At 55.7% G+C, this 57,671-nt stretch carries 49 protein-coding genes, 1 tRNA gene and 2 pseudogenes (1 of these 52 running past the window's edge); 21 read left to right on the top strand and 31 right to left on the bottom strand.

Going from position 1 to position 57,671, the window contains the following annotated elements:
- On the top strand, nucleotides 1–939 hold the 3' portion of the coding sequence (locus tag AC2FLO_RS20985) for an ABC transporter permease (protein ID WP_480588610.1). 330 nt of this gene lie to the left of the window's left edge; the window shows 939 of its 1,269 coding nt (coding positions 331–1,269); its start codon lies beyond the left edge, outside the window; its stop codon occupies nucleotides 937–939.
- 43 nt (nucleotides 940–982) lie between these two features.
- Here the strand turns inward: AC2FLO_RS20985 and AC2FLO_RS20980 are convergent, their stop codons facing one another.
- From AC2FLO_RS20980 to AC2FLO_RS20935, 10 genes are all read right to left on the bottom strand, one after another.
- A complete protein-coding gene (locus AC2FLO_RS20980) occupies nucleotides 983–2,899 on the bottom strand; it encodes a beta-galactosidase (protein WP_496754209.1) in 1,917 nt (638 codons plus the stop codon).
- Nucleotides 2,896–3,756, bottom strand: a complete 861-nt coding sequence (locus AC2FLO_RS20975; RefSeq protein ID WP_496754207.1) for an SMP-30/gluconolactonase/LRE family protein — start codon at nucleotides 3,754–3,756, stop codon at nucleotides 2,896–2,898. Before AC2FLO_RS20975 ends, AC2FLO_RS20980 begins: the two co-directional genes overlap by 4 nt.
- Nucleotides 3,753–4,358: a 2-dehydro-3-deoxy-6-phosphogalactonate aldolase gene (locus tag AC2FLO_RS20970; protein WP_496754205.1), complete on the bottom strand. Its 606-nt coding sequence runs from the start codon at nucleotides 4,356–4,358 to the stop codon at nucleotides 3,753–3,755. Before AC2FLO_RS20970 ends, AC2FLO_RS20975 begins: the two co-directional genes overlap by 4 nt.
- A complete protein-coding gene (locus AC2FLO_RS20965; RefSeq protein ID WP_480588606.1) occupies nucleotides 4,355–5,248 on the bottom strand; it encodes a 2-dehydro-3-deoxygalactonokinase in 894 nt (297 codons plus the stop codon). Before AC2FLO_RS20965 ends, AC2FLO_RS20970 begins: the two co-directional genes overlap by 4 nt.
- A 4-nt stretch (nucleotides 5,249–5,252) precedes the next feature.
- Entirely contained in the window at nucleotides 5,253–6,017 is a 765-nt protein-coding gene (locus tag AC2FLO_RS20960; RefSeq protein WP_496754203.1) for an SDR family NAD(P)-dependent oxidoreductase, read from the bottom strand.
- Entirely contained in the window at nucleotides 6,017–7,723 is a 1,707-nt protein-coding gene (locus AC2FLO_RS20955; RefSeq protein ID WP_496754202.1) for an IlvD/Edd family dehydratase, read from the bottom strand. Before AC2FLO_RS20955 ends, AC2FLO_RS20960 begins: the two co-directional genes overlap by 1 nt.
- A gap of 58 nt (nucleotides 7,724–7,781) precedes the next feature.
- Nucleotides 7,782–9,122: an alpha-glucosidase/alpha-galactosidase gene (locus AC2FLO_RS20950; protein ID WP_496754200.1), complete on the bottom strand. Its 1,341-nt coding sequence runs from the start codon at nucleotides 9,120–9,122 to the stop codon at nucleotides 7,782–7,784.
- The gene (locus AC2FLO_RS20945; RefSeq protein ID WP_480483663.1) at nucleotides 9,119–9,967 is read right to left on the bottom strand and encodes a carbohydrate ABC transporter permease; all 849 of its coding nucleotides are present in this window, start codon (nucleotides 9,965–9,967) and stop codon (nucleotides 9,119–9,121) included. The genes AC2FLO_RS20950 and AC2FLO_RS20945 overlap by 4 nt, the downstream gene beginning before the upstream one ends.
- Before the next feature lies 1 nt (nucleotide 9,968).
- On the bottom strand, nucleotides 9,969–10,895 hold the full coding sequence (locus AC2FLO_RS20940) for a carbohydrate ABC transporter permease (protein ID WP_480588602.1): 927 nt from the start codon (nucleotides 10,893–10,895) through the stop codon (nucleotides 9,969–9,971).
- 93 nt (nucleotides 10,896–10,988) lie between these two features.
- A complete protein-coding gene (locus tag AC2FLO_RS20935; RefSeq protein WP_496754198.1) occupies nucleotides 10,989–12,248 on the bottom strand; it encodes an ABC transporter substrate-binding protein in 1,260 nt (419 codons plus the stop codon).
- Nucleotides 12,249–12,388: 140 nt separating this feature from the next.
- Here AC2FLO_RS20935 and AC2FLO_RS20930 point away from each other — a divergent pair, with 140 nt between their 5' ends.
- The 3 genes from AC2FLO_RS20930 to AC2FLO_RS20920 all read left to right on the top strand — a co-directional run bounded on the left by AC2FLO_RS20930 (nucleotide 12,389) and on the right by AC2FLO_RS20920 (nucleotide 16,707).
- Nucleotides 12,389–13,195, top strand: coding sequence for an IclR family transcriptional regulator (locus AC2FLO_RS20930; protein ID WP_480588645.1), 807 nt, complete (start codon nucleotides 12,389–12,391; stop codon nucleotides 13,193–13,195).
- Nucleotides 13,192–14,250 carry an ABC transporter ATP-binding protein gene (locus AC2FLO_RS20925; protein WP_496754196.1) on the top strand — a complete coding sequence of 353 codons (1,059 nt, stop codon included), beginning with the start codon at nucleotides 13,192–13,194 and terminating at the stop codon, nucleotides 14,248–14,250. Before AC2FLO_RS20930 ends, AC2FLO_RS20925 begins: the two co-directional genes overlap by 4 nt.
- A 243-nt stretch (nucleotides 14,251–14,493) precedes the next feature.
- The gene (locus tag AC2FLO_RS20920) at nucleotides 14,494–16,707 is read left to right on the top strand and encodes an NADP-dependent isocitrate dehydrogenase (protein ID WP_496754194.1); all 2,214 of its coding nucleotides are present in this window, start codon (nucleotides 14,494–14,496) and stop codon (nucleotides 16,705–16,707) included.
- 396 nt (nucleotides 16,708–17,103) lie between these two features.
- Here the strand turns inward: AC2FLO_RS20920 and AC2FLO_RS20915 are convergent, their stop codons facing one another.
- From AC2FLO_RS20915 to AC2FLO_RS20855, 13 genes are all read right to left on the bottom strand, one after another.
- Nucleotides 17,104–18,138, bottom strand: coding sequence for a glycosyltransferase family 2 protein (locus AC2FLO_RS20915; RefSeq protein WP_496754193.1), 1,035 nt, complete (start codon nucleotides 18,136–18,138; stop codon nucleotides 17,104–17,106).
- Nucleotides 18,139–18,329: 191 nt separating this feature from the next.
- Nucleotides 18,330–19,436, bottom strand: a complete 1,107-nt coding sequence (locus AC2FLO_RS20910; RefSeq protein ID WP_496754192.1) for a peptidoglycan-binding protein LysM — start codon at nucleotides 19,434–19,436, stop codon at nucleotides 18,330–18,332.
- Between the two features lie 43 nt (nucleotides 19,437–19,479).
- Complete coding sequence (locus AC2FLO_RS20905) at nucleotides 19,480–20,742, bottom strand: type 2 periplasmic-binding domain-containing protein (RefSeq protein ID WP_496754190.1); 1,263 nt, start codon at nucleotides 20,740–20,742, stop codon at nucleotides 19,480–19,482.
- 21 nt (nucleotides 20,743–20,763) lie between these two features.
- Nucleotides 20,764–21,546: a PP2C family protein-serine/threonine phosphatase gene (locus AC2FLO_RS20900; RefSeq protein ID WP_480588597.1), complete on the bottom strand. Its 783-nt coding sequence runs from the start codon at nucleotides 21,544–21,546 to the stop codon at nucleotides 20,764–20,766.
- Nucleotides 21,547–21,549: 3 nt separating this feature from the next.
- Nucleotides 21,550–22,569 (bottom strand): FHA domain-containing protein, encoded by a 1,020-nt coding sequence (locus AC2FLO_RS20895; RefSeq protein ID WP_480483671.1) that lies wholly within the window; start codon nucleotides 22,567–22,569, stop codon nucleotides 21,550–21,552.
- A 201-nt stretch (nucleotides 22,570–22,770) separates the two neighbouring features.
- A complete protein-coding gene (locus AC2FLO_RS20890; RefSeq protein WP_496754188.1) occupies nucleotides 22,771–24,942 on the bottom strand; it encodes a serine/threonine protein kinase in 2,172 nt (723 codons plus the stop codon).
- 340 nt (nucleotides 24,943–25,282) lie between these two features.
- Complete coding sequence (locus AC2FLO_RS20885; protein WP_496811747.1) at nucleotides 25,283–26,569, bottom strand: dynamin family protein; 1,287 nt, start codon at nucleotides 26,567–26,569, stop codon at nucleotides 25,283–25,285.
- Entirely contained in the window at nucleotides 26,566–28,608 is a 2,043-nt protein-coding gene (locus AC2FLO_RS20880) for a dynamin family protein (protein WP_496754185.1), read from the bottom strand. Before AC2FLO_RS20880 ends, AC2FLO_RS20885 begins: the two co-directional genes overlap by 4 nt.
- A gap of 70 nt (nucleotides 28,609–28,678) precedes the next feature.
- Nucleotides 28,679–29,545, bottom strand: coding sequence for a hypothetical protein (locus AC2FLO_RS20875; protein WP_496754184.1), 867 nt, complete (start codon nucleotides 29,543–29,545; stop codon nucleotides 28,679–28,681).
- 23 nt (nucleotides 29,546–29,568) lie between these two features.
- Complete coding sequence (locus tag AC2FLO_RS20870) at nucleotides 29,569–29,898, bottom strand: hypothetical protein (RefSeq protein WP_496754183.1); 330 nt, start codon at nucleotides 29,896–29,898, stop codon at nucleotides 29,569–29,571.
- Between the two features lie 118 nt (nucleotides 29,899–30,016).
- Nucleotides 30,017–31,759 carry a dynamin family protein gene (locus tag AC2FLO_RS20865; protein ID WP_496754181.1) on the bottom strand — a complete coding sequence of 581 codons (1,743 nt, stop codon included), beginning with the start codon at nucleotides 31,757–31,759 and terminating at the stop codon, nucleotides 30,017–30,019.
- Between the two features lie 8 nt (nucleotides 31,760–31,767).
- Nucleotides 31,768–33,780: a dynamin family protein gene (locus tag AC2FLO_RS20860; RefSeq protein WP_496754180.1), complete on the bottom strand. Its 2,013-nt coding sequence runs from the start codon at nucleotides 33,778–33,780 to the stop codon at nucleotides 31,768–31,770.
- Between the two features lie 2 nt (nucleotides 33,781–33,782).
- Nucleotides 33,783–34,205, bottom strand: a complete 423-nt coding sequence (locus AC2FLO_RS20855) for a hypothetical protein (RefSeq protein ID WP_496754179.1) — start codon at nucleotides 34,203–34,205, stop codon at nucleotides 33,783–33,785.
- An 836-nt stretch (nucleotides 34,206–35,041) separates the two neighbouring features.
- On the opposite strand from AC2FLO_RS20855, the gene AC2FLO_RS20850 reads away from it, so the two are divergent.
- Nucleotides 35,042–35,126 (top strand) — tRNA-Leu (locus AC2FLO_RS20850).
- A gap of 113 nt (nucleotides 35,127–35,239) precedes the next feature.
- Here AC2FLO_RS20850 and AC2FLO_RS20845 read toward each other — a convergent pair.
- Genes AC2FLO_RS20845 through AC2FLO_RS20835 form a run of 3 tightly spaced genes read right to left on the bottom strand, consistent with a single transcriptional unit; the run spans nucleotide 35,240 to nucleotide 37,635 of the window.
- Nucleotides 35,240–35,701, bottom strand: coding sequence for a tyrosine-type recombinase/integrase (locus AC2FLO_RS20845; RefSeq protein WP_496811746.1), 462 nt, complete (start codon nucleotides 35,699–35,701; stop codon nucleotides 35,240–35,242).
- Nucleotides 35,702–35,746: 45 nt separating this feature from the next.
- Nucleotides 35,747–36,637: an amidohydrolase family protein gene (locus AC2FLO_RS20840; RefSeq protein WP_496754177.1), complete on the bottom strand. Its 891-nt coding sequence runs from the start codon at nucleotides 36,635–36,637 to the stop codon at nucleotides 35,747–35,749.
- Nucleotides 36,634–37,635 carry an ester cyclase gene (locus AC2FLO_RS20835; protein ID WP_496754176.1) on the bottom strand — a complete coding sequence of 334 codons (1,002 nt, stop codon included), beginning with the start codon at nucleotides 37,633–37,635 and terminating at the stop codon, nucleotides 36,634–36,636. Before AC2FLO_RS20835 ends, AC2FLO_RS20840 begins: the two co-directional genes overlap by 4 nt.
- Nucleotides 37,636–37,795: 160 nt before the next feature.
- On the opposite strand from AC2FLO_RS20835, the gene AC2FLO_RS20830 reads away from it, so the two are divergent.
- The 16 genes and pseudogenes from AC2FLO_RS20830 (at nucleotide 37,796) to AC2FLO_RS20755 (ending at nucleotide 53,757) form a co-directional block, all read left to right on the top strand.
- The gene (locus tag AC2FLO_RS20830; protein ID WP_496754174.1) at nucleotides 37,796–38,845 is read left to right on the top strand and encodes an ABC transporter ATP-binding protein; all 1,050 of its coding nucleotides are present in this window, start codon (nucleotides 37,796–37,798) and stop codon (nucleotides 38,843–38,845) included.
- Between the two features lie 83 nt (nucleotides 38,846–38,928).
- Nucleotides 38,929–40,155, top strand: coding sequence for an ABC transporter substrate-binding protein (locus AC2FLO_RS20825; RefSeq protein WP_496754172.1), 1,227 nt, complete (start codon nucleotides 38,929–38,931; stop codon nucleotides 40,153–40,155).
- Nucleotides 40,156–40,220: 65 nt separating this feature from the next.
- A complete protein-coding gene (locus AC2FLO_RS20820) occupies nucleotides 40,221–41,249 on the top strand; it encodes a carbohydrate ABC transporter permease (RefSeq protein ID WP_496754171.1) in 1,029 nt (342 codons plus the stop codon).
- Between the two features lies 1 nt (nucleotide 41,250).
- Nucleotides 41,251–42,132, top strand: coding sequence for a carbohydrate ABC transporter permease (locus AC2FLO_RS20815; protein WP_209507350.1), 882 nt, complete (start codon nucleotides 41,251–41,253; stop codon nucleotides 42,130–42,132).
- Between the two features lie 179 nt (nucleotides 42,133–42,311).
- Nucleotides 42,312–43,340, top strand: a complete 1,029-nt coding sequence (locus AC2FLO_RS20810) for an ester cyclase (RefSeq protein ID WP_496754168.1) — start codon at nucleotides 42,312–42,314, stop codon at nucleotides 43,338–43,340.
- Nucleotides 43,341–43,472: 132 nt separating this feature from the next.
- A complete protein-coding gene (locus tag AC2FLO_RS20805) occupies nucleotides 43,473–44,003 on the top strand; it encodes an ester cyclase (protein WP_496754167.1) in 531 nt (176 codons plus the stop codon).
- A gap of 11 nt (nucleotides 44,004–44,014) precedes the next feature.
- The gene (gene hisD / locus AC2FLO_RS20800; RefSeq protein WP_480588576.1) at nucleotides 44,015–45,355 is read left to right on the top strand and encodes a histidinol dehydrogenase; all 1,341 of its coding nucleotides are present in this window, start codon (nucleotides 44,015–44,017) and stop codon (nucleotides 45,353–45,355) included.
- A gap of 83 nt (nucleotides 45,356–45,438) precedes the next feature.
- Entirely contained in the window at nucleotides 45,439–46,488 is a 1,050-nt protein-coding gene (locus AC2FLO_RS20795; RefSeq protein ID WP_496754166.1) for an ester cyclase, read from the top strand.
- Nucleotide 46,489: 1 nt separating this feature from the next.
- Nucleotides 46,490–47,257 (top strand): SDR family NAD(P)-dependent oxidoreductase, encoded by a 768-nt coding sequence (locus AC2FLO_RS20790; protein WP_480588572.1) that lies wholly within the window; start codon nucleotides 46,490–46,492, stop codon nucleotides 47,255–47,257.
- Nucleotides 47,257–48,276, top strand: coding sequence for a LacI family DNA-binding transcriptional regulator (locus tag AC2FLO_RS20785; RefSeq protein WP_496754165.1), 1,020 nt, complete (start codon nucleotides 47,257–47,259; stop codon nucleotides 48,274–48,276). The genes AC2FLO_RS20790 and AC2FLO_RS20785 overlap by 1 nt, the downstream gene beginning before the upstream one ends.
- Nucleotides 48,273–49,247 carry a nuclear transport factor 2 family protein gene (locus AC2FLO_RS20780; RefSeq protein ID WP_496754164.1) on the top strand — a complete coding sequence of 325 codons (975 nt, stop codon included), beginning with the start codon at nucleotides 48,273–48,275 and terminating at the stop codon, nucleotides 49,245–49,247. The genes AC2FLO_RS20785 and AC2FLO_RS20780 overlap by 4 nt, the downstream gene beginning before the upstream one ends.
- Before the next feature lie 151 nt (nucleotides 49,248–49,398).
- On the top strand, nucleotides 49,399–50,361 hold the full coding sequence (locus tag AC2FLO_RS20775; protein ID WP_496754162.1) for a cupin domain-containing protein: 963 nt from the start codon (nucleotides 49,399–49,401) through the stop codon (nucleotides 50,359–50,361).
- A 102-nt stretch (nucleotides 50,362–50,463) separates the two neighbouring features.
- On the top strand, nucleotides 50,464–51,588 hold the full coding sequence (locus tag AC2FLO_RS20770) for a cobalamin-independent methionine synthase II family protein (protein ID WP_496754160.1): 1,125 nt from the start codon (nucleotides 50,464–50,466) through the stop codon (nucleotides 51,586–51,588).
- Nucleotides 51,585–52,280: an alpha/beta fold hydrolase gene (locus AC2FLO_RS20765; RefSeq protein WP_496754158.1), complete on the top strand. Its 696-nt coding sequence runs from the start codon at nucleotides 51,585–51,587 to the stop codon at nucleotides 52,278–52,280. Before AC2FLO_RS20770 ends, AC2FLO_RS20765 begins: the two co-directional genes overlap by 4 nt.
- Nucleotides 52,277–52,972, top strand: a complete 696-nt coding sequence (locus AC2FLO_RS20760) for an RraA family protein (protein ID WP_496754156.1) — start codon at nucleotides 52,277–52,279, stop codon at nucleotides 52,970–52,972. Before AC2FLO_RS20765 ends, AC2FLO_RS20760 begins: the two co-directional genes overlap by 4 nt.
- An 84-nt stretch (nucleotides 52,973–53,056) precedes the next feature.
- Nucleotides 53,057–53,757: pseudogene (locus tag AC2FLO_RS20755) on the top strand (IS6 family transposase).
- 143 nt (nucleotides 53,758–53,900) lie between these two features.
- Here AC2FLO_RS20755 and AC2FLO_RS20750 read toward each other — a convergent pair.
- The 5 genes and pseudogenes from AC2FLO_RS20750 to AC2FLO_RS20730 form a co-directional block, all read right to left on the bottom strand.
- Nucleotides 53,901–54,302: a hypothetical protein gene (locus AC2FLO_RS20750; RefSeq protein ID WP_496754154.1), complete on the bottom strand. Its 402-nt coding sequence runs from the start codon at nucleotides 54,300–54,302 to the stop codon at nucleotides 53,901–53,903.
- On the bottom strand, nucleotides 54,299–55,012 hold the full coding sequence (locus tag AC2FLO_RS20745) for an ABC transporter ATP-binding protein (RefSeq protein WP_496754152.1): 714 nt from the start codon (nucleotides 55,010–55,012) through the stop codon (nucleotides 54,299–54,301). Before AC2FLO_RS20745 ends, AC2FLO_RS20750 begins: the two co-directional genes overlap by 4 nt.
- Before the next feature lie 4 nt (nucleotides 55,013–55,016).
- Nucleotides 55,017–56,153 (bottom strand): ABC transporter permease, encoded by a 1,137-nt coding sequence (locus AC2FLO_RS20740; protein WP_496754150.1) that lies wholly within the window; start codon nucleotides 56,151–56,153, stop codon nucleotides 55,017–55,019.
- The gene (locus tag AC2FLO_RS20735) at nucleotides 56,150–57,304 is read right to left on the bottom strand and encodes an efflux RND transporter periplasmic adaptor subunit (RefSeq protein ID WP_496754148.1); all 1,155 of its coding nucleotides are present in this window, start codon (nucleotides 57,302–57,304) and stop codon (nucleotides 56,150–56,152) included. The genes AC2FLO_RS20740 and AC2FLO_RS20735 overlap by 4 nt, the downstream gene beginning before the upstream one ends.
- Nucleotides 57,301–57,671: pseudogene (locus AC2FLO_RS20730) on the bottom strand (hypothetical protein); the annotation flags it as partial. The pseudogene AC2FLO_RS20730 and the gene AC2FLO_RS20735, both read right to left, overlap by 4 nt.

The following is a 57,671-nucleotide window of genomic DNA, read 5'->3' as shown; positions in this document are numbered from 1 at the left end:
ATCCCCGGTGTGGTACTTGGTATCTCGACGCTGGTCTTCTGGGACCGGATCAACCGGATGCTGGGGCTGGGTGCAGACAGCTTTCTGTCAAACGGCATCTTCCTGACGGTGATCGGCCAATCCACCTTCATCGCCAGTTACTGCATGCTGGTGCTAGTGGCGCGGTTGCAACGGTACGATGTTGCCTTGACCGAGGCGGCACTGGACCTTGGGGCCAGCCATGCACAGGCTTTCCGCAAGATCCTGCTGCCCTTCATGCGCCCTGCAATCGCCTCGGCGGCGGTGCTGGCATTCTTGGCCTCGTTCGAGAACTACAACACCACCACTTTCACCTTTGGTGAATACCCGACGCTGACGATTGAGCTGGCTCAGAAGGTCCGCTACGGCATCACACCCGCGATCTCGGCGCTGGCATTCATTATCGTTGCGCTGACGGTTTTCTTCGCTCTGTTGAACGAAGCCAAGCTTAAACGTCAGGAACTGGTGGCAGCGGCGCGTAAGAACGCAACGGTCGAGGAACTGGCTGGCAAGATCAAGCTGCCAAGTTTCTTTGCCGGCAACATGGCCGCCGTGTTGTTGGTCGCATTTGCGGTTGTAACGATCACCGTTATTGGCACAGCGGCGACCTACAGTCCGGCGCAATGCATTGCCGATGTTCGCGAGCAAAAGCAGCTGGAAGCGGAACAACGCATTCAGGAGCTGCGCAAGCAGCGTGAGGAACGCCGCAAACAGCAGGAGGCGGAAAAAGCCGGGCAGGGTGATGCCCAAACCGCGCCAAAGCCGTCGAATAACAGCGGTTTTGGTAATGTCTTCGCTCCGAACTCGCTGGATGGCAGCGAGAATGAAAGCAATGAAGGTGCTTCCGAATCCGAGAGTGAGCCATCCAACAACAGTGGTTTTGGAGGGGTGTTTGATCCCAACAGCCTGAAAAGCGACTGATCGCTGTGCCAAGCGGCAACCAACGTATCTGCCCGGACAGGATTCAATTCTGTCCGGGTAGATTGCGCTTCAGGATTTTCACATCACAACCGCCGATGGTCGACCCGTTCCAGACCACCGGTTCAGCGTTATAGTTGATCAGGAACATGTGGTCGGCTGTCTCACGCAGTCGCAGTCCTGGCGGCATTGGCTTCAGGCTCAATCCCGTTTCTTTCGCAGCCAAGCCGACGACTCGATCCCATAATATTTCGTTTGGGAAGCCTGCAAGATACCAAAGCCCGTCCCCTGCCATAAGCGCAGGCGCTCCGTCATCAAACCTCAGAGTTTCTTCGGCTGAACCTGAAAGGCGATCAATCCAATGCTGTGCCGCGCCGCCGCCTCGGACCGTCCGGTTGACAGCGGGGGGCAGTGTTTCGACCAAATCCACGTTGCAGTCCAACCCTTTCAGGCCAGGTCTACCAGCGGCGGGGATCTGGAAATCACGGGTAATTGCGCCGCTGCGCGGGCCGAGGATTGCCAGATCCGAGTTGTCCGTTAACCTACGCTCCAAATCCGGGTCAATCGTTGCCAGTCCGGGGGCAAGGATCAGTGCATAATGCGCGGACAGGTCATTGGGCGAAACGAAATCAATCGACAACCCCGCACGGCGCAATGCACGATAGGCTGAGAGGACCAACCGGAAATAATCAAAGCCTGCTCCTTGCGGTAGCGATGTCCAGGCCCAGTCCGAGGGGTAATCAAACAGTATGGCAACTTTGGATTGCGCCTGATGCACCTCGCCCAATGTGGATAGCTCATCCGCTGTCTGACGGGCCTCGTGCAAGGCAGGGGCAGGGCGATTGTCCGGTGTCAGCAAACCCGCGTGCATCTGTTCCTGTGCAAAGGGGGCTTGGCGCCATCGAAAGTAACTCACAACCTCAGCACCGTGGGCGACAGCCTCAAGCGACCACAACCGTACCATTCCGGGCATGGGTGCCGGGTTATAGGGCGCCCAATTCACCGGACCGGGTTGTTGTTCCATCACCCACCATCGGCCACGGCCTACTGCCCGGTAAAGATCATGGTGAAACGCCTGCATGTCCGGATCGCCTTGCTGAAGAAAGGCGGTCTTGTGGGCTTCGTCATCTTCCAATCGGTCCGATAGAAATCCGATCGGATAACTGTCCCAAGTCGCAATATCCAAATCCGCGCCAACCTCGAAGTGGTCGAAATCCAGAATACGGCCCATGTAGTTGTGCAACAGCGGCGCATCGGTCAAAGGTCGCAACACATCGACCTGAGCTTTGTTGAATGCCACAACCTGATCTGAACTGAACCGACGGAATGCCAGTACATGAGCGGGGTTAGGCTCGGTTACAGTTTGATTGGGTAAATCAACCTCTTCGAAGCTACCGTACTCCATCGACCAGAACACGTTTCCCCAGGCCTTGTTCAGCTGTTCTATGGAACTGTATTGAACAGCCAGCCAGCGCCTGAATGCGTTCAGAGCCGGGGTACTATAGCTGACGGTTGTGTCGTGGCACCCATACTCATTATCGATCTGCCATGCCGCCACATACGGGTTGTGACCATAGCGCTTCCCCAGGACCCTTGCGATACGGACACATTCATCGACATAACCCTGGTGGCTAAAGCAATAATGTCGCCGTGACCCGAATTTGCGTGTGTTTCCATGTGCATCCACAGCCAGCATGTCCGGATGTTTGTCCAGCATCCAACGCGGTGGCGTTGCTGTTGGTGTGCCAAGCACGACTTTCAATCCCGCTTCGCCAAGTGTTTCAACCGCGCGATCCAGCCATTCGAATTGCAGGGTTCCGGGGTGGGGCTCCAGCCAGCTCCAGGCGAACTCTCCTATGCGTACCCACGAGATGCCGGTGTCCACCATGCGCGCGGCATCTTCCGCCCACATCGCCTCGGGCCAGTGTTCAGGGTAGTAACACACACCAAGTTCCGGCTTCATAATATGATCCTGTGTTCTGCCTGCCCTCGCCCCGCGTTTGGCATTGCAAAGGTCATGCCGTTGGTGGGTTGGGATTCAATATCCGCGTTGCTCAACCCCTGCCGTGCCGAGGTGCAGAACAGCGTGCCCAAGCCGTCGCCACCAAAGGCCGGGCAGGACGTATGTGACGCGTCGAAGGAGATGGCCTTCAGGAATTGACCTTCGGGCGTGTAGGCCGCGACACGTCCAATCCCCCATTGCGCGATCCAGATGTTGCCGTCGGCATCAACCACCGCACCGTCCGGGTTCAGGCCTTCTTTGCGAAGGTCCAGAAATACCGTGCTTTTCCCTTCGGGCCATCCGCTTTCTGCATTCAAGCTCCAGCGCCTGACCTGCCTGACCGTCGTGTCACAGAAATAGGCCACGGATCGATCCGGTGAAAAACAGATTGCATTGGAAATCGTCACATCCGACACGAGACATCTGAGTGTACCTTTCCAGAACCGATAGATTGATCCGGCCCCGGCTTCAGCCTGTTTGCCCATCGTACCGATCCAGAAACCGCCCCAGGGATCAGCGCGACCGTCATTCGAGCGGGTGATTGGGTTGTCTGCCTCAAGCGGCTTGACCAGCGCTCGATGTCCGGACTTCAAGCTAAACTGCCAAAGACCCGTTTCCGACGCCAAAAGCAATGTGTCACGATCCACATAGCCTGCGGCAGACACATGTTCATCGAAATCCCAGCTTATCTGATTTTCGCCTTCGCGCGTCATCAGGCGTTTGTTGAGAATGTCGAACCAGAAAAGCTGTTGCCGAGCGGGGTGCCATAGCGGACCTTCCCCCAACGCGCATGGGCGGTCGTCAAAGACCGTACTCATCCTGCCGCCTTGTCAAAGGCTGCCACGATTTGCCCCGCGCGTTCTGCGACTTCGACTGTATCCATGCCGGGTTTGTACAGCGCTGATCCAATCCCGAATCCATCCGCTCCGGCTTTGATCCATCGGTCGAAATTTTCAGGCCCGGCACCGCCAACGGCAAAGACGCATGTTTCCTTGGGTAAGACGGGGCGAAGTGCTGCGAGCCCTAAAGGGCCAGCCATGACACCAGGAAACAGCTTTAATCCTGTGGCCCCTGCTTTGAGAGCGGCAAAGGCTTCGGTCGGCGTGTAAACGCCCGGCCAGCTTTGCATCCCCAACGCCACAGACCGTTTGATCACATCAGCATCATAATTGGGTGACACGATCAGCTTGCCGCCGGCATTCCGAACTGCGTCCACCTGATCAATCGTCAATACAGTACCAGCGCCAATCAGGGCGCGATCTTCGAAAGCTTCGGCCAGAATGGAAATGCTGTCGAGCGGATCAGGCGAATTGAGTGGAACTTCGATCCGGTCTATCCCTGCATCGATGATAACTCTGCCAACCGCCTCGGCTTCCTGTGGTTGCAGACCACGCAGAATGGCGATGATGGGGCGGCTCATGCGATTTGCCTTGTCATGTTGCGCGCCAGTGCCAGCCCGGCCAGCGTTGCTTCGGTGGCGTTTGCAGTCTCAACAAAAGCGCCCTGTTGTCTCAGCGCTGCCGCATAGACCCGCGATACGGCATCTGCGCCAATGATAGCCAGTTGTTGGCCCAGCCAATAGGGACGGGTGGCGGCCAATTCAGCACCAATAAGCAGTCCAGACAGCCGCGCGCGCGCGATGTCTTTGTCCTGATCGTGCAGCAGGTCTGCAGCCCGCAAGCCGAACAGGCGCGCAGCCAATTGTTCGGGCTTGGACAATGTATCCGCCACAGCCTCGGCAAAGGCATCTTCATCCCATCCTTCACCTAACGAATGCCGCAGCACAGATTGCGCACTTAACAAATCAAAAAGCTCTCCGGTCATGAGCGTCCGAAAGCTCACGATTTCACCTGCGCTGACCTGAACCCATTTCGTATGGGTTCCTGGAAGGCAGAGGACACCATCCCAGTTCTGGCGAGTTCCCAAAAATCCCGCGATTTGTGTTTCTTCGCCCCGCATCACATCCGGCGGGGTCAATTGCTTTAATCCGGGTATGACGAAGGCCCGGATGCGCGGGTCTGTGCTGGGAACACGGACCGGTACTTGCGGCAAGGGCTGCGACGGAACGGTAGAATAAGGTGCTTCGACCCAGCCTTGGCGTGCACCGACCATACCGCAGGCGATCACATCGATGGGGCCATCCTTCAGCCAGTTTTCAACAAGTTCCATCAGGGCGGTCTGGAACCTGCCGGTTCCGATACGTGCCATACCATTGTCGGACTGCGCGCAGTCCAGCACCGTTGCCCCCTGCATGGCCCAGACCCGCAGGTGAGATGTGCCCCAATCGGCGGCGATCCATTCAGTATTCATTGTGTCACCCTGAAACCACGACGCCGCCATCAACCGCCATACACTGACCGGTCATCGCCCGGCTGGCGTTGGATGCCAGGAACAATGTCGGTGCAACCATGTCTTCGGGTGTCAAATGTTCTTTCAGGCATTGTCGATCCAAATGCGCGGCCAAATCTTCGGGCGTCGCCCACATATCCAGTTGTTTTTGCGTCAAGACCCAACCGGGAGCCAGCGCGTTCACACGTATGTTTTTTGGTCCCAGTTCGCGGGCCAAAGACCGAGTCATCCCTGTAATGCCCGCATTTGACGTCGTATAGATCGGATAGCCTGCATTGCCCATCATGTAGCTGATCGAACTGAAGTTGATGATAACGCCGCCTTCTTTCATTTGCCGGACCGCTTCCTGACAGGCGAAATAATAGGCTTTCAGGTTTACCTCAATCATCCAGTCCCAGAACTCGGTCGTGGTTTCCTCAAGTGTATGGCGTTGGTCATTGGCCGCGTTGTTAACCAAAACGTTCAGGGGGCCGTGGGCTTTGGCGGCTTTGGCCATTGTCGTGTGAAGAAGCTGGGTGTCGGTCATGTCACCCTGCATGAACAGAGGTGCGCGGCCGTGTTTGTCGCGCATCTCTTCGACAAAACCGCTGGCGTCCGATCTGCCGATAAAAGCCACATTGGCCCCCTGAGCCAGAAACCCATCCGTCAATGCTGCGCCCACGCCCGAGCCTCCGCCGGTGATATAGACGGATGACCCGTTCAAGTCTTGAAATGTTGCTGGTTGGGTCATCAGTGGCTCTCTCTGGTCACAAGGCGGGTGTCTTTGCCGACAAGGAAATCCAGATCGGCACCTTGATCGGCCTGCAGCACATGATCGACATATAGTTTGGCATACCCGCGGGAATAATGCGGCTTGTCTGGTTTCCATTGAGCTCGGCGCGCGTCCAATTCTTTTTCGTCCACCAACAGTTCAAGCTTGCCGGCGCTGGCAGATACGCGGATGCGGTCGCCGGTTTTCACCAGCGCCAGCGTGCCACCCGCCTGTGCCTCAGGGCTGACATGCAGGATGACGGTGCCATAGGCGGTGCCGGACATACGGGCATCCGAGATACGGATCATGTCGCGAACGCCTTCCTTCACCAATCTGGCCGGGATCGGCATGTTTCCTACCTCGGGCATCCCGGGATAACCCTTGGGTCCACATCCCTTGAGCACCAGAATGCTTTTGGGAGTGACCGGCAGATCATCCCGGTCGATATTGGCTTTCAGGTCTTCGATGTTTTCGAAAACGAACGCCTCTCCCTCGGTTTCAAGGAGGGCATCTGTTGCGGCAGAAGGTTTGACGATGGCTCCGTTGGGCGCAAGATTGCCACGCAAAACGCGAAGGCCAGCAGCGGGCTTCACCGGATCGTTGAAGGGGCGGATGACGTCGCGGTTGAAACATTCGGCACCTTCGAAATGGGCCGAGATGTCCTTGTTGAGAACCGTTCTGGCCGGGCGCAGGAAAGGTTTGAGTTCGCTCAACACAGCCGGAACACCGCCAGCGTAACAGAAATCTTCCATCAGGTATGTGCCCGAGGGCATGCAGTTCACCAGAAGGGGAATCTCTGATCCGATTTCAAAGTCCTTGAGCGTCAGGTCAACGCCCACGCGACCTGCGAGCGCCAGTAGATGCACAACGGCATTGGTCGATCCCCCAACGGCCGCATTGGCGAGGATTGCATTCTCGAAGGCTTCCCTGCTCAAAATGTCCGATGGTTTCAGGTCTTCGTCGACCATTTCGACAATCCGCTTGCCGGTCAAATGGGCGAGGGCCATGCGGCGGGCGTCAACGGCGGGCAGGGCGGCATTGGTGGGCAGGCTCATGCCCATCGCTTCGACCAGAGACGCCATGGTGCTGGCTGTCCCCATGGTCATGCAAACCCCGGCACTGCGGGACATCCCGGATTCCGCGTTCATAAAATCCTGAAGGGTCATCTCTCCGGCACGCACGGCCTCGGAGAACTTCCACACATCGGTTCCTGAGCCAATATCCTGACCGCGATATTTTCCATTCAGCATAGGGCCGGAGCTGACAACGATCGACGGCAGATCGACCGAGGCCGCGCCCATCAATTGGCCCGGCGTGGTCTTGTCGCACCCGCCCAGCAGAACCACACCGTCAATGCCATATGCGCGGATCGACTCTTCGACATCCATGGCCAGCAGATTGCGAAACAGCATGGCTGTGGGTTTCATCTGGGTCTCGCCCAGCGACATGACCGGGAATTCGACGGGAAAGCCCCCGGCCTCCCACACACCGCGCTTTACCCCTTCGGCCAGATCGCGCAGGCCGGAATTGCAAGGGGTCAGCTCCGACCATGTGTTGCAGATTCCGATGATTGGCCGCCCATCGAAGGCGTGATCAGGAAAACCCTGATTTTTCATCCAGGATCGATGGATGAACCCATCCTTGTCGAGTTTCCCGTACCAATGCTGTGAGCGGCGTTTTGACATTGTTCTGTGATGCTTTTTTAGGTCTGGGTGGATTTGAGTATTTGTAAAAAGGTGAAATTCAAGCGGCGCGAGATGGGCGGCACCAATCTGGCAGCCAGTCGGCATGGGCAGACAGAAGGTCGTTCACCAGATTTCGAATTTGGCGCAGGTCCAGTTCGGCGGCGGTGTGCGGGTCCATCATGGCTGCATGATGGATATGCTCGGGGTTCTGGTCGACCAATGCCCTGACTGTGAGTTCCTGAACGTTGATCTGGGTACGCATAAGGGCGATCAGCTGCGGTGGGACGTCTGTGATGACAGAAGGCTGAATGCCATTTGCATCAACCAGACACGGTGTTTCGACAGCAGCCCCCATAGGCAGCTGAGGTATCTGGCCGGTGTTTGGCAGATTGCCATAGGCCACGTAGGCGGTGTCAGAGATGATTGCGTTCATTATGTCTGCCGCAAACTCATGGCTGCGAGTGACGGCTATGTCGCGCCCGTCAGTCACGGTTTTGGCCTGCTCTTTCCAGTTGCTCATCTGTTCCACACAGCGGGTCGGGTATTCATCGAGTGGGATTGAGAATTTCTCGATCAGGTCCGCCCGCCCGTCTTTGATGAACCATGGCACGTATTCTGCCAAATGCTCAGAACTTTCGGTGCAGAAAAAGCCAAGGTGGTCCATCACTTCGTAGCGCACCTTGTTGGGGCAGCGCGGCATCAGCAGCGGCGCCTTGGGGATCCTGCTGCTGACATAACCTTGCCGAAGGGCGGGGTATAAATCATGGCCCTGATGCTCAAGCCGCAGGAAGAAGGCGACGTGATTGACGCCCGCGACCTTGTAGCGAATGTCGTCTTTTGACAGGTCCAAATCATGTGCCAGTTCCGCCACCGTGTTCTGAACCGAGTGGCACAGGCCGACCTGCTTCAATGATGGATATTTCTCGGCCAGTGCCCAGGTGTTGATGGCCATCGGATTGACGTATTGTAGTAGTGTCGCATCAGGGCATAGCTGCATCATGTCATGAGCTACGTCCCACAAGACCGGCACAGTGCGCAGCCCCCGCATGATGCCACCCACGCCCAGCGTATCGGCGATGGTCTGGCGCAGCCCGTATTGTTTGGGGATCTCAAAATCAGTGACGGTACAAGGCTGGTACCCGCCAATCTGAAAGGCAGTTATAACGAAATCGGCGCCATCAAGTGCCGCGCGTCGATCCGCATGTGTGGATACTGTCGCGTTTGACCCGACGGAACGGACCATGGCGCGGGCTACAGATTCGCTTTCCGTCAAGCGTACGGGGTCGATATCCATCAGCGCAAAATGACTGTCCGCCAGAGCAGGCGTTAACAGAGCATCCCCCACGATGTTCTGCATAAAGATCGTGGAACCCGCTCCGATGAAAGTTATCTTTGTCATTTTACAGCTCCGAGGGTCAGGCCCGCGATAAAGTGCTTTTGCATCAGGAAGAACATGGCAACCGGCGGCAGCGCTGCTACGATCGAGCCCGCGCTCATTAATTGGTAGGCGGCGCGGAACTGGGCGTTGAAACTGGTGATGCCTGCCGTGACAGGTTGGCTTTCCGCGCCCTGTGTCAGGACGACCGCCCAGAAGTAATCGTTCCAGATGAAGGTAAAGATCAGCACGCTGAGTGCGGCTATTGCGGGTTTCATCAACGGCAGCACCACGTACCAGAAGATGCGCCATTCGCTGATACCCTCGACTCGCGCGGCCTCGATTAATTCAAAGGGCAGGGCTCGGATAAAGTTGCGCATGAACAATGTGCAAAAGCCGGTCTGGAAGGCGATGTGGAACAAGACGAGGCCGGTTTTTGTGTTGTAGAGGCCTAAATCCAGTGTCAGGTCGCGCACAGGCACCATCAGGATCTGGAATGGCACGAAATTGCCGGCTACGAACATGAAGAAAATCCATAGGTTCGATTTGAATTTGTAAATACCCAGTGCAAAGCCTGTCATGGAACTGAGGGCAACGGCACCGATTACCGTAGGAATGGTGATCATGAAAGAGTTCAGCAAATATCGCGGCATGTCCGAGTTGAAGAACACAAGCCCGTAATTGACTGCACCTTCAAAACTGGATGGCAAGCCCCAATAGTTGGCGTTGGTGAAATCCGCCGCTGGTTTGACCGAAAACAGAGCCACCGCCAGCAGGGGCCCCAGCCACAGCAACAATGCAAGTGGCAGCATCGCCTGATAGGTGATCTGCGCGGCGCGAGGTTGTTTTTCGATGGGTTTGGGAAACATCTCAGCGCTCCCTTTCTTCGCGATACATCGACCAGAGGAAATAGGCGATGAAGCAGAGCATGATCAGGAACAGCACCACAGCGATTGCCGCGCCATACCCCATGCGGAAACCGTATTCGGACAGGGCGACCTCGAACATGTAATAGGCCAGCACACGGGAGGATCCGAACGGCCCGCCCTGTGTCATGATTGAGATCAGGTCGAAACTGCGCAGCGCTCCGATGATTGTCACGACGAATGCAATGAAAGTCGCCGGGCGCAACTGCGGCAGAATGATGTGCCACAGCATTCTCAAGCCTTTGGCACCGTCCAGGCGCCCGGCTTCAATCTGTTCGGGGTCGACGGCATTCAGACCGGTGAGGTAGAGGATCATGCAATAGGCGGTTTGCGGCCAAAGGCCCGCGACGATGATGCCGTAGGTGACCAAACGTTCGTCGCCCAACACATTCAAGGGGCCCATTCCAAATAAGCCAAGAAGCTCATTCAGAAGACCAAAAGTCGGGTCGTAAAACCACGTGAATACGAGGCCAACGACAACCTGAGAAATGACAAATGGGAAGAAAAACAGCGATTTGTAAAGGCGGATACCCCAGACTGTCTGGTTCAGAAACAAGGCAATGAACAGGCCCGCCGGAATGGCCAGAAGGTATAGGATCAACCAGATTAGATTGTTTTTGAGCGAGATATAGAATGCGTCCCGGTCAACCCATTCCCAATACAAATCTTCATAGTTGCGCATGCCTACATATTCGGCGGCACCCAACCCATCCCACTCGTAAAGTGACAGGTTGAAGGATTGGAAGACCGGAATGATCACGTAGACCATAAAGAACAGCAGGCCCGGAGCCAGAAATAGCCACGGCGCGATGCGCTGTTGGTTTCTGTGGAACCAGCTTTCCTGTTCTGGGGCGTCGGCGGCAGTGGTCATGGGTGTCCCGGATTTTCTTGAGGTGAAGGCGGGCTGAAGCCCGCCCTACAAAGCGGGTCAAATAGGCCGGGCTTCAGCCCGGCCCAAGCCTGATCAGTTGTCGTAGATACGCTCTCGTGCGCGTTCCAGCTTGGCCAGAATACGGTCAACATTGTCTGGTTTAACCATGAATTCCTGGAAACCTTCCATTGACACTTTGGCCATTTCAGCCGGTGCGTCGCGGTCCCAGAACTGAGCCACTCCGCCGGGGCTGTTGGTCGAGAGCATCGAAAAGCCCTGCTGCAGGAATTTGTCATCATCCACCGAAGATTGCGCGTTCACCGGCAACTGACCGAGGTTCGATCCGTTGTTGATCTCGGTCTGTTCATCCGACGAGACAACAAAGCGTAGGAATTCACGCGCTGCTTCTTTGTTCGAGGCATTCGCCGGGATATGGAATGTATCGGTCGGCGCGTCTTCAGCCAGTTCGACATCAGGGTTGATTGACACGAATTGGTAGAAATCCAGCTGATCATCGGTCAGCCCTGCTTCACGCAAGGGCGCGACTGCGAAGTTGCCCATCAGGTACGCGGCGGCTTCTCCATTGACCATGAACGGCAAAGCCTCCTGCCAGCTATAGGTCTGATGGTTATCAATGAAGGCCCCCATATCGATCAGCTGCTTCCAGTTGGCAAAGGTCTGTTTGACCCGGTCATCTTCCCAGCTGATTTCACCATTGGCCAGTTGGTTGTGGAAATCAAACCCGTTGGTGCGCATGTTCAGATAGTCGAACCAACCGCCAGCGGTCCAAAGGAACTTGGTCCCGATGGTATAGCAAGCGCGACCTGAATCGACGATCTTCTGGCAATTTGTCAGCTCTTCTTCCCAGGTAGTCGGTTCGCTTAGGCCCAATTCGTCAAAGATATCTTTACGATAGTAAACGCCCCACTGGTAGTAAGTGTAAGGGACGCCCCATTGTTTGCCGTCGATGGTCATCGCGCCTTTGGTTGATGCCAGGTTTTCGGCGATTTCAGGTTCCGCCCAAAGATCCGAGACGTCTTCGAACAGACCGGCCTCGACATATGGTTTCATACGGTTGGCGGCGTACCAAGTGGCCACGTCAGGTGTGTCGGCCGTCAGAAAGTTGCGGATCTGGGTCTTATACGCCTCGCGGTCGATAACCGTGGTTTCAATTTCCAGGCCGGGGTGCTGCGCTGCAAACCGCTCGATCATCGCTTCCATCGTTGCGCGCGGGGCCGGGTTCGACGTGTCCAGAAAAATCCGAAGTTCTCCGGTCAGGTCGGCAGCCGCCGGTGCCGCGATAGCAACGCCAAGTGCCAGCGCAGCGGTTGTGCGCTTGAAAGTGGAATACATGGTTTCCTCCCTGTTGTTTCCACACAAGTTCCAAATAGTGAAACTATGTTTTATATATTGAAAACTACACATCGACTCGGTTAGTCTTGTCAAGACCCTCGTGCGAACTGCGATGGGCAAGCGGAGGAGAACGGACGCCCGTGTCAGGTGACGGAACTATTGGCAAAGCATGTGACGTGCTGGATCAGGTCGCCGCATTTCAGCGCCCTGTGCGATTTTCGGAGTTGCTGGACGGCAGCGGTTTTCCGAAAGCAACATTGTATCGGTTTTTGCAATCATTAACCAATCAGGGAATGCTATGTTACGACCCCGAGCGCCAAACCTACGCGCCGGGTATGCGTTTGGTACGACTTGCGCATGCAGCCTGGACCCAAAGCTCACTGGCCCCTATCGCACGTCCGTTTCTCGACATTCTAAGCCAGGAAACCGGAGAGACCGTGCATTTGGCGCAGCTCGATGCTGGTCAGGTTCTTTACGTAGACAAACGCAACGCGGCGCAACCGATCGAGATGTATTCCCAGGCGGGTAAGGTGGGCCCGGCATATTGCACGGGTGTTGGCAAGGCGATGCTTGCCTTTCTGAATGAAAGTGACCTTAACCGGGCAATTTCGCAGCAGAGTTTTCACCGCTTTACCGACAAGACTCTGACGTCCGACAATGACCTGCGCACGGATCTCGATCGAATTCGCAGCAAGGGTTTTGCCGTTGATGACGAAGAACATGAACCAGGAATTATCTGCGTCGCCTGCCCCATTTTGACAACAAGCGGTCGGGTCCTGGGCGCAATCTCGGTAACAGGCTCGACCCAACGAATGGATTTTGAACAACTCGAGGCATGGGTGCCTCGTGTGCGGCGGGTGGCTGAACAAATCAGCACGGAGGCACAGGCATGGCGTTTCCCTGAAACGCGACCAGATCTCGGCAATGACAGGAAGCAAGCGACATGACAGGTGTAACCCTGAATCAGGCAATCAAGCGGTACGGCCAGACGCAAGTCATTCACGGCATCGACTTGCAGATCGAAGATGGTGAGTTCTGTGTTTTCGTTGGCCCTTCGGGATGTGGCAAATCCACATTGCTTCGAATGATCGCGGGTTTGGAAGAAACGTCGGAAGGCGAGATCCACATTGGGGTGCGGGACGTAACCCACATGGACCCGGCCAAACGTGGTGTGGCGATGGTGTTCCAGACCTATGCGCTTTATCCGCATATGACCGTGGCGGAGAATATGGGCTTTGGGCTTCGCATGAACGGTGTCCCAAATGCCGAGATCACCAGAAAAGTGCAGGAAGCCTCGAACATTCTGAAGCTTGACCAGTACCTCAAACGCAAACCCAAGGCTCTGTCGGGTGGTCAACGGCAGCGGGTTGCGATTGGCCGTGCCATCGTTCGCGGCCCCGACGTTTTCCTGTTTGACGAACCCTTGTCCAATCTGGACGCCGAGTTGCGCGTGGAAATGCGTGTTGAGATCGCGCGCCTTCATCAGGAAATCGGCGCGACAATGATTTACGTGACCCATGATCAGGTCGAAGCCATGACCATGGCCGACAAGATCGTCGTGCTGCGGGATGGTCGCATTGAACAGGTTGGGGCTCCGATGGATTTGTACCGTGATCCCGACAACCGGTTTGTCGCAGGCTTCATCGGTTCGCCTGCAATGAACTTTCTGGAATGTGACTATGGGGATGGCCATGTCTCCCATCCCGCGCTAGGCAAGCCGTTGCCCGTTTCTGCGACTATCCCCTCCGGTCGGACCAAGGTGATATTGGGCATGCGGCCCGAACATATTCAGATTGACCGTTCGGCCGATACTTGCACCGTGGACCTGACCGAAGCCTTGGGCGGCGTTTCCTATTCATATCTACGGACGCCAAATGGTGATAAGCTGATCATTGAGGAACGGGACGATCAACGAAGCAGAACCGGGGATCGGATCGGCATCGCCATACAGCCAGATCGTGTGATGTTTTTTGATCCAGAGACCGGGCAACGGTATCGTTAGCCACGACCTTCCAGCCCACGGGCAGGCTTACCCGTCCCAAGAGTTACACGACACTTTATCTGACCCGTGGCAAAACGCGCGGGCAGATGCGATTGATTCCAAGTCAAACGTGATTTAAGGGAAGCCCTGTCAAAACAGAGTCACCCAGGGGCTGTATCGTGGTTTAGCCCCTCTCACGCCACGCAATTGTGGTTGCAACTCTTGGATCGCACGCCCCGAAAGGCTTAAAAAAGGTAAAAGAATATGGCAGATAAATCGAACTTCGACATATTGTATACCATTGTAGACGAAGCGCCTGAGCTGGCCAGCGCTTCGTTCCTGCCCATCATCCGCAAGTTCGCATCTGCTGCGGGCGTCCGCGTTGGCACCAAAGATATTTCTCTGGCGGGACGTATTCTGGCAGCATTCCCCGAGAACCTTACCGACGATCAGCGTGTAAGCGACGATCTGGCTGATTTGGGCGATCTGGTGAAGACACCTGATGCCAATGTCATCAAGCTGCCGAATATCTCTGCTTCGGTTCCACAGTTGGTTGCGGCCGTCGAAGAACTGCAATCGCAGGGTTATGACATTCCGACCTACCCTGCAGAACCTGCAACGGATGAGGAAAAGGCGATCCGCGCCCGTTATGACGCGATCAAAGGTTCTGCTGTTAACCCGGTTCTACGCGAAGGGAACAGCGACCGCCGTGCGGCGCGTGCGGTGAAAAACTATGCTCAGAACAACCCGCATTCGATGGGCGAATGGGCGTCGGACAGCAAGACCAAAGTTTCGTCCATGCCGGCCAATGATTTCTATGCAAACGAGATTTCGGCCACCATCACCGCAGCGCAAGCAGGCGATGCAAAAATCGAGTTTGTAGGTAAAGATGATGACGTCACCGTTCTGAAAGGCGGCTGGTCGCTGGAAGAAGGAACCATAGCCGACGCGACTTTCATGTCGGTCAAGGCACTGTCTGCGTTCCTTTCAGATGCCATTGAGGACACCAAAAAAGACGGGACCATGTTCTCGCTGCATATGAAAGCCACGATGATGAAGGTTTCAGACCCGATCATCTTTGGATATGCGGTCAAAGCCTGGCTGGCCCCCGTGTTCGAAAAGTTCGGCGCGGAACTGGATGCGTTGGGTGTGAACCCAAATTCAGGTCTGGGCGCTCTGTTGGAGCGCGTACAGGGTCATGCTGACATCATGGCGGCTATCGACGCGCTCAAGGCGGACCGTCCATCCATGTATATGGTGGATTCGGACCGCGGAATCACGAACCTGCATGTCCCATCGGATGTAATCATTGATGCCTCAATGCCTGCAGTGATCCGTGCCGGGGGCAAGGGCTGGGACGAGACGGGTGCCAAAGGTGACACCAACTGTGTGATCCCTGATCGCTGCTACGCGACCGTCTATGATGAGGCCATCAAGTTCTTCAAGGCCAACGGCGCGTTGAACCCGTCCACGGCCGGAGCCGTGGCGAATGTGGGCCTGATGGCTCAGAAAGCCGAGGAATACGGTTCGCACCCGACAACTTTCGAGGCGCCGGCCGATGGTACGATCCGCATCGTTCTGGCCAATGGCGAAACGTTGCACAGCCACAGTGTCGAGGCCGGCGATATCTGGCGCGCCTGCACTGTCAAAAAAGCGCCGATCGAGAACTGGATTCAACTGGCCATGGACCGTCAGCGTCTGACCGGCTCCGAGGCGATTTTCTGGTTGGACGCAAACCGGGCCCATGACGCGGAACTTATCAAATATGTCAAACCGGCGCTTGAGGCTGCTGGCGTGGCCGACAAGTTCCTGATCATGGCCCCGCGTGAAGCGACCCGTCAGTCGTTGGAGACGATCACCGCTGGTAACGACTCGATTGCCATCACAGGCAACGTGCTGCGGGACTATCTGACTGACCTGTTCCCGATCCTGGAGCTTGGTACTTCGGCCAAGATGCTCTCCATCGTCAAACTGATGAACGGAGGCGGATTGTTCGAAACCGGTGCCGGTGGTTCGGCGCCCAAACACGTGCAGCAGTTGGTCGAGGAAAACCATCTGCGCTGGGACTCGATGGGTGAGTTCTGTGCGTTGGGTGAATCGCTGAATTTCCTTGCCGATAGCAAAGGTAACGAGAAAGCGGGCATTCTGGGTGCAGCGGCCGAAGCAGCGACGCAGGGTATTCTGGACAACAACCGCTCACCCAGCCGAAAAGTTGGTCAGCCGGACAACCGCGACAGCCACTATTGGTTTGCACGCTATTGGGCAGAGGCCTTGGCCGCCCAATCCAAAGATGCGGAACTCGCTGCCGAGTTTGCGTCACTGGCCAAGGATCTAGCCGCCAACGAAGAGCAGATCCTGTCAGAGTTGGCCGCAGCTCAAGGTCAAGCGGCGGATTTGGGCGGCTACTATCACACCGACCAAGCCAAAACGGCAGCGGTTATGCGGCCCAGCACTACTTTAAACACAATCATCGGCTAATCGCTAACCGCAAAACAGGTGATCCTTTGCCTGTTCAAAAAGCAGAAAGGGACCGGCACAATTGTGCGGTCCCTTTTTTGTATCGCGGGCAATGTGAAGGAAAGTAGGATAGAGAAAAGTATTACTCATTTACAATGCTTTACAATGAATTTGTTTGTACTTACGGGATTCCCCTAATAGCACGGCGGCGCTGACTGCTTTAAACCTTGGATAACAGAGAATTTCACTGGTGATGCCTCAGGGCCTTATCACTCACTCAGAGAATGACCAGCATTTGGGGTGCTGGTCATTTGCATTTTGGGTCTCAGGATTTTCTGGACAGCTCAGCAGTTCAACCATGTTTGAACACGAACAAGATCTTGTGTTTACGCAAAGAAGAAGCCTGGAGACTGGGTTTTAGCCGACACGCCGAGGTTCTGGATTGGCAATCGCCGCCTGTGTTCTATTCGTTCCGTAAATCGCAACACCTTTGTGTCGCAGATAAGACAGGCGACGCGCCTCTCGCCGGGCAAGCGCCAGAGACTCAAGGATCAGCGCACACACGATTGACAGCATGGTTCCGACAAAACCGGATACTGCGACAACCAAAGACGGAATTCGGTCAACCAACCCTGTTTCCAAAAACTCGCGGAAAACCGATGCGAATACGAAAAGCGAAGGTAAGAATATCAACAATGCCAAAGACAAGAAGAACGCGATTGGCTTTTCGTCTTTGATCAAAAGGCCAATCATCTTGAGAATTCGCCACCCATCTGAATAGGTGGCCAGTTTGGAGTTCGAATCCGGAAGCCGAGAGACGTATTTGGTCTCAACTTCTCCAATCGGCATGCGCATCTGCATCGCATGCACTGTAAGTTCAGTTTCAATCTCGAACCCGTTGGAAACCGCCGGAAAGCTTTTGACAAAGCGTCTGCTGAAAACACGATAACCGGACAGCAGGTCGTTGATTTTGCTGTTAAAGAAGAATTTCACCAGCCCGCTGAACAAGGCGTTTCCAAACTTATGACCCCGTCGATAGGCTTGAATGTCGTCGTTCACCCGTGCGCCATTGACCATATCAAGGTTTTGCGAGACCAGCAGATTGATCATTTCAGGTGCTGCCATACTGTCGTAGGTCGCATCCCCGTCTGCCATGACGTAGACATCCGCATCCACGTCAGCAAACATCCTGCGGACAACGTTACCTTTGCCCTGATATGTTTCAGAGTAGACCAGCGCGCCAGCTTCTTGCGCGACTCTCGCCGAGCCGTCCGTGGAATTGTTGTCGAATACGTAAATTACCGCCTCCGGCAGGGCGGCGCGGAACTGCTTGACTGTTTCACCAATGGCAACGGCTTCATTGTAACAGGGCAAGATAACAGCAATTTCCAAACCCGGCCACGACGCCCGTGTCAGAGATCCGTTTCGGATATTCAAGGCACCCTGTATCATATGTCACTCTTGCTCGCTCGGACGTGTCACTTGAAGGATGATTGCACTTTGTTCCCAATATGCTGCGCGTATGAGGTATTTCTGAAGCAGATAAATGGCCGAATTTTGGCATCCGATTGAAACGCGCTGATAATTCGACAAAAAGGGGCCGGTTCAGGAACCGGCCCCAAAGTTTCAGCTGAACCGAGGGATCAGTTCGAAGCTGCGTTCAACTTTGCGTTTTGCTCACGCAGCGTATCCGAGATGATCGCGTACCATTCACCGGATTGACGCATTTCGATCAGACCCTTGTTCATCATCGCGATGTATTCGCGCGCGAACGGGTTGGTGCGATGCGCAAGGAAGCTCATCGACGACAGTGTAGACACATAGGGGTTCTCAACGATGTCAGCCGAAGTCAAACCCATGTCTTTCATTGTCGATGCAAACAGATCAACTTCGAATGCCGCAACATCTGCGGTTCCGGTCAATACAGCGTCAAGGCAATCACGGGCAGAACTTGGTTGAACCACAGTCGTGTTATCGCGGTTCAGTCCCTGTTCTTCCAGAACAACCATGCTCCAGCCTGCCATACGGCAAATGGTCGATCCTTCCAGGTCCTTGAAGCTTGTCGCGCTTGCGTATTCGCTTTCCGGCAGTGTGAAGAAGCCACCGACGATATCGTAAACCGGGACGGAAGCTACGAATTGAGTGCAGCGAGCTTCGGTTTCCGGGGACCATTCGTATGTACGGTTGGTACAATCAGGAACGGTCCATGCAATCGAAATATCAAAGGCACCAAGCGGCAACAATGTATCCAGATGCGAACTCCAGTCGTCGACAAAGCTGACTGAATACTCACGGCTGTTTCCAGCCCGCTGAAGGCTGGTCGTTGCCAGACGGGTCATGATGCCCCCGCCGCTGAGTGTTTCGGTTGTGAACGGTTCCCAGCCGTTACCGGCCACCATTTTGATCGGCGGCGCATAGACATTCGACCGCTTTACGCTGGCCGCGCGCTGTTCTTCAGCAGCGATGATTTCCTGTGCGCTTTGGCCGTTCGGCAGGCTGCCGTCTTCACAGGGCAGGGCCAGCACCAGCCCAGGATTAAGAGCCCCCGGGTTTGTGATCGCGTTCCTGTTCGCGTTGAAGATCGGCTGGTAGTTCGAGGTGCCATAGGCGGCGATGGCGATGGTTGCCAACGTGTCGCCGTCTTGCACTGTATAGTTTGTACACGCTTCTTGTGCAGCGGCGGCACCCGCGCTCAGAGCTGTGATGGCGGTTGCCGACAGCGCCAGTTTCTTAATCTTCTCGTTAAACATTTCCACTTCCTCCAGACTTTTGTTTGTCAGGCCAAACGTGGCCTTATCCATTTTCCATTTGATGACGCAGGGCGGTCGAAACGATGTCGCGCCATTCGCCAGACTGCTGCATGATTGCAAGACCCTGATTCAGCGTCTCCAAGATCGCTTCCCCATCAGGATTATCTTTATGGGTCATGACATTAAGCGACTTGATCGCCGCCAGGTTGGGGTTTTCGATAATCCGGTGTTTATAGCCAAGCCGCGCGATGGCTTCTTCAGCAAGATGCGCCTCAATTGCCACGATATCGGCGGTTCCGTTCATCACAGCGTGAAAGCAGTCGTCGGGCGACGTGGGCCGCAGCAACTTGATGACGGGTTCGTAAAGGCTTACCGCATCCATATGAGACAGCGACCAGCCTTCCGGGCGGCAGATCGTTGTTCCGGCAAAGTCGGCATATGTCAGCGTTTGTTCGTATCCCGATCCGTCGCGAGCAAAGAATGTATCCACGACCTCGTAGAACGGGTTCGAAAAATTGTAGGTCTCACAACGATTGCGGTCGCTTTCGGACAGTGCTTCCGCATCTTCGCAATTTGGGCGCGACCAGGGGAAAGTGCCATCAAAAGCAAGTGTTGGCATCAACAGATCCAGATGCGACGACCAATCGTTCACGAACTGAATTTTATACGCTTGTTCTGGCGCGGCACGCAGCATCGCTGTCTCAACCAGATGCGTGTAAAGCCCCCGGTTGGGCAGCGCTTCGTCCGTAAACGGAGCGTAGTTCCCACCGGTAATCAACAGCAACTGACGATCACGAATTTCCGGGCGCGTTTCAGCGTTAGCATTTCTGATCAGTGCGGCGGCTTCCGAGCGGGCTGCCTCAATCTCTTCTTTGGCAGCGGCCCGTGCAGCGACGACTGCATCTTCACTTGCCTTCTTTGCCTCAGCTTCCGCTGCCGCGACACGGGCTTCCGCTTCGGCCACGGCTTTCTCCGCGCGTTCTTCTGCCGCTTTTACCAGTTCTGAGGCCATTTCAGCCGCGAGGCGTCCTGCTTCGGTGTCGGGCAACTCGGGCGCGCGCCCGACATCTTCCAGGCAAGGCAATTTCAAAACATCGCCGACACGAATGATATTGGGATTTGTGCCGATAACATCCCTGTTAGCATCGTAGATTGGCCGATAATCTTCGGTTGCGTAAACTCGGATTGCCAATTCCCGCAGACTATCGCCACGCTGAATCTCGTAGTTTGAACATGCCTCTTGCGCTGACGCCGCGCCTGTGGCGGCGGCTAGGGCAAGGCTTGATATGAATAGGTGTTTTCTCATGGGTCCTGTTGCTTTGCCTGGTTATTTTCTCGAAAGTTTTGCGACTGCGATCGACAGATTGTCCTGATCGGGATCGCCCTTGGCCTGCACTGCCAATTGCAAGGCTTCGGCGATTTCCTGTGCTAGCTCCTGCTGATGCAGGCGCAGAACATCCTGAATCTCAGCGTCGCTAAGATATTGAAGCCCGTCGCTGCCAAGGATCAGAATATCAGCCGGAGACACGATCAGCGGGTCTTCAGGGCAATCCACTTTTGGAATAGCACCCCCCATGATCACCGACGTCAGTTGGTTCCTGTCCAGTCCCCGCGCTTCGGCTTCCGAAAGCTCACCAGCGGCCAGTTTTGCGTCGATCACGGGGGCCATCGAGTGGTCTTCGTTCACCTGTGTCAACTTGCCTTCGCGAAACAGGTAAAGGGGGCTGTCTCCGATCGAAATCCTGAACACACGCTGACCCAGAAAGAGGACACCCAACAAAGTGGAGCCCATGTTGAAACCCTGGCCCTGTGCCTCGTTATGGTCGGATATCGCTGCATTGGCTTGCATGGCTGCCAATGGCAGCGCGTCAATTGCGGCGCCTTCATTCAAGGCATCGGCTTCTAGCTCGGTATCCAGCGCGTTCCGCCAAGCGGCAATCACCATTTCCGAAGCCACTTCGCCCGCCTCGTGGCCACCCATACCGTCAGCGATCGCAATATAGCCCGCGTCCGATGCGTCGAACATGCGCGCAGCAATCGCGTCTTCCTGCGTTTCCCGCTGACCCTGGTTCAGGATCAGCGCAACATCATATGCCGGAGTAGCCAGCATCTATCAGGAATCCCGCCAATCAAAACCTTCATCGCAGAAGGCCATAAATCGGATTGATGTTTCACTGATGCGGATCAGATCACCGCTGGAGAGTGCGATTGTGCTCAGAACGGGTTTACCATTCAGGCGAACAAGGTTGGCCTTTCCGCCATGCCCTAGATAGCATTTCCGATCTTCCGGGTCATAAGCAATAACAGCGTGGTTCGAACGTGAAATGCCTGTGTCGCCGAAATCCAGTTGGATCGCCTGGTCATCGTTTCGACCGATTTGCATCAGGCCTTCGGTCAGGGTGATGCTGGCGCCCCGCCCGGGACCTGCCGTCACCACCAGCCAGCCAACCGGGAATGTTTCCTGAGCAGCTTCGGTTTTTGAGACGGGTTCTGATGTTTCGATCAATTCCTGAACATGCGTGTCCGCACGCTCAAACCCAAGGAACGTTGTTTTGACCCGCGAGCGACGGTCCTCGGCTGGGGCGGCAGGCGTGGGTTGAGCCTGTACGGCACCCTCTTCCACCACTGCCGGTTCTTGCACGGACGGGGCTGCAACCTCAGCTTCCACCGTTTCCGGCGCGCTCATTTCAGCTACATCCAGAGGCGGCGCAACTTCATCCGGTGTTTCGGCAAGCTCGTCTGCTACATGCAAAGTGATGATTTGATCGTCCGAGATATCCTCGTCATCGTCGGGGTCGGCCATCAAGTTCTTGGTATCTTGGTCGTCCTCGTCAGTTGCATCTTCAACGAAGATGGACACTTCAACCGGTTCTTCCGTGTTCTCCGCCGCAACTTCGTCGAATTCCGGCATTTTCTCTTCAGGGATAAGCTCGTCTGTTTCCTCATAGGATTCAGACGTCATGTTTCCACCGGCCAGTGCGGCACGCAGCGCGTTGAAGTCTGCGATAGGCTCCTGCTTTTCGGTTTCAGGTGCCGCGCTGTCAGCTGCATGAGCGTTTTCAGCAACATCATCTTCTTTGGATTTGCCGGCACCTTCGAGAAGCCGGCTCAGAGGGCTTTTGTATTTGAACATGGTGTCGACACCTTCGAATTGTTGGCACGGACCTTTTGTGCCATGGGGCTGCTACCTAACCCTGCGTGGAACAACGCAGAGACACTCAATTGAAAACATGGAAACTGGTACTCTCTGCGGCGGGCCGGTTCCCGCCGGGCGGCAAACTAAAAGCCACCCTCAGTAAACACACACTGGCAGATCAAAATTGAACCGGTTAGATCACTCCTGCGCTAACTGCATGGTCGCAGCTACCTCAGCACCGTTGCGCAATACGGTCAGCTTTGCCTCTGGCTGACTGTCGGAAACCAGCGCAGCCAGCATGCCATCAAGGCTTTCGGACGTATTCAATGTCATGTTGGTCTGGCTTTCGCTCAACAGAACATCGCCTTTTTGCAGGCTGCCTGTCGCCTCGGCTGGAACCGAGCTTACTTTTGTTTGCCAACCTTCACCTCCCGAGCTGCTGACTGTGAACGAGTAACCGTTCTCCAATCCGACCGAGCGCAGCACAGGCAGTGCCAGCAGGCCATTCTGCGCGCGGGTCTTTCCAAGCGGCCGGTAGCGGGCTGCAACCCGTGTGAAGCCGTCTGGGTCGACGCTTAGCTTGTCCAGAACTTGCGCCGCGAAAGAGATGTCCTGACGAACCGGGTTGCCGTTCAGAGTAAAGATCACAACTCCGGGTTCCACCCATTCTCCGATAACGCTCATGTCCTGATTGGCGTCCACACCGGTAACCGCAATAGTTGCACCTGTTGCGGTCCGGCGGCGGGACGTCTGGAAGGGGATTTCAACATCCCAATGGTGGAAAGATACCTGTTGTTCGACCGGAGTGCCGGAAGCGGCTACGGTTTTGGGTTCGTCCACAACGGCCGCAACCTCTTGTTCTGCAGGTTGTTCCTGGGCATCGGCGGTCTCAGTAGCTTCGGATGCTGTTTCTGTAGCGGTTGGTTCCGCGGGTTCAACTTGCGCCTGCTCGACAGGCTCTTCTGGTTCAGGTTGTTGCTCTGAAGCGACCGCGACTTCGGGTTCAGGTGTTTCGGCCAAGGGTTTTTCCACCGCAGGAGGTTCTGCTTCGGCAGTTTGTGTGGTTGCTTCAGGCAGCGTCGTCGTAACCTCGGCTTGTTCTTCACCTTTGTCGCCGGACATCACGAAGAAACCGCCTGCGGCCAACGCTGCCACAAGCACTGCTGCACCAGCGATCATCTTGCCGCTGCCACCGGATCCGCTCTGAACCACGGTATCAACAGCGACCGGTGTTTCCGCTTTTGCAGAAATCTTGGCCATCTCGGGTTCATTCTTTTTTTCGGTTTCGCGAACAATGTCCGAGTTCCCGGCGAGCAGAGCCGTCACAACCGCTTCGGCATTTTCACTTTCGGCCTTGATCCGCGCCTTTTCTTCTTCCTTGTCCTTGCGATCCATGCCAACAATCACGGAAACCGGGCGATAGGCGAATGTATCAAACAACACGCCAGGGCCGCGGAACATGCGCAGCCAATCCAGGGCTGTCTGCAACCGGTCCGTTGCGTGTACTTCCATTGCCTTGTCGATTGCTTCGAGGAATCCGTCGGGGTATCCGTCAAAGCGGCCTGCCAATGGAGTATAAGGGTCGTCCTGCCCGTTGTTGAATGCATTCAGGCGGCTCTGGCCGTCTACCGGGCGTTCGCCACTGATTGCGTGATACAGAGTCGCGGCCAAGACATAGAGGTCACTGCTGGGCCCTTGTTCGGCACCACGGACGTAAAACTCGTGCGGCGAATATCCGTCTTTTATGACGCGCAGGGTCAACAATGCGGCCGACTTGTTTGCGGCTTGCTCACGCGCGGCACCGAAGTCGATCAGGACCGGGTTTCCGTTTTCGTCAATCAGGATATTATCGGGTGAAATGTCACGGTGCAGCATCCCGCTTTGGTGGATGAACGACACCGCGGACAGCATCTTTTCCGTGACTTGCACGATAAAGTCAGGACCACCGTCGTTTTCCGGATTTTCAACATAGTCCAGCAGGTCGCAACCACGGATAAGATCCATAGCGATATAGGCGGTATCGTTGTCTTCGAACACCTGATGAACGTCGACGATGTTCGGATGCACCAGACGCGCATGATTGCGGGCTTCCTGAATAAACAGGTCGATAATGGCGCGCAAATCATCCTTGAAGGACGGGTCGTTCGGCTCAACCAAGTCCCCGTTGCGACGGCACAACGCACCGGGGAAACATTCCTTGATCACGACATCACGCTCCAGGCTGTCGCGTGCTAAATAGGTGATCCCAAATCCGCCGTTGCTGAGATATCGGAGGATCTCATACTGCCCGCGCAACAGCTTTGCGCCCGGTTGCAGTCCTTCAATTTTTGGTTCGTCGTGCGTTGCACCGACAGCCTGGTTGTGGCTCATTTTAATCCGCCCGTTCTACTCATTTTGCGGCTTAATTTAACAGGGCCGGCAGCCCACGAACTCACAACCAAAAACAACCGCAGGACACTTGAGAACGGTTAGACGTTTCAAATTTGACTTTAATGGGGCCGCCTGATGGCTTCACTAAGGATCGTTTTTTTGATTATGGCATATATGGTGTTGGTTCGAAGCAATAGCACAATATATTGATTAACGGGGTAGAATAAATGAAAACTGACGACCCCAAATCGGTCTCTTGGTCTACGAATTCGAAACAATAAAGGGCCGATTCTTCGGCCCTTCGAATCGCTGAACAGCGCTTCAATCCTGATGGAAAGTGCTAGGTACCGGTTTTGGATTGTGCCGCGGCGACGGTACTGCCAGCCCATGCAAGGTTGTCACCAAGCTGTACAAGTATGCTGATTGCGTCTTTCAAAGGCGCATCTCCGCTTTCAAACTGAAGCAACAACAACAAGTCAGTCGCTTTTTCGAACTCGGCCGGAATCCAGTCAGCATCCGGATCGATCTCGCCACCTTGGTCCAGCCGTTCCGCGAAATCTTCGACGATTTCCTGGCAGCTTTGCAAAAACGCTGCGGGTTCAATGGCAGCGGTGTCACGCAGATCTTCATAAATGCTGGCAATGGCAGCCAACCAGTCTTCAAGAATTGGGTTGTTCAGTGGCGGAAGGGCAGACCCCAGCGTTGACTGCATTGACGCAGCATCGTTGACGGAAGGTTCCGGCTCTGGCCCATTCAATGTTTCCAGGAATGGCAGAAACTCGTGCTTCAGATCCTTCCGGGCAGCGTCAAGGTCACTGCGCCGCCGGTCTGACGCCGCATCAAGAACTTTTTCCGCGAGTTCCTGGCCGCCACAGTTTTCCCAAAGATCAAAATCTGGTTCCGGCTCTTGTGCCATGGCGCGCACCGCGACGGGCGTGCCAATTGGGACCACAGCGCGAAACAGTCCTTCTTTTTCTTTATTCAATCGAGCCAGTACCCGATCCAGAGCGGCCTGCACCGGGGGCAAATCAGCATGTGTAACTGCCAGCAGGCTGTTGGCTCTTAGCTCGGGCGGCACCTGCGCCCACAAATGCCGTTCTGTTTCACGCCATGCGCTTGTGCCGTTGGTACACCAGATGGCACAGTCGACGAATTTCAGCAGGTCCAGTGTCTGTTTGTATGTATCATCCAATGCGCCAGAGCCGGGAAGATCGAACAGTGATATCTCTTTGAGAGCAGGTGTGTTCAATCCAACCGAAATAAAGTCAGGCTCATCCGCAGCGGCCTTTTCCAGTGCTATGCCAGAATATGTCTTTGGCTCCTTGTTCCACCAGCCGACTGTCGTCTCTGGCGTATCCGCGTAGGCAACGATGACAAGTGGCAGCTTCAGATGCTGCGGACCGGTTGGAAGGATATCCGCCCCTGCCAGCATGTTCGCAAGGCTTGACTTGCCCGCCCCGAACTCTCCGGCGAAACCGATGTTGACCGCGTTGGAGAGGCGTTCGGCGTGGGCCAGGGCCCGTGCGCGCATGTCCTCCAACTTTGGGCCCGACGACAGTTTTCCTGTCGTTGTCAGAAAACGCTCCAGCTGGCGCACTTCCTGTTCGGTTCCGGGAAACTCAATCATTCCGCAGCCTCTGCTTGTCGTTCGTCCACGTTGCTTGTTCCAAAGACACTATCCAACTCGTCAGCAATACGGCGCGCCCGTTCAAACGCAGCTTGTGCTTCCGCCTGAGCATTCAACTCACCCGCTCCGGAACGGTGCTCAAGATGGCCTGCCAACAGGGCCAAGTAATGATCCAGAACAGTTTTCAACCGATCCAGAAGGTTTTCACGCGTTGTGTCGATCAGGTCATCACCAATCAATTCGAATTCCTGCACGATCATGCGCTCGGCCCGCGTCACAACGCTGTAGCGCGATATCAGACGCGACAACCAGTTTACACGCAGCTCAACCGTAATGCCACGGGTCAGGGCGGTGGTGTCCGGGCGGAACCAACGCACTGCACTTGTGTTCATGCGATTGTCGACTGGTTCCTGCCACCCTGGCAGTGCCCGCAAAGCGGCGTTGCATTGCATGTCAATCGCGTAAAGTTCGCTCAACATGCGTTGCCGCACCACTTGCGACGCGCCTTGCACCAGCTCGCGCATGTGTTCGCGTAAAGGGGTGAAATTCAACTCGGTAGCGCCGCCTTTGGCAAGCAATGGGGATTGTCCTTCAGGTCCGCGCACCACAACAAAGACGGATTCAGAGACCGTGTCGTCCATGACCCCACGCAGGTTTGAAAGAACGTCGTCCATGTCCTTGACAATGTCTTGCGATTTATCCGCAATCAGTTTGCGCAGATCGCTCAGCGTCTTGTCGCTGTCCTCAGCGGTGTGTGCACCCGCGCTGCCTTCATCTTTCAGGGCACGAAGATGTACCTGGGATCGCTCCAAATCGCCACGCGCGAAGCTGTCGAGATGCTGCCACGCCATCCGCAGCTGTTCGTTTATCGGCCCGTCCGCCAACGCCTGAGTGACATGGCGGCGCAAGTCCGGTAAGCCTGACGCAATCATCGCGGCAAACCGTAGTACAGCCTCTCGGCTGATGGGCCCCGGGCCTTGTTTGATCTCGGCCACACCGTTCAGGTATTGTTGCATCTGTTTCGGGTGCGCCCGCAACCACGCCAGAATATGATCGTGGTTCACACCGGATTCATCGCCGGTCAGCGCATAGTGCGCCCATTGTGCGCTGCCCATCAGGACATCGATATTCGAAGTACCCAACGCTTTTTCGAGCCCGTCTATGACATCCAGACGCACCTTTGCCGCATCTTCGGCCCCGCCGCCCAATTCATCGACACGGTTGATGAAGACAACGATCTGTCCAAGTTCCAATGCCTGCATCAGCCGGAACAGTTTCAGGTCCGCACGCGACAACGCCTGGTGCGCTGACAGAACCACCACAAAGAAATCGGATTCCTTGAGATACTGACGCGAAATCTCCTCACGGATCAGCAGGGGGTCATTTACTCCGGGCGTATCGGTGACGGTCAGAGGGAATGGGAAGTGACCGATGTCAAAATAGACCTCGGCCTTGCGCGTGATGTCACTGTAAAGTCCGCGATCACTGCCGGGGTCAACTGTCCCGTCTTCTGCGGGGTCGTCCCCGGCGCACACGTAACGCGCCAGATCATCGGATGTCAGTTGATCCAGATCGTGATGTTGACCCAACAGCTGTTCATAACTGTCCCCCAGTCGCCGACGCGCCCGGGTCTTCATGGCTTCGACCTGCTCTTCGATCATCTCGCGCTTGTAGCTGTCCTCGTCATCCGGGAACATGTTGCGCAACTCTTCGCCTTCGGCGATCAGTGATTGCCACTGGTAGTTGTCGAAGAAATGGAATTCGGCCCCTTCGGTTCGACCGTTCGGGTGCCCGAAATGCATGTCGGTGATCACGGTTGTCCACGGGTTCACGTCCGACGGCAGGTATTCTGCCTGACCGGTGAAGCCGTTGATCAAGCGCGACTTTCCTGCCTTGATCTGCCCGACAAAGGCAACTGACGGTTTCAGTTTTCCCAGATCACCAATGATGCGCGATATGAACTGACGTGTTTCGTCATTGCTTGTCCCGTTCATGTCTTCTGCGATGCGAATAAGCTCGCGGCGATGTGTTTCACTCATCACTATTTACCCTGACTACAAAGAAAACAACGCATTGAATTAGTCGAAAATTTGAATGCTTTGGGGGGAGTCATTCCTCAGCCTCCCCCAAAGACGTCCAAAGATTAATGACCGCCCCAAGTTTGCGGGCATCATGAATGGCCACGGCGATCTGTTCGTTGTCGCCCAGAACAGCCATGCCCGCACCCTTACCACCCGATGGCCGCATGACGATCAGATGTGGGCCTTCGAATTCGTCCCGGGTGTCGTTGTTCCAACCAGCAAGATCTGAAACAAAACGTGTCAAAATCTCTTGATTGGGGTGCATCCCCTCGGAAGGTTTGCAGATTCCTTCGCAAGCCAGTGCAGTGTTTTCCATACTGTCCACAAGAACACGACCTGTGGCAAAGCGTGCAGCCCCGTCAAAAAACTGTTGCGCCAACGAATTGCCCGACCCTGCTGCCGGGGCAGGGCTGTTGTCTGAAGGTTTTTCAACGTCCGGAACGACAGACACGATTGGCTCAGAGGAAAGCTCAATTCCGGCGCAGGCGTTCTCGATCTCACTCAGCGTAATACCAACATCATCAGCCTCCAGCGTCGAGGCTGGCTTTCCAGACATCAGTTCCAGTGGGGCAGGGGCGGCTGAAATGTCTGAAATCAGTTGGGCCAGCTTGTCGACCAGCGCGGTACGTGATTCCGTTTCGAAATCGGGGATCTGCCCGGACGGCACCTGAAACACATCCGTGATCCGGGAGCTGTTTACTTCGATTTTCAGGCAGCTTCCGTTGGCCGCGGTCAGCTCAAGTCGTCTGGGCAATATCGTTCCGCGAATGAAACGCAACACAGCCGCCCGACGGGCTGTTGCAGTTTCACCGGGGACAATCACCGTCGGAGACAGGCGGGCAACCGAAGACCGCCCGATATCTTCGAGCATGTCGAGAATGTCTGTGTCCATCATACCGTGACCCCCTCTGGTCCCGTTCAGACTGCGGCCGCAACCGGCTTGAGACTGAGATGCGATTTAGTGAGCGCCAGCCCTACATTAGTGCTGTTGCGGCAGATATAGCAGACCACATGATCAGGATATTCCCTGGTCCGCAAAAAGATGTTCAACCGGTCTTTTGAAAATACCGCGATTTCCCCAAACCCGGCGTTTTCCTCATCAGTGTTTCCGGCCTCGTGCAAGAGCGCTTCAAATGCAGCGACACCCCGCCCCTGAAACAGATTGGCCACTGCGATTGCCAAAGTGTCCAGCGATTCAGCGCAATCGGAATCAGAGACACTACTGCTTAAAAGCATGCCGGTCTCCATGTCGATATACCCGGCTGCGATGCAGTCGGGTATCGTTTCAATCGCGGTGTTCAATGCATCCTGAATGGACATTTAACTCTTTATCGTCCTTCTTTTCAGCGCCTTGACTAAGGCGTCCTTACAAAACATGCCATTCTGCACTGCTGTTTTCTTTCGTTTTTGGAATGGCTTGCGGGGCGCGTCTGGACTGTTTCGCACTATATTCAACTGCGATCTGGTCAAATTCGGCAAGAAAGGCTTTGAATACATTCTGAAGCCCGACTGCGTCCTTTGGCAGGTCCTCCTTGTTTGTAATTTCCCGCCACATATCCGACGCGCTAAGCGGCGACCCGGCTGCGGATTCTGGAAGATCGATGTGCGTATCGTTGCGGATGTCGCGAGCCTCTTCCTCGACTGAGGCCACGACTTCTATCAAGCCGTTTGTCTCAGGCTCAGGTTCGTAATCCTCGGCGTTGTTCTCGGGCTGAGCCGCCATCAGCGCCGCAATGGAGGATACCGAGACTTCGATACCGCGATCATCACGCGATTCAACTTCCGGCGTGAAAACTTCGACTTCGTCCGCTTCGGCCGCGGCTTCACGCAAGGTCGTGTTCAACGAGGTCAGCACGTCATCAACGGACTTGTCGCCCGTTTCAGCATCTGGAGCGTCACCCAGCAGGTCGTCAGCATTATCGGCAGCACCGAATTCACCGGACAGGTCGAACTCGTCCACGTCTTCTTCCAGACCGGCGACATTCTTCAACTCAAGCGGATCGCTCGAGGTGTCCTTGAAGAAGGCACGCAACTCGTCGCTGGTATCGGTTTCCTCAGGCATCTGCTCGGTGTCTGATACCATTTCTGCCCGCAGCCGTTCAGCGTCTTCCGGGTTGATCCGAACCCGTTCGCCTTCGTCAACGCGTCGCTCTACACGGGCTGGTCGGATGGGGAAGCTTGTTACAACATTATGATCGTCGGCTTCTGGCTGCTGTTCGTTTTCCAGTGGATTGACCAGCCGCAAAGGAGTAGCTTCGATGCCGTCCGCCAGTGCCTCTCGGCAGTCTGGTTTGCGGGCGGGGCGCAGTGGTTGAACCTTGAATGCGCCGGACTGGCTTTTGTCGATCTGGTACCGCGCCAGCTGATCGGCGCGATTGTCCATGATCTGTTCTGTGATTTCCAGAAAACTGTCGATCATCTTGCCGCCACCGCTGCGCGACCACATTTCAGCGTCACCTGTCTTGTCGCGGGCATTGATTGCATCCCGGGCGGAAAACAAAATGGACCGATTGAACAGATGTCCGGCTTCGCGATTGACACGTCTAAGAACCTTTTGACGGTCTTTAAGGTTTAGTGCATCCGCCCGCGTCACCAACAGCAGCGAGTTGTGTTGCAAGCGGTCCGGCAGCGAAACCCACGTTGCACGTTCGGTTTCGCGCCAGGCTTGCGTCGCATGGGTGCACCAAATGACGCCGTTTGCCTGCCCGACTGCGCGCTGCCAGACATCTGTCGAGATTTTGGGGTCCGAGATGCCGGGAGTGTCGATCAGATCGACGGCTTCCAGAATATCGGCTTCAAGGAAGATACGAATGAACTGCGCGTCATTGACGCCTACAGTCTCAAGCTGATCCAGCTCGATTGGTTCGACGCTTCCGTCATGCCGCTTGATATATGGTTTTTCACTGCCCCAGCTAAACCAGACCGGTGGTAACTGGGTTGCAGTAACCTGCGTTGGCAAGGTTTGCGTTCGCAGTAAAAAGTTCATCAGTGTGGATTTGCCAGCGCTGAATTCACCCATCAAAGCGAAAACCGGTTTGCGGCGGGACCACTGCTCGATACGTTCCCATGCTTTCGGTGAAACAAAGCGTGTTTGTGAATCTTTTGCCATTTTTCTACTTATGCCGCTTCGTTGCTTAGGTCTTTCAGGATGTCACCCAGAATCTCGTCTCGCGATTTCTGAGGTTGCAGGCCCGCCATCGCTGCCGAGGTCTGGCCGGAGTTTTTGTCTGCTGATGATGAGATGCTCAGCAACGTTTCCTTCTGTTCCCGCATGAAATCCGCCAGAATAGCGCGGACGTTTTCCAACACGGCCGCAATCTGGTTTTCCTCGATATCCTTGGTGATCGAATTCGCCTCGGACGCGATCAGGCGTGTGTAATCGGCAGCGTACGCTTCAAAGCCTTTTCGCTTTTGCCACCAGCGTCGCCACCAGGTACTTTGCAAGTCCAGAGCGATCGTCCGGCCAATCCCCAACGGTGGTGGAACGCGCGGCACGATAGGTGCTTCGATGCTGAATTCACCCAGGTGGTTGCCAAGAATTTTGTGATACAGCGCTTCTACATCTGCAGCCGCAGTTGAATAAAGCGTGCCAGCATCCTTACGCATTGCGCGGGCAAAACTGAAATAAGCGGCTTTTTGCAAAGTCCTCAATCCAGCAGGGTCGTATTGCCAAGTGCCTTGCTCGCCATTCTTCTCAAGGTGCGCGATCAGAGAATCCGTGGCGCGCTTCACAAAATTCGCCTCGGCTGAGTTCAGGCGCTCCAATACTTTGTCACGTAATGCATTGGTCAGTTCGGCTGCTTTCTTTTCATATTCCGCAGAAACTTTCGCAATTGCATCTTCCGGAGAAACACCGTCAAGATCACGCGCAACGCCTTCACCCTCTGACAGAGTCTTTGCCACGGCGGTGGCACGAATCTGGCTGGCGATGTTGCGGGCGCGATGGCGAACCCGATCCATCAGCCTTGCTCCGGCACCTTCTGCAATACGCTCGTTTATCGCCAGCAGCAGGTCAGGCAAACCGGACAATGCCCAGATTTTGTCCAGCGAGGGGGCCTGATCACCGAACCCGGCAGCGAGGTAAAATGTATTGAGTGTTTCGCGGGATTCTTCGTTCAGAATCTCGGGGTTCCCGGTCAGTGCTGCCTCGGCCCACAAGGCACTGCCGAACACGACACTTGTCTTTGCGTCGATGTTGTTCTGTTTCAGAGTATCCAGAATCCGGTCGCGGATTTCGGGGACTTGATTGACCGGGTCTGACAACTCGTCAATCCGGTTTATAAACAGGACAATCTGGCGGTTCTCAAATTGAGCGATGATCCGCATCAAGGCCATGTCCATGGTGGTCAGGGCTTGGCTTGCAGCAAGCACCACAACACAGACTTCGGACCCGCGCAGGCTGCGCAGGGTAATCTGTTCACGCACCATGAAGGTATCGTTGACACCCGGCGTATCACAGAGTTTCAGCGCAATCGGGTACTGAGGAATATCCATGTACAACTCGGCCGACTTGGTCACATCTGCGAACCGGCCTGTTTTTGGATTGATATCCGGGTCGTCCTCATCGCCCAGGCAGACATATCTTTGGATCAGTTCTTCATCGAAGTGATCGTATTGGTGGCTTTGGCCAAGTATCAGGTCGAAGTGCTTTCCAAGACGCTCTTCCGACTTTGCTTTCATCTCGCCGATCTGACGGCGAATGTCCTCCATCTCGTCATCTGCACCGGCACGGTTGGCCAATTCGCCCAACCGGCCGCCCCCGACCATCAGATTGTCCCATTCTTCCTGCTCAAAGAAGGTGAACTTGGCCTTGGTATCGCCCGGTGGACGCATGTTGATATTCAGGGTTGTGACGACCGACGTCCACGGGTTCACATCCGACGGAAGCAAAGATGGGCGCCCCGCAAGAATGTTTACAATCGATGATTTGCCCGCTTTTACCTGACCGACCATAGTGATGCTGGCGGTGAAGTTTTCCATCCTGGTCTTGAGTGTTGCCAGACGTGCCGAGGAGCGCGCATCAGCCACCTCAGTCAATTGATCAATCTGCGCCGTCAGTGATGACATTGCCGAAGTCATTGGCGCCAGAGCTTCGTTGCCTACAGACAACAGGTGATCATTGCGCGCCATGCTTAACCTCCGGTTCCCGTAGCTGCGATGCGGGGTTCATGCGAAGGACGGCCCGTTGGAATTCCTGTCAACGTGTCGATACGTGCGATCAGGTTCAAAGCGTTGCCCAGAATGTCAGCCTCGGCGCGCGGGCTGATGGTTTCGTAAGCCTTGGCGTCAGCCAGCACTTCGATCGAGCTGAAGCGATCGCCGTTTTCAAGGCACGCAACGCGGCGTCCGGTCGGGAAACCCTCGGATTTGACCGCGGGCAATGGCATACGCGCATTGGCCAGCAGGTAGTGGTCTCCGGAATGGGTTCGGAGCGATATCCCAAAGCCCGTGTTCGGGTGGTCCCGGTTCAGGATCTTGAGTTCGCCAAGAAAGCTTTCGCGAGCAAAGAAGACAGCCTCTTGCTCGGCAGTAGCGGAGGGATTCAGATCGGTCACAGCAGTAAACCTTGTACTGGAGTTGAGCAGGAAACTCGTACCGGCGCCAAAGTGGCAAAAAAGACTCATTAACTCCTGCTAAACAACAAGACCTTTCAAGGCGGTCTTATTTTGACGTGAATAAGATTTTTTGGCGTTTGAAATGTGGCAGCTTTGTGGTGGAGTTCTCTTGAGAATGCCTCAACCTGCGCGGGAATGCCTATGACGAAAGAGCCATTCCGCACCAACTGTATGAAACCGAGCGGGGACCGGCGGAACACAATTGCTTGAACCTGACGGTGCGGGACATTCAAAAATCTGTGTGGCCCTGAAGGGCACTTTAGTCAGATAAGTTATTCTTGTTGTTTCAGAAACCTGAAGTTGCTCTCTGAGTTGGAAAGGGTCGCAGATGCGTTTTCTGGGGTGTCGTGGCGGGTAATCCCGCGCCTCCTGCCATGGGTTCAACTATGAACGCGCGAGGGCAATGAAGTAGGATTTCCATGTTCGCCATTGGTGATCTAACAACAAGCTGTCGGCTTTTTTTCTAGGAATTTGGTCAACGTAAGAGCGATATTTTGTAGGCTAGCTGGGTCAAATTTTAACTTCGGCGCGAATGAAGAGCTCTTCCAAAATAGCGTGGACATTGTCCCGCAGGATATCGGGTTTCACGGCCACTGATGTTCCCATCAACTTTCCACTGACAAGCCTCTTGGGGCTAAACATTTTCATAAGATAGTGTGGTTGCCCCATATCTCATCAGAGGATCTACAAACTTGGCGATACATGTATTTTACCCCTCGCGCTCGGAAGCAAGCTTTGTTATTGACCGCTTCAATCCAGCGCTGCGGCGCTGAGTTGCGGGTGTGGCGAAATTGGTAGACGCACCAGATTTAGGTTCTGGCGCCGCAAGGCGTGGGGGTTCAAGTCCCTCCACCCGCACCATTTTGATAACAAAAGGAAACTTTAAGTCTGTGCAGTCATTTTTCTGGACGTGCATTTTAGAGTTTCCCACTATGTTTCCCAGATTAATGTTCCGGTCCCGTTCTGTTCCAGACCTATTTACGGCGTCTCTGTGCTCGCTTCGTTAGCTGTTTCTGGTTGGCCTGATTCCGGTACTTCCTGACCATCTCAAGCGTCTTGTGGCCGGTGACCGCCTGGATTTCACTGTCACTGTCACTGCATCCAGCTTCCGCCAAAGATACAGCCGCGTTATAGCGCCATCCGTGGATGACATAATCCTCTACCTGAACGTCCTTGTGGCGGCGAACATCAAGAACCCGCTGCTGGATTGTTTTCTTGGCGATCCCCTGCTTCAAGTTCTTCGCCATCATAAACCTTCCATTGCGGCTCAGTCCGTCAAGATATCGGCTTAGGAATTCGGGGCAGGCAACCCAACAATCGTCAATGCCATAAGTTTGCAGCAGAGCCCAGTAGCTTTTGCACTTGGGGGTTAGTTCCCCCGAGTGACATTCATAAGCGTTGCCAATTTGATCACAGGTGAAGCCATTTGTGGCCATTCTAGTCGATCCATTCAGGTTTCACCTTGGATTCAAAGATAAGTATCATTCTCCGAACCCCTCAAGATCGTAGAAATGTGCGGCGGTTTCTCTGAAAACCGCCGATTGTGCTTCAGCCGGTACCAAATCACGGTAAGCCAGTACCAGCGATGCATAATCGCCATAGAGCTTGTCGACCGGGAAGTTTGAGCCAAACATGACCCTCTTGGGTCCGAATTGTTCAAGACAAATCTCCACGATCGGGCGAATTCCGTCAGGCGTCCAGCTGTGATCGAACATGCCCAGGCCTGAGAGCTTGCATGAGACATGCGGCAGATCAGACAGCGCGCGCAGCCTTTGAGTCCAGCTTTCCAGGCCCGCCGGGGTGCGGTCATATGGTGATCCGGCATGGCATAGGGCAACTCGTGTGTTTGAGGCTTGCGCGAGAACCCGGGTGGTTTTTCCGATCAGTTCGGGAATGAGCTGCAGATCAAAGCTGAGATCGCGCCGTCCAGCCTCCTTCAGTCCATCCAGAAATCGCGGATCATCCAGCAGAGAATTTGTGCCCTTCTGCGCGTCTTCTCCGGGTGCGCGCCCAACGATCTGGCGTACGCCACGCACGGTTGGAAGGGCCTGAAACGTATCAAGCTGGGCGGGTAGGTCATCCGAGGTCAGGTCACAGAACACAACCTGCGCCATTGGCCAGTCTGGATTGGTATCGGCGACAGCTTGAACCCACCGGGCTTCGTCCAGACCGTTTTTGGCTCCCACCTGGATATGGATCGAGGCACCGACTCCGCAGGGCGCGGCTTCGGACCGGAACTCGCGCAGCAGGTAATTCCGTTGAATCGGCGTCGGGTCGCCAAAGAACCTTTCCACCCCGCGCGCCATCAGCCAGGGGTAGTTTACGGCCTCAAGGTCCCAAAGGTGGTGATGGGCGTCGATCCAGCCGGTCATGTTCGCGGTACTTTCGCCATACGCCCCAATATATCGACACCCTGTTGTTTCCAGAAATGCAGCAGATCGATGAAAACCCAGTTCTCGGCCAGCTTGTCACCCGTGCGACGATATATGTCGATCACGCGGAATTCACCGGCCTTGTCGGTGGCGGGCATACCCATGAACCCGCCGGTGGGCCGCGCCGTAAAATTCGGCCAGCCGAAAAAACCGCCATAGTGACCCTCAGCCAAGCGGCAAATGTGCTTGGTCTTCGAGCGGTCCGTTAAGGATGCGCGGAAAGGGCCTGAGTGCTGCTTTGCATAACGCTCAATCGTATAGGTCGCGCCGATCCCAGCGGGCCCCCACCAGATCATGTCTTCGCTCCATGTCTGGCGCAATTCTTCCTCAAGGCTCAGGCCGCTTTTCCATTGGCCGAGATCGGAAATCATGGCATTGATCGTGCCGAGAGTTTTTTCACCTTCTTCGGCAGGCTGCGGGTTGAACATCAAGCCGTCATGAGTCATCGGTCCGGGTTGCACCAGATGGGCTGCGGTTTGGGGCGAGAAGGGCTGTAACCCGACTTGCATCATGAAGTGCGGGATGTCGAAATACATCGCCGTCTCGGCGATCTTGCCATTCTCGATCCTGTTGAACTCACAATAGCGCAAAAACGCCATCTTGCCTGTTGGGGCGATGCCCAGCCACGCATTGTCGAACAGGCCCATCAGGTGCCCCATTGAAACAACCCAGACCGAGGTGAATCCATCCATCTCGTTTTTTCCGGCCATGAACACGTCCATCCGGCGCTGCATATTCCCTAGGCTTTGCTTCATGGGACGCCAGAATGCCTGCGCTACGTCATGGGTGCCCCGAAGCTCATCAAATGGGTGGAAACCGCGCCACAGGTAGTCTTCTGCGCAGAACTCAGACAACGTGTTGGCGATATCCGATTCTTTTACGCTGCTGAGCGCCGAGTAGTAATCCAAGATGATCGATTTTTGGATTTCATAGGACATTATTACTTTCTTTCAGTTCTTTAGTCGCTGTCATGGGGCGAATTGCGAAGAAGATGAAGTCGACGGTTGCACACGCATGCAAAAAAAGCTTGCCAGATGTTTCTTTTGTTGTCTATGGTTTTGCAAGCGTATGCACGATGCGTGCAGCAGGGAGGACAGAATGGCCGAAATTCAACTTCGCAATGTTGGAAAGCGTTGGGGATCGTTTGTTGGAGTTGACAATTTTGACCTGACAATAGCCGACAAGGAATTTCTGGTACTTCTTGGGCCGTCAGGTTGCGGAAAGACCACGACAATGCGCATGATTGCTGGTCTCGAGGACGCGTCTGAGGGAGATATCCTGATCGATGGTGCCCGAGTAAATGACAGGGAGCCCAAAGACCGCGATGTCGCGATGGTGTTCCAGTCATACGCGCTCTATCCGAATATGAATGTATATGAGAACATTCGCTTCCCGCTGAAAGTTCGCGGTATTGACCCTGCTACCCATGACGAAAAAGTGCGGCGCGCTTCGGCGATGGTCGAGCTGGATGACTTCCTGCACCGCAAACCGGCGGAACTGTCTGGCGGTCAGCGTCAGAGGGTTGCCCTGGCTCGTGCCATTGTGCGCGAGCCGAACGTGTTTCTGATGGACGAGCCACTATCCAACCTTGACGCAAAACTGCGCGTTTCCACCCGCGCGCAGATCAAGAACCTGAGCCACGAATTGGCGGTCACCACGATCTATGTGACCCACGACCAGATCGAGGCAATGACCTTGGCTGATCGGGTGGTGATCATGAAACAAGGTGTGGTTCAGCAGGTTGGCTCCCCAACCGATATTTACGATGAACCTGCAAATACATTTGTGGCCAGCTTCATCGGCAACCCGGCAATGAACCTTGTCGATGGCGAGGTTCAGGGTGGCGTGTTCCGCGCCCAAAGCACAGAGGTGCACGGGTTGAACGCGCCGGACGGTCCTATCACGCTGGGGTTTCGCGCCGAGGACGCAAATGTTGTGGAAAGTGGCGGCGAGATCAACGCGCCGATCTATACGCAAGAGCTGTTGGGCGACAGCACCATGGTTTCGGTTCGGATCGGTGGTGCGCTGGTCTCGGTCAAGGCCGACAAAACCTATCGGGCCGAAATCGACGATCAGGTCTCGATTCATATCCATACCGATCACTGCCATCTGTTTGATGCGAAAACCGGGGCTCGCCTGGAGGGCTGAGAACCGCAAACGACACCCGTTGGGACGGGGTAAGCAGGGTGCAGACTTCGAAGATGCACCCATCCATCTAGGGAGGAATATTGATGTTTTTGAAGAATATTGCACTGGTCGGCTCTGTAACCGCCTTTGCCGCAAGCGCGGGATACGCCTGCGAAATCGGCGCACGTGTCAACATAGTCGGCAATGAATTTGCGGCCATTCAGGCCGTCGCAGCCGGAGCGAAGGAATGCACCGGGGCGTCGGTAGAATCCAACCTGACATCCGAGCACCAGACCATCAACGTGGCTGGCCTGTCGGGCAATCCGTCGGAATACACGACCGCAATCATCGCCAATAGTTCGGTTGTGGCACTGATGAACGAAGACGTTATTCGTCCGCTCAATGACCTAGTGGAAAAGTATGGTCAGGACCTGCAGCCTGGGCAGCTGATCAAGATTGGCGACAACATCATGGCTATCGCCTTCATGGCGAACGCGCAGCATCTGATGTACCGCAAGGACATCCTTGAGCAAGCCGGTGTGGAAGTCCCGACTACCTATGAGGAAATGCTCGAGGTGGCCGAGGCCATTCGTACGCAGGGCATCATGCAAAACCCGGTTGGTGGAGCCTATGCATCGGGTTGGAACCTGGCGCAGGAATTCAACAATATGTTCCTTGGTTATGGCGGCAGTCATTTTAAACCCGGTACGGCCGAACCCAACGTGAATTCTGAGGCCGGTGTCAACGCCCTGAATATGATGAAGGCTTTGTCGGAATACATGAATCCCGACTTCCTGACTCATGACTCCAACGCCACCAATGCCGAATACCGGGCTGGCAACGTTGCAATCATGAATATGTGGGGTTCGCGCGCATCGCAGCAAACCACCACCGAAGGTGTGTTGCAGGAGGTGATCGACGGCCATGCGATTGGCGCGCCGCTGACAGTTGGTGGCGGAGATATCCCTGCAACGACCCTGTGGTGGGACGGTTGGACTGTCGGAAAGAACATCTCAGATGAAGAGGCCGAGGCCACATTCATTGCAATGAAACATGGCATCCGTCCTGACATGCTGAACGATGAAACTACACCACTGGCGGTCTGGCTGATTGAAGGCTACCAGCCCGGAAAAGATGCCGAGGGTGTGTTTGCTGCGGCCAAAATGGGCACACCACCCTATCCGATGCTACCCTACATGGGGCTCATGCACAGCGCACTTGGCAACGAACTTGCTGATTTCATGCAGGGCAAGGAAAGCGCTGAACAGGCACTTGCAGATGTCGAGGCCGCCTATCGTGCCGCCGCCATCGAGCAAGGCTATCTGCAATAAGAAGCCCATTGCGCGGGTGCCTTTGATACCCACCCGCGCAATCCTACTCACGCGAGGATTGCAACATGCGCCATAAGACATTCCTTTGGTTCTTCCTGCCCACAGGACTCGCGATGCTGCTGTTCATTGCAATGCCAATTGTCTCGGTGGTGACTCAATCGATCTTCGCGCCCCACCCGGCCGTTCTGTTAGAGGTCGAAAACTGCACCCCGCTTATCGGATGCACAACTGAGACCACTGTTGATCAAGAGGCCACTGCAGCACTTCGCGCCGAGAAACCTCTGGGCCGGTTTGTGGGATTGGACATTTACTTTAACCGAGGCCATCTGGCGATACAGGAAATTGGTCAAATCTGGGCCGCGAATGAAACATGGGTCGGCTTCTTCACCGAGCTTGGTAATCTGCCCTTCTACCGGGCGATGGCATTCACGCTGACCTTCGTTGCTGTCGTGACACCGCTCACAATTGTATTGGGGCTGGTGATTGCGCTGGCAGTAAACTCCCTGCACAGGCAACTCAAAGGTCTGATGATCTTTTTCTCTCTTCTGCCCATGATCGTGACCCCGCTGATCGGCTCGCTCATCCTGTTTTGGATGATTGACAGTCGCGGGGTGATCGGCAACGCCCTCGTATATCTGGCTGGAGATCCGGATTTCAGCCTGAAAGCATCAACAGGGCTGATGTGGGTAGCTCTGATGGTCTATGGTGTTTGGCACGCTGCGCCTTTTGCCTTTGTCGTGTTCTATGCTGGATTGCAAACCTTGCCCCAAGACCAGATTGAGGCCGCTCAGATAGACGGGGCGACGCGCTGGCAGCAGGTCAAGTTCGTGGTTGTTCCCCATCTCATGCCTCTGGTCACATTTGTTGCGCTGATCCAGTTGATGGACAATTTCAAGGTGTTTGAACCTATCATCGGCTTCAGTGCACAAGCGCATGCGCAATCACTCAGCACCTTCATCTTCTACGATCTCGGTGGCGAGACTCGGCAACTGTCTTCCGCGGCCGCTACCTCTGTGATGACGATTTTCGGGGTCGCAATTCTTCTGTCGCCCGTGCTTGTCCGCACCTGGCGCGATTTCAAAGGAGCAAGATAATATGGCCAGCCGCGCGCAAAGAATGCCTACAAGCCTTCGGATCGCCTCATCCCTGTTTGTGCTCCTATGGTTTATCCTGGCCGCCTTTCCGTTCCTCTGGACAGTGTGGGGGTCATTCAAGGTCGAGCTGGATTTCTTTTCGATCGCTGACTGGACCAACGCCCTGACTGGTGCCCGAACCGAAGCGGTTTATGGCTCGCCGTTCACCACCACCGGATATGAGGGTGCATGGATTCAGGAAGAGTTCTGGCGCAATGTTCTGAACACCGGGATCGTCTGTTTCTTTGTTGTTACCATCTCACTGACTATCGGGACGCTAGGAGGCTATGCCCTTTCGCGGTCTACTTACAACTACACATTCTGGCTGTTGATCACGGCGCTTATCTTCCGCGCGATGCCGCCAATCACTCTGGTCTCAGGTTATCTGTTACCCTTCTTTGAATGGAATGTTTGGGGAATTCTTCCAACCACCATTATCGTGCTTGTGGCGATCAACCAGCCGTTCACTCTTTGGATGTTACATTCCTTCTTCAAGAACATCCCGAGCGAGTTGGATGAAAGTGCCAAGGTCGACGGATGCAACCAGTTTCAGGCTTTCCGACGTGTGATCATTCCGGTGATGTGGCCAGGCGTCATCACTACCGGGCTGTTCTCGTTCCTTCTGGCCTATAACGACTTTGCCGTCGGGGCGATGCTGCTGTCCGAAAGCAACCGCACCATGGTGCCTGCAATCGCCGCCTTCCTCGGTACAACACAAACCGAGGGCAACGTGATGTTCGCCGTTGCGGCGGTGGTTTCAGCCACAGTTCCACTGTTCATCCTGGTGATGTTCTTCCAACGCCAGATCGTCGGCGGCCTGACCGCCGGGGCTGTGAAAGGCTGACATAAATGGGGCGCACTCATCCTCAGTCCGTATCTGCCCATGCGCACGCAGCCAGCCTGAACTTGGCTGCGCGCCGGGCCCGACGGCCGGGACGAATTCCATTTGCCTTGATGCGCGCGGGTCCTCGTGCCTGCACACCGCCACAGCGAATAGGAAAACGTCCTAAAAAGGAAAGCGCCATGAACAAGCGCGCAAATCGCCCAGCGATGGGTATTGCCACCGGAACCACGTTTGAAAACAAACAGCTTTATCGTCAGTTTCTCGAAAGCTTTGATAAGGGCCTAGGCGAGACCATGCAGACGGCCGCCAGCGAGATTTTCGCCGCAACGGCCACTACCGAAGCGAGCCATCCGATCAATGCAGCCCCTGATGGCAACGGCTACGTCAGCTCTGTCATCTTGCCGATTTCAGAGGCGTTCGCGGGGCTCACCCGTCAGAACTATGTGGTCACGGGTGGCGAATACCTGGGAAGCGAGTGGGTCACCTCAACCGGGTATTTCCATGGTCATTTCAAGCGACCGCTTTGTGGTATTCCACCCAGTGGCAAACTGGCATTTCTGCGGTTTGGTGAATTCCACCGAATGGAAGATGGCAAGATCGTCGAATCCTATGTCTTCCTCGGTTTTGCAGAACTGATCATCGCACTCGGCCTCTGGCCTTTGAACCTACAGGGCTATGAAGGTGTCGTGCCGGGTCCGGCAACGCATGACGGTATCGTCATTGGGCCATCAGACCCAGCGCTGTCACGCGCCACAGCAGATCTGGTCGAGGACATGCTAATACAGCTGACGACTGAGGACCAAAGCTGGCGACCTTATTGGGATGACCGAATGGTGTGGTACGGTCCCGGCGGGTTGGGCTCTTATGCGACAGTGGATGCGTTTGCCGGTTTCCAGTCCCCTTTCGAAAACACGTTCGAGGGCTGGGGCGACGGCAAGGATGTAGGCGTCACCGGCGTTGGTTCGAATTGCAAGGCCGGGGATGGCGACTACGCGTTCCTGTGCGGCTGGCCGCAGATCACTGGCGTCCACGTCAAACCTTTCCTGGGCCTGGAGCCAACGGGAAAGCGCGTTTTTATGCGTGACTGCGACTGGTGGCGCTGCGCAGACGGCAAGATCATCGAGAACTGGTGCATGATCGATATCCCACATCTGCTGTTGCAACTGGGTTACGATCTTTTTGCCGAAATTTCTGAACTGACCCAATGAGCTGTTCCGCCAGACATAACGCCATTGCGCGCCACCCGGCGCTCAACCGGATGCCAAGAGATTTTCTGACGGCCGACCAACCCACGTCGTCCAGACTGAAAACCCCTTGGTAACCACAAAAGGAACAGAAACATGAAAGGCTCCCGCCCCGAACAGGCCGTGCTGTCCAAAGACACGGACATGAGCAAGACAGACGAAACCCGCGCCGTGATCGAGGGGATGGTCGATGGTTTGAACGATCATCGCATCAACGATATCGGCGAGTTCTTTGCGGAAGGGTTCCGCTGGATCGGCAACCGGGGCTGCGGCACCAAAACTGGGCTCAAGGAGTTTCAGAACAACTGGCAGCGCCCGTTCCAGGCAGCGTTTTCTGATAAGATCTGCATCGATGAGGCCCGACTGTACATGGGCGAGTGGGCTGCCGCTTTCGGCCGACAGGAGGCAACTCATTCGGGCGAGTTCCTCGGCATCGCGCCCACCGGCAAGCGGGTCGAGATCCGGTACATGGATTTCTGGAAAGTCGTCGATGGCAAGATCGTTGACAACTGGGTGAACGTCGATTTCGCCCATGTCGCCGCGCAGCTTGGCGTTGATCTGTTCAACGGCGAAGGCTGGGAAGCATTTGACCGGGGAGAAAAAACTCCACCCCGGCCCGAAAACTGAGGATAGAGACAATGGCTATTGAATACCTGAAACGCGGCAAACCTGAAGCTGACCGAGCGGAAGACGATGCCAAAACCCGAGCTGTTGTCGAGGCAACGCTGGCGGATATCGAAACCCGCGGCGATACTGCTGTGCGCGAATTGTCAGAGAAGTTCGACAATTACTCGCCGGAAAGCTTCCGCCTGAGCCAGAACCAGATCGACGAGTTGATCAACTCGCTGACTGAACGCGAACTGGCCGATATCAAATTCGCACAGAAGCAGGTGACGAACTTTGCGCAAGCACAACGCGACTCGATGCTGGATATCGAGGTTGAAACTCTGCCAGGAGTGATCCTTGGTCACAAGAACATCCCTGTGCAGTCTGTGGGGTGCTATGTCCCCGGCGGCAAATTCCCGATGGTGGCTTCGGCGCATATGTCAGTGGCAACTGCCAAGGTTGCCGGTGTTCCGCGCATCATCGCATGTACCCCTCCGTTTCACGGCAAACCCAATGCGGCCGTAATCGCAGCGATGCATCTAGGCGGCGCGCATGAGATCTATGTCATGGGCGGTATCCAGGCCATTGGTGCCATGGCGATAGGGACTGAGACCATTGATCCGATTCACATGCTGGTTGGTCCCGGCAACGCCTTTGTGGCCGAAGCCAAGCGCCAGCTGTTTGGCCGTGTCGGTATAGATCTTTTTGCGGGTCCGACCGAGACGATGGTCATCGCAGATGAAACTGCTGCGGACGCCGAACTTTGTGCGACCGATTTGCTGGGACAGGCCGAGCATGGCTATAACAGCCCCTGCGTTCTGGTCACCAACTCGTACAAGCTGGCCCAAGAAACACTGAGCGAGATCGACCGTATCCTCGGTATCCTACCCACCGCCGGCACTGCCAAGGTCAGTTGGGAGGAATACGGCGAGGTCATCGTCTGCGACACCTATGACGAGATGCTTCAAGTGGCCGATGACATCGCGTCCGAGCACGTTCAAGTCATGACAGATCGCGACGACTGGTTCCTGGAAAACATGACCTGTTATGGCGCGCTGTTCCTTGGTCCGCGCACCAACGTGGCCAACGGTGACAAGGTGATCGGAACCAATCATACACTGCCGACCAAGAAGGCCGGGCGCTATACCGGTGGGCTCTGGGTCGGCAAATTCATGAAAACGCATAGCTACCAGAAAGTCGTCACTGATGAGGCCGCGGCGATGATCGGCGAATACGGCTCGCGCCTGTGCATGCTGGAAGGGTTTGTCGGACATGCCGAACAATGCAACATCCGTGTCCGGCGTTATGGGGGCATCAACGTGCCCTATGGTGAAGGCGCATCATATCGCGAGACGGCCGATGCGACCTCGTAAGCGTGACGAACTTTGTGCAGGGATTCGACCGGGGCCCAACAGAATTTCTAAGATAAGAAGTTAAAATAATGCGAGATTTCGCAATGGATACTCACTCTACCCAAAAGGCCCTGATCGCGCCCCTGCGCGAGGCCATGAATAAATTCGACGAAGCCGGGGTACGAGCGGCGCTGGAGTCGGTGATCGCGCCCGATGCCGCCATCCACATGTTGTATCCATTCGGAGATCTGACCGGCCCGCAGGAACTCTATGACACCTGTTTTGCGCCGCTTCTGAAATCCATGCCCGATCTTGAGCGTCGCGACTGGATCGTCATGGGTGGTCGGACAGAACAGGGTAACGACTGGGTTGGCTGCGGTGGCCACTACTTCGGCACCTTCGTCGCGCCCTGGCTGGACATCCCGCCGACGGGGCATCTGACCCATATGCGGTTCCACGAATTCTACCGTTTCGAAAAAGGCAAGGTTGTCGAGATCCAGACACTCTGGGACATTCCCGAAGTCATGATGCAGGCGAATGCCTGGCCAATGGCACCGTCTCTTGGGCTGGAGTTCTGCATTCCCGGCCCGGCGACTCTGGATGGCGTTGTGTCCGGACCGTGGGATGAGGTGAAATCTCTGGCCTCGTGCAATCATATCGTCGACATGCTGAAACATCTTGAGAAACACCCCAGCCAGGGTGGGCCCGAAGTGATGGAGATGGAGCGGTTCTGGCATCCGCGCATGAACTGGTATGGCCCTGCAGGGATCGGGACAGCGCGCGGTATCGCGGGGTTCCGCAACTGGCACCAGATTCCCTTCCTCAACGGAATGCCCGATCGCGGCCAGCACGCTGATGAGATCACCTTTCACTTTTTTGGTGATGGCGACTACGCCGCTGTGACCGGCTGGCCGAACATGATCCAGACCGTCACCCATGACGGCTGGATGGGGATTGCGCCTTCGGGCAAACGGATCACTTTGAAGTCACTTGATTTCTGGCGTCTGGAAGGTGGGCTGATCCGTGAGAATTGGGTGTTGGTCGATCTGCTGGACGTGTATCGGCAATTGGGCGTAGATGTTTTTGCCCGACTGCGTGAGTTCAATAAGGCACGTGTACCGGGCGCCATCCCATTCCCGGTCGGCGAGGTCTGATATGCCCCATTTTCCCAGCACCCCCAGTTTCGACCTGAGCGGCAAGCGAGCTTTGGTCGCCGGAGCCTCGTCGGGGATAGGCATAGCCTGCGCTGTGGCGCTGGCGGAACATGGTGCTGAGGTCACTTTGGCGGCGCGCCGTGCTGGTGCGCTTCAGGATATTGCAAAAGATATGTCGGCGCAGGGATGGTCTGCCAGGGTTCTGGAGCTGGATGTTTCGGACGTGACAGCAACCGCTGAAGCAGTAGCGCAAAAAGGGCCGTTCGATATTCTGCTGAACTCAGCCGGGCTTGCCCGACACGGCAATGCCGTGGAAACACAGCCGGAAGATTTCGATGCGGTGATAAGCGTCAATGTCAAAGGGGCTTATTTCCTGACCCAGGCTGTTGCCAAAGGCCTACTCGACGCTGGCCGTCCCGGTTCGCTGATCAATATCTCTAGCCAGATGGGCCATGTTGGTGGTCGCGAACGCGCGGTTTATTGTGCGTCGAAATTCGCGGTCGAAGGCTTCACCAAGGCGATGGCGCTTGAGTTCGGACGTTCAAAGATCAGGGTTAACACGATTTGCCCCACCTTCATTCTGACGGATCTGACAAAGTCGACTTTCGACGACCCGGACAAGCGGGCCTGGATTCTGGACAAGATAAAACTGGGTCGCCCCGGAGAGATTGAGGACATCATGGGGGCGGTGGTTTATCTGGCCTCGGATGCGTCGGCGCTGGTGACGGGCACGGCATTGATGGTTGACGGAGGTTGGACGGCAGACTGATGGCGACACAAAAGGTTACATCACTGGAAGTTGCCCGTCTTGCCGGGGTCAGCCAATCTGCGGTCAGCCGTGTGTTCACCCCCGGCGCGTCTGCGTCGAAAAAAACCGTTGAAAAGGTGCGCAAGGCGGCCAAGGAACTGGGCTATCGCCCGAACGTTCTGGCCCGCGCTGTAGTGTCCGGGAAAAGCCGGATAATCGGGCTTGTCGTGGCCTATCTGAACAACCAGTTCTATCCCGAGGCACTGGAAAAGCTGACAAACACATTGCAGGAACGTGGATACCACGTGCTGATATTCATGGCCTCGCATGAGTCTGGAAACATCGACTATGTTGTCGAAGAAATACTCGACTTTCAGGTCGAAGGGATCATCGCCGCTTCGGTGGCTTTGTCCTCGGATTTGTCCGACCGCTGCCGTACGGCCGGTATACCGATGGTATTGTTCAATCGGGCACAAGACGACACGGCAATGTCGTCAGTTACATCCGACAACGTTGCCGGTGGTCGAAAGGCTGCCGAGTTCCTGTTGGCAGCTGGGCACCAAAAGATCGGATATATCGCCGGGTGGGAAGGAGCTTCGACCCAGCGTGACCGCGAAACAGGGTTTGTTGCCGCCTTGCAAAAAGCCGGGGTTACGCTGCACGCTCGCGAAGTAGGAAATTTTTCGACGGAAGAAGCCCGGCAAGCCACGCTGCGGATGTTCGAAGCCAATCCGCCTGATGCGGTGTTTGTCGCCAACGATCACATGGCCGTTTCCGTTATGGACACGCTGCGGTTTGAGTTGGGACTGAATGTTCCAGGCGACGTTTCGGTCATCGGGTATGACGATGTCACTGTCGCCTCATGGCCAGCATACAACCTGACCACCATTCGACAGCCCGCCAATCGCATGGTCACCGAAACTGTCGATATTCTGCTCGGCAAGATCGAGGACCCCGATGCCGGTCCTCGTCGGGTCGAGATTGACGGACCGCTAATTGTGCGCGGCTCCGCCCGCATACCTGAAGGATGGAAGACATGAAGGGATTTGATCCCAAGTTCAAAGATTTCCCCGATTACATAATCGGGATTACCAAAGAAATCTGGGAAGATCGTGGCATTGCCACGCTGCACGACTATTACGCCCCGGACATCGTCGTGCGGTCACCTGGGTCGGTGGTTGTCGGAAACCAGAATGTCATTGCTGCCACTATGGCAACTCTGGCAGAATTCCCTGATCGAACGCTGTTGGGTGAGGATGTAATCTGGTCGGGAACGCCGGAAGAGGGCATGCTGTCGTCGCATCGCCTTTTGTCCACAGCGACCCATCTGGGTGACGGTGTGTATGGCAAGGCGACCGGCAAGAAACTGGTCTACCGCATTTTGGCCGACTGCCACGCCATCAACAACCAGATCAACGATGAGTGGCTTATCCGCGACCAGAGCGCGATCGTGCAGCAGATGAGTTGGGACCCCAAGGAATACGCCCGCGATCTGATCGCGCGCGAGGGTGGGCCAGACGCCTGCGTGCAACCCCTCACGCCAGCGATTGATCGGTCCGGCCCCTATAAAGGCCGTGGCAATGACAATGAATGGGGCCAGAAATACGCGGATATCCTGACCCGGATCATGAATGCCGATATGACGGTGATCGAGGCTGAATACGACCGCGCTGTTCTGTCAGAATATCCCGGCGGCAAGACCGGCCACAGTTGGGGGCCGGTTGATCGGTTCTGGATGGGCCTGCGCGCAGCGTTCCCAGGTGCCGAATTCAAGATCCACCACCAGATCGGCCGTGACGACCCGATGATGTCGCCGCGCGCTGCGATCCGCTGGTCTTTGCATGGCACACATGACGGCTGGGGCGTGTTCGGCGTGCCCACAGGGGCCGAGGTCTTTGTGCTGGGCATCTGCCAGGCCGAGTTCGGGCCATGGGGTCTGCGCAAGGAATACACCTTGTTTGACGAAACCTCGATCTGGAAACAGATTCTACTGAAAACCGGCGATCTCTAGAATGTCGCACCGTATCTCAAATCTGGATGCCGGGCAGGCGTTGCGGCGGTACCACGCCCATCGCGCCAGCCTGCGCGCCCGGCGACTGAACAATCGTCCGCCGGGTGGTTTGGTTTGATCCGATCAAACCCAAATCAAAAGGAGAAAAGATATGAGTACCATCGAAAGCCGCATCGTCCGTTATGGCGAACTGAAGCCTTGTAAAACCGCGTTCATCGACGCGCACACGCCGGGCTCGGACAATAAAGAGAATTTTACCATCATTGGCGGCGGGGTCAGCGAAAGCCCGGATCAGCACGTCCACATCACCGACAAGATCGGGTTCAACATCGGTGCAGCGGGGCAACCGCCGAAATGCCGCAACTCGCTGCACAGCCACACCACCGCCGAGGTGTTCTTTGTTGCCAAAGGTCGATGGCGGTTCTTCTGGGGTCGTTATGGTACGGCAGGCGAGTTCATCGCTGAAGAAGGTGACATCTTCAACATCCCAACCGGGATTTTCCGCGGCTTCGAGAATGTCGGCCAGGACTATGGCATGATCATGTCGATGCTGGGTGGCGACGATGCCGGTGGCGGCGTGACCTGGGCTCCGCAAGTCATTCAGGATGCGCAGGCCCATGGCCTGATGTTGGGCAATAACGGCGTCCTGTACGACAGCAAAAAGGGCGAAGAACTGCCGGACAATGTGCAGCCGATGCCGCTACTGACCGAGGAAGAACTGAAAGCCTTCCCCGAGGTTCCCGTTGATGCGGTGATCGGCAAATACGTCGCTCGCTACTGGGACCTGATGGCGCTGGCAGCGGACAAACCTGCGGTTGTGATCGGTGAAAATGGTCTGATCAAAGACAAGCCCGGTTTCGAGGTTGATTTTATGACGCGCGGTTCGGCTGTGGCTGAACTGGTCAATGCGGACAAACCCGTGGTTCTGATGCCGGCGAGCGGCCATTGGCGTATCAAGATCAATGAGGTCGAGGTTACCCTGTCCAACGGCGATACCGCTCTGGTTCTGCCCGGTGAAAGCTACAGCGCCGAACCGTCTATGACCGGGCAAGCGGGTCTGTACCGTATCACCGCAACCGACGACCCTGCTGGGGCGACTTGGACAGGAGCATAACGCCGAAATTACACGTCCCGGTTTCAATCGGGGCGCGCGCAGCACATCCATCGCCGGCTTTCCGGCCCGGCGATGGACCTAGATTTGAATGGAGATCCTAACATGACCCGCGTTTCAACCACCCATGTGGGAAGTCTGCCACGAAATCAGGAGGTCGTTGACTTCATCTTCGCTCGCGAGCGAGAGGAACCGTTCGATCAGGCTGCATTTGACGCCTGCATGACCGCGGCCGTGTCCGAGACCGTGCGGAAACAAGTCAAGGCTGGGGTAGATATCGTCTCGGACGGTGAGACCTCAAAGATCTCTTACGCCACTTACGTCAAGGACCGCTATACCGGCTTTGCGGGTGACAGCCCGCGCAATGCGCCCGCAGACCTCAAGATGTTTCCCGGTTTTCTGAAACGTCTGGCGGATGATGGCGGCACGCCCCAATATGCGCGACCCATGTGCGTTGGCGAGGTGCGCTCAAAAGGGCAAGGTGAGCTGCAGAAGGACATCGACAACCTCAAGGCTGCCATGGTCGAACACGGGGTCGGGCGCGGTTTTATGAACGCAGCCAGCCCTGGGGTGATTTCTCTGTTTCTGCTGAATGACTTCTATCCGACGCGCGAGGCCTATCTGGCCGCGCTGGCTGACGCGATGAAGGAAGAATATGAAACCATCGTTGGTGCGGGTCTGGATTTACAGCTGGATTGCCCGGATCTGGCCCTGTCGCGCCATATGCTGTTCACTGATCTGTCCGACGACGAGTTCGTGAAAATCGCCAACATGCATGTTGAGGCATTGAACCACGCATTGCAAAATGTCCCGGCTGACAAAGTGCGTGTCCATATTTGCTGGGGCAATTACGAGGGGCCACATTGCTGCGACATCGGCATGGACAAGGTGTTTTCGACGCTAATGTCGACCAAATCGCGCTACGTGCTTTTTGAAACCTCTAACCCGCGACACGCGCATGAATGGATGGTGTTCCGTGACCGCAAGGGTGAAATTCCGGGTGACAAGGTTCTTGTGCCCGGTGTGGTGGACACCACGACGAATTTTGTCGAACACCCGGAACTGATTGCTCAGCGTACCGAGCGGTTTACGAACATAGTTGGAAATGAGCGTGTAATCGCCGGATCAGATTGCGGCTTTGGCACCTTTGCGGGCTTTGGTGCGGTAGATCCGGATATCGCCTACGCCAAGCTGAGCGCGCTTGCCGAAGGGGCTGCCCTGGTCAAATGACGCCGCTTATCCTCCTGCCCGGAATGATGTGCGATGCGCGGTTGTTCGCTCCGCAGATTGACGCCTTGTCAGGCAAATACCCGATCCTGTGCGCACCAATCGGAGGCCATGAAACGATGCGGGCGCTGGCCACCGATGTGTTAGCCTATGCGCCCGAACGCTTTGCTCTGGCGGGACTCTCGATGGGCGGTATCGTGGCGATGGAAATTCTGCGGCAGACCCCGGACCGTGTGGCTGGTCTGGCGTTGATGGACACGAATCCGCTTGCTGAACTGGACGAGGTCAAAGCCAGGCGCGGCCCTCAGATCGATGCGGTCGGACGTGGCAACCTGCGCAAAGTCATGGCCGAAGAGATGAAACCGAACTACCCGGCGGACGGTCCGCGTCGCGCCGCCATTCTAGATTTGTGCATGGACATGGCCATGGATCTTGGGCCGGACGTTTTCGTCAATCAATCCAAAGCTCTGCGTGATCGCCCTGATCAGAGCAACACGCTGCGTAACTTCACCGGCGCAGCACTCATTCTCTGTGGGCGCGACGATGCCCTGTGCCCCGTCTCAAGGCATGAATTGATGCACGATCTGATGCCACAGAGCCGGTTGGAAATCATAGAAAACGCCGGCCACCTGCCGACACTGGAACAACCGCGACAAACAACGGCGGCTTTGATCCGCTGGCTGGAGATGATATGAACCAATCCTTGCTGGACCTGCTGAAAAAGGTCGACACGCCGACTGTTTGCAACGCCATCGAAGTGGCGAAGGGCAAGCGCGGATTCAATGAATTTACCCGGGGCACAATGTTGTGTTCTGATCCCGATGCGGGGGCGATGGTGGGATATGCCCGTACCGCGAAGATCGCTGCTGTGAGCCCGCCGTCAGAACCGCCTGGGGTGATCCGCCAACGTCGGATGGACTATTACAGGCATATGGCAAGTGGAAGTGACCCGGTTGTCACCGTGGTTGAGGATCTGGATTATCCAGATTGCATCGGCGCCTTTTGGGGCGAGATCAACACGACGGTCCACAAGGGCTTCGGCATCAGCGGCGCTCTGACCAACGGAGTAATGCGCGACCTGGGTGATCTACCCGGTAACTTCCCAGTTGTTGCCGGGTCAATCGGGCCCAGTCACGGGTTCGTACACGTGCGCGAAATCGGCACCTCGGTTTCGATCTTTGGCCTGGAGATTCAGAACGGTGATCTTGTGCATGCGGACCGTCATGGTGCGCTGGTTATCCCGCCCGAAGTGATGGGCAAGCTTGAACAGGCGATCATCAAATTGCTTGAAACCGAAAAACTGATTCTGGATCCCGCCCGCGCAACTGGGTTCGATTTCGACGCATTTGAAAAAGCATGGGCAGCGTTTGAAGCCTCTCGGACTTAAACTTGCGATTTGTATTCCCCTATTGTCAGGACCCATTGATTTCCACGTGTCGGCGTGATTCACGGCTGGGCGTAGGTGACACTGATGAACACATCGTCAATCAGCTACAAGCGCCACCGGTTTCCGCCCCAGCTCATCGCGCACGCGGTGTGGCTGTACGTTCGCTTCAACTTGAGCCTGCGGGAAGTTGAAGAGATGCTGCTGCAGCGTGGGATCGATGCGTCTTACGAAACCGTCCGGCGCTGGGTCATCAAATTCGGACCGGCGGTAGCTCGAAATCTGCGGCAGAGACATGGCCGCCCAGGTGATGTCTGGCATCTGGATGAAGTTGCTGTGAGACTCGTGGGGCGCAAGTATTGGCTTTGGGGTGCGGTTGATCAGCATGGCGTCGTGCTGGAGGAAATCCTCCAACCCAGGCGGGACAAACGGGCGGCAAAACGGCTGTTGCGCGGCCTGATCAAGCGCCTTGGTTTCATTCCCAAGCGGATCATCACGAACAAGTTGCGGTCCTAAGGCACCGCCAAACGGGAAATCGCGCCGGGCTTGGATCGTTGGTCGCACAAGGGCCTCAACAATCGAGCTGAAAACAGCCCCCTCCCATTCCGAAAGCGAGAACGGACGATGCTAGGACATCGATCTTCAGGAGGTTTGCAGCGGTTCGTAACCACCCATCAGCCGTTAGAAATTGCTTCCGCGTCCCGGCACGTCGTCGCTCCGCACTAACAATCCGTTATCACCGCCTCGAGGCATTTGACGCCTGGAATGCCACCACTCGAGCCGCTTGAATCCCGACCATCAGCATTCCCTGGTCGACCGGACGTTAACGTGACAACACCCGCGTACATCCTGACTCATAAACATCTCCTTTGTCCCCGAAATGGGAGGTCAAAGGAAATGTCCTGCGAGTAACGGCATATCTACAGGCGAGTCATTCTGCTCGCCAGATATGCACCCAAGCCACAACGGAAATGGCTAACCAGACACCCGTGCGCAAGGTCATCGCGCCGACGGTGCGCATCTCATAGGCATTGCCTTGCAACACATGAGCGCCGAAGGCCAGGAAAACCAGAACGGTGGTAACCAGAATGCCTGTTGATATCCAGGCCGCTGACCGGTGCTGTAGAAACAGTCCAAAGCCGGCCACGACATAGGCGAATCCTGCCAGAAAGTTGAACCACAGCACGAAGGGCACCGCATTACCAACGGCGGCGCGTGCTTCCTCGCTACCAAACAAGGCCCGCCCGCCTGAGAAAACAGTCAACGCGCCGAACACTATTGCCACGCTTGCCGCTATGTTCAGGGCGCGGTTGCCAGTGGTTGCATTTTTCATGTCGCGCCCCCTTCCGTTCCATCAAGTCGGCCGTCGCGTAAGTGGAACAGCTTGTCGAACCGGTCGTAGATCTTTTCATCATGCGTCACCGCGATGATGCAGGCGTCTTGTTCAGCTGCGAGCTTGCGCATCAGGTCCATCACGATCCTGGCCCTCTGGCTGTCAAGCGCCGCAGTTGGTTCATCTGCCAGAATGATGCGCGGGCTGTTGGCAAGGGCGCGTGCGATGGCCACACGCTGCGCCTCACCTCCGGACAGAAGCGCGGGCATCGCATCCCTGCGGTGACCGACCTCCAGATAGTCCAGCAGTTCGACAGCGCGCCTTTGCGCCTCGACCGTCGATTTTCCAGCCAGTTTCAGCACCAGAGCAACGTTATCTTTGGCATCGAGAAATGGCAGAAGATTATGGAACTGAAAGATAAACCCGATCTTGTCGAGCCGTAGCCTACGCAAATCGTTTCGCAGCCATTGCTTGTCGTAAACCACCTCATTGTCCAGCGTAACCTTCCCCGTACTCGGAGCAATGATGCAGCCAATGACATTCAGAAGCGTCGTTTTACCCGATCCAGACGGGCCGAGTAGTGCCACCACTTCGCCCGCCTCGACTGACAGATCAACACCCTTCAGTGCGTCGACACGTGCACCGCCCTCGCCAAAGTGCTTTGAGACATTGGTAACATCTACAATCACGCGGCGCGGATCACTGAGCATGACGTCACCCTCCGATTGCCGTGGCCGGATCGACCTTGAGTGCTGCACGAACGCCAAGGCCGCTGGCGACGATGCAGACAATGAGGATGATCCCTGCCAGCGCGACGGCGTTGATCGGCTCCAACACAACCCGGCGGGGGAAGTAGTCTTTGACAAGCAGGATAAGGATCAGACCGAAACTCCAGCCGACCGTACCAAGTGCAATGGATTGCTGCACGATCAGCCCTATGATCGTGCGGTCGGGGGCGCCGATCAGTTTGAGTGTGGCGATTTGCTTTAGCTTCTCCATGGTCATCGTGTAGATAATCAATGCGATCACAACGGCTGAAACGGACAATAAGATGCCCAGAAACAAACCTATCTGCCGCTTTGCCCGATCCACCACAGACAATAGCAGGATAGACTCCTGATCGGCTTGTGTCAGGGCCCCAAGATGTTTCCATTGGCGCACCGACTGCGCCACTGCTTGCGGGTCTGCAAGCGGTTCAAGCCTTGCGATCACAGCTGCGACACTGTCCTGACTTTCGAGCAACCCCGCGCCTCGTGCCTCCTGAACGCGTTGCGCCGACGGGGCCAGTTGCGTCTGTAGCACTTGCGCATCGCGCAAGGTGATAAACGCCGCCGGATCACCGGCGGAATTCATCGTATCCTCGACCAACCCGACCACAGTGAAAGGATCGCGGCCCAGTCGGATAACATCGCCTACGGACAATCCTGATTTGGCATCTGCAACGATCTCGAAATGGGACTGGCTGATCCCGCGCCCAGCCGAGATTGCTTCGGGTCCACCGGGGTGACCTGGCTCGTATCCGATCACGTACAGGCGTAGCGTTTCGCCGCGAAAGGGCGCCTCGACGGTCTGGTATGTGATGCTGCCCGCTTCGGCCACACCATGCAATCGCCCCACGGCATCACGGGTGCCGTCGGGAATTTTCGAGGCTTCTGCAAACGGTCCGCGTGTACCAGATTCAACAATCCAAAGATCTGCTCGCGGTGCTTTGACAATGTTCAGCGCGTCCGCAACCAGCCCATTGTAAATACCAATCATTGCCAGCACGACCGCCATCAGAAGGCTGAGGCCGAGGCAAGTCAGCATAAAGCGGAACAGATTGTGACGCACATCGCGGTAGGCGAGGTTCATGGCGCATCCCTCTCGACGACCCGAACCATGAGCCCCTCAGACAGCCCTTTACCGGGTGCCAAGATGACCTGCGAGCCGTCGGGAATACCACCGACCAGTTCGACCCGCGCATCCTCGGTCCGATGACCGAAGACTGCCGACACCTGATGCGCACGCCCATCCTGCGCGACCCATATAAGACCTTCATGCCCGTCAAAACCGGTTATTGCGATCTCTGGAACCAACATCGCATCGGTCAGCTCTGTCACTGTGATCCAAGCTTCGACCTGTTCGCCAAGAAAAACCTGTTCCGGGCACTGATTGCATGCAATCCAAACCCGGCGTTCTTCGTTCACCCGGTCACTTTCTATACCGATCCGCGCGATCTTGCCTGTGAAGACCTTATGCGGCAAAGACCGCAACCTCACTTCGGCAACTTGTCCGAGTTGCAGGGGCCCGGCCCTCTCTTCATCAATGTAGGCCAAAGCCCAAACAGTGTTCGGGTCCAAAAGGGTAAAGATAGGTTCACCAGCGACAACAACAGTACCTGCTTCGACGTGGCGCTCAACAACGACCGCGTCAAATGGCGCCCGCAACACATGATGATCAAGCAGCACACGCTCGTATTGCAGGGCTGCCTTGGCGTCACTGTGCATGGATTTGGCAACCTCAACATCACTTTCTGCTACGGCCAGATCAGCGGCTGCAACATCGACATCCCGCTGCGCCTCTTCTGCAGCCTGAGTCGAGACGGCATTGCGCCCGGCAAGTTCCTGCTGGCGCGCATTTGTCGACTGCCGTTGCGCAAGAATGGCACGCGCGCGGATCACATTTGCCTCAGCCTTGCCCAAAGTGGCCTCTGCGGCGGCAATCCCGGCTTTGGCGCGCGCGACTTTTGCTTGTTGTTCCGTCGGATGAAGCCGGGCAAGGACTTGCCCGGCTTTGATCGTATCACCACTGTCGACTGAAAGTTCTGTCAGCGTGGCACCAACTTCAAATCCGACATCTGAGACGATCCGGGCCTCGACCGTCCCCAGCCCATAAACACGAACAGGGACATTCTTTTCAATTGCGGTAGTGGAAACACTAACCGGGCGCTCTGTAAGGACAAGCCAGCCAAAGACGGCGAGGCCGACAGCAAGGGTAACACCGAAGATGATACGGCGGTTCATGGCGAAACCTCTGTACTTGCTATTCGGAATAGCCGCATCTGAGCGTCGAGCAATCGGTGCCCTTCGGATTCCAATGCGAAACCGCGTTTCCCCAGAGTCCAGCGGATCGCCAACCCTTGTACCAGCGAGATCAACAGTAGCGCTCCGTCTTCAGGCGGCAGGTTTGTGTCGAACAGGCCCGCTTTCTGTCCGTTGGTCAGCTCGATGGACAGCAATGCGACCAATTCAGTCATCAGCGTAAGAACAGCTTGCCGGAGATCGTCGTTTTCTACCTGTAGCTCGCGCGAGAATGAGCCTCCCCCACTGAACTGGTCCGACGCTATGTTTAGGAAACGGAGGACTAAGAATGGCAAACAAGCGACCGAAG

The organism is Ruegeria sp. TASC047 (assembly GCF_059612445.1).
This window is presented reverse-complemented; position numbering and strand designations above follow the sequence as displayed.

Bases quoted from the DNA above. Each gene is read 5' to 3' on its own strand.
- AC2FLO_RS20935 (WP_496754198.1), bottom strand. From the start codon at position 12,248: ATGTATTCCACTTTCAAGCGCACAACCGCTGCGCTGGCACTTGGCGTT.
- AC2FLO_RS20910 (WP_496754192.1), bottom strand. From the start codon at position 19,436: ATGTTTAACGAGAAGATTAAGAAACTGGCGCTGTCGGCAACCGCCATC.
- AC2FLO_RS20735 (WP_496754148.1), bottom strand. From the start codon at position 57,304: ATGAACCGCCGTATCATCTTCGGTGTTACCCTTGCTGTCGGCCTCGCC.
- AC2FLO_RS20835 (WP_496754176.1), bottom strand. From the start codon at position 37,635: ATGTCCTATGAAATCCAAAAATCGATCATCTTGGATTACTACTCGGCG.
- AC2FLO_RS20925 (WP_496754196.1), top strand. From the start codon at position 13,192: ATGACAGGTGTAACCCTGAATCAGGCAATCAAGCGGTACGGCCAGACG.
- AC2FLO_RS20875 (WP_496754184.1), bottom strand. From the start codon at position 29,545: ATGATGGACACAGACATTCTCGACATGCTCGAAGATATCGGGCGGTCT.
- AC2FLO_RS20750 (WP_496754154.1), bottom strand. From the start codon at position 54,302: ATGAAAAATGCAACCACTGGCAACCGCGCCCTGAACATAGCGGCAAGC.
- AC2FLO_RS20830 (WP_496754174.1), top strand. From the start codon at position 37,796: ATGGCCGAAATTCAACTTCGCAATGTTGGAAAGCGTTGGGGATCGTTT.
- AC2FLO_RS20905 (WP_496754190.1), bottom strand. From the start codon at position 20,742: ATGAGAAAACACCTATTCATATCAAGCCTTGCCCTAGCCGCCGCCACA.
- AC2FLO_RS20765 (WP_496754158.1), top strand. From the start codon at position 51,585: ATGACGCCGCTTATCCTCCTGCCCGGAATGATGTGCGATGCGCGGTTG.
- AC2FLO_RS20900 (WP_480588597.1), bottom strand. From the start codon at position 21,546: ATGCTGGCTACTCCGGCATATGATGTTGCGCTGATCCTGAACCAGGGT.
- AC2FLO_RS20760 (WP_496754156.1), top strand. From the start codon at position 52,277: ATGAACCAATCCTTGCTGGACCTGCTGAAAAAGGTCGACACGCCGACT.
- AC2FLO_RS20970 (WP_496754205.1), bottom strand. From the start codon at position 4,358: ATGAGCCGCCCCATCATCGCCATTCTGCGTGGTCTGCAACCACAGGAA.
- AC2FLO_RS20775 (WP_496754162.1), top strand. From the start codon at position 49,399: ATGAGTACCATCGAAAGCCGCATCGTCCGTTATGGCGAACTGAAGCCT.
- AC2FLO_RS20745 (WP_496754152.1), bottom strand. From the start codon at position 55,012: ATGCTCAGTGATCCGCGCCGCGTGATTGTAGATGTTACCAATGTCTCA.
- AC2FLO_RS20815 (WP_209507350.1), top strand. From the start codon at position 41,251: ATGGCCAGCCGCGCGCAAAGAATGCCTACAAGCCTTCGGATCGCCTCA.
- AC2FLO_RS20980 (WP_496754209.1), bottom strand. From the start codon at position 2,899: ATGAAGCCGGAACTTGGTGTGTGTTACTACCCTGAACACTGGCCCGAG.
- AC2FLO_RS20940 (WP_480588602.1), bottom strand. From the start codon at position 10,895: ATGACCACTGCCGCCGACGCCCCAGAACAGGAAAGCTGGTTCCACAGA.
- hisD (WP_480588576.1), top strand. From the start codon at position 44,015: ATGGCTATTGAATACCTGAAACGCGGCAAACCTGAAGCTGACCGAGCG.
- AC2FLO_RS20945 (WP_480483663.1), bottom strand. From the start codon at position 9,967: ATGTTTCCCAAACCCATCGAAAAACAACCTCGCGCCGCGCAGATCACC.
- AC2FLO_RS20770 (WP_496754160.1), top strand. From the start codon at position 50,464: ATGACCCGCGTTTCAACCACCCATGTGGGAAGTCTGCCACGAAATCAG.
- AC2FLO_RS20820 (WP_496754171.1), top strand. From the start codon at position 40,221: ATGCGCCATAAGACATTCCTTTGGTTCTTCCTGCCCACAGGACTCGCG.
- AC2FLO_RS20795 (WP_496754166.1), top strand. From the start codon at position 45,439: ATGGATACTCACTCTACCCAAAAGGCCCTGATCGCGCCCCTGCGCGAG.
- AC2FLO_RS20885 (WP_496811747.1), bottom strand. From the start codon at position 26,569: ATGATTGAGTTTCCCGGAACCGAACAGGAAGTGCGCCAGCTGGAGCGT.
- AC2FLO_RS20825 (WP_496754172.1), top strand. From the start codon at position 38,929: ATGTTTTTGAAGAATATTGCACTGGTCGGCTCTGTAACCGCCTTTGCC.
- AC2FLO_RS20950 (WP_496754200.1), bottom strand. From the start codon at position 9,122: ATGACAAAGATAACTTTCATCGGAGCGGGTTCCACGATCTTTATGCAG.
- AC2FLO_RS20810 (WP_496754168.1), top strand. From the start codon at position 42,312: ATGAACAAGCGCGCAAATCGCCCAGCGATGGGTATTGCCACCGGAACC.
- AC2FLO_RS20915 (WP_496754193.1), bottom strand. From the start codon at position 18,138: ATGATACAGGGTGCCTTGAATATCCGAAACGGATCTCTGACACGGGCG.
- AC2FLO_RS20890 (WP_496754188.1), bottom strand. From the start codon at position 24,942: ATGAGCCACAACCAGGCTGTCGGTGCAACGCACGACGAACCAAAAATT.
- AC2FLO_RS20975 (WP_496754207.1), bottom strand. From the start codon at position 3,756: ATGAGTACGGTCTTTGACGACCGCCCATGCGCGTTGGGGGAAGGTCCG.
- AC2FLO_RS20870 (WP_496754183.1), bottom strand. From the start codon at position 29,898: ATGGAGACCGGCATGCTTTTAAGCAGTAGTGTCTCTGATTCCGATTGC.
- AC2FLO_RS20920 (WP_496754194.1), top strand. From the start codon at position 14,494: ATGGCAGATAAATCGAACTTCGACATATTGTATACCATTGTAGACGAA.
- AC2FLO_RS20785 (WP_496754165.1), top strand. From the start codon at position 47,257: ATGGCGACACAAAAGGTTACATCACTGGAAGTTGCCCGTCTTGCCGGG.
- AC2FLO_RS20840 (WP_496754177.1), bottom strand. From the start codon at position 36,637: ATGACCGGCTGGATCGACGCCCATCACCACCTTTGGGACCTTGAGGCC.
- AC2FLO_RS20960 (WP_496754203.1), bottom strand. From the start codon at position 6,017: ATGACCCAACCAGCAACATTTCAAGACTTGAACGGGTCATCCGTCTAT.
- AC2FLO_RS20955 (WP_496754202.1), bottom strand. From the start codon at position 7,723: ATGTCAAAACGCCGCTCACAGCATTGGTACGGGAAACTCGACAAGGAT.
- AC2FLO_RS20860 (WP_496754180.1), bottom strand. From the start codon at position 33,780: ATGGCGCGCAATGATCACCTGTTGTCTGTAGGCAACGAAGCTCTGGCG.
- AC2FLO_RS20845 (WP_496811746.1), bottom strand. From the start codon at position 35,701: ATGGCCACAAATGGCTTCACCTGTGATCAAATTGGCAACGCTTATGAA.
- AC2FLO_RS20865 (WP_496754181.1), bottom strand. From the start codon at position 31,759: ATGGCAAAAGATTCACAAACACGCTTTGTTTCACCGAAAGCATGGGAA.
- AC2FLO_RS20780 (WP_496754164.1), top strand. From the start codon at position 48,273: ATGAAGGGATTTGATCCCAAGTTCAAAGATTTCCCCGATTACATAATC.
- AC2FLO_RS20790 (WP_480588572.1), top strand. From the start codon at position 46,490: ATGCCCCATTTTCCCAGCACCCCCAGTTTCGACCTGAGCGGCAAGCGA.
- AC2FLO_RS20740 (WP_496754150.1), bottom strand. From the start codon at position 56,153: ATGAACCTCGCCTACCGCGATGTGCGTCACAATCTGTTCCGCTTTATG.
- AC2FLO_RS20965 (WP_480588606.1), bottom strand. From the start codon at position 5,248: ATGAATACTGAATGGATCGCCGCCGATTGGGGCACATCTCACCTGCGG.
- AC2FLO_RS20805 (WP_496754167.1), top strand. From the start codon at position 43,473: ATGAAAGGCTCCCGCCCCGAACAGGCCGTGCTGTCCAAAGACACGGAC.
- AC2FLO_RS20895 (WP_480483671.1), bottom strand. From the start codon at position 22,569: ATGTTCAAATACAAAAGCCCTCTGAGCCGGCTTCTCGAAGGTGCCGGC.
- AC2FLO_RS20880 (WP_496754185.1), bottom strand. From the start codon at position 28,608: ATGAGTGAAACACATCGCCGCGAGCTTATTCGCATCGCAGAAGACATG.